The organism is Streptomyces sp. NPDC005533 (assembly GCF_042871845.1).
GTDB lineage: Bacteria > Actinomycetota > Actinomycetes > Streptomycetales > Streptomycetaceae > Streptomyces.
Map to the genome: position 1 here is coordinate 169,730 of NZ_JBIAJH010000010.1, position 50,979 is coordinate 220,708.

A 50,979-nucleotide genomic window follows, 5' to 3' on the forward strand; every position below is an offset into this window, starting at 1 on the left:
GGACGCGCCCGTCGGCCAGGGCCCGCGCGGTCAGCGCCACTTGCAGCAGGGCGCCGGCGCCCGCGCAGTCCCCGAGGGCCCCGAAGGGGCTGTAGACGGCGGCCCTGGAGCCGACGGCCCCGTGCACGGCGAAGGCCTCCGCGCGGTCGGTGTGCCGGCCCCCGGCGGCGGAGGAGCAGACGACGGACAGCTCCCCGGCCCGCACGCCGGCGTCGGCCAGCGCCGCCGCGACCGCGGGAGCGGCGGCGCTCCCGCCGTCCGCCCCGCCCCGCAGGACGCTCAGGCCCGCGATCTCCGCGTGCACCCGGCCACCCCGGGCCCGGGCCCGCGCGGTGTCCTCGACGACGAGCACCACGGCCGCCTCACCGGGCGGGGCGCCCGCGCGGTCCGCGGCGAACGGCCGGGGGGCCCGCCCCGGCCCGCCGGCGAGCCGCAGCGGATCCAGGACGTCCACGGCCGCCACGAGCACGACCTGCGCCTGCCCCGTACGGATGTGGTCGGCGGCGACGGCCAGGGCGTGGGCCCCCGAGCAGCGCCCGGCGGTGACCGTGAGGATGCTGCCCTGCGCACCGGAGGCCATGGACAGGTCCGAGGCCGCGGCGTTCAGACTGCCCTGCGGGCCGGCGTACGGGCTGACCAGCTCGGGGCCGAGGGTCAGGCCGTCGCGCAGCACCGTCAGGTACCCCGACAGGCCGCCGCCGGCGGTACCCAGCACGACGGCGGTCTCTTCCGGGTCGGGCGTCGCGGCCGGCTCGAACCCGGCGTCCCGCCAGGCGAGCGTGCCGACCCGGGAGACCAGCAGCGACTCCCGGCTCAGCGCCCGCAGCCGCTTGCGGCCGAAGGCCGGTACGTCGGGCAGGTCGTCGGCGAGCGCACCGGACAGGGCCCGCACCGGACCCGGGTACAGGCCGTCGGTGGCGGCCGTCTCCGTGAAACCGGTCCGGCCGGCCAGCAGCGCCTCCCAGGTCGCGTCGAGGCTGCCGCCGAGCGCACTGGCCAGGGCCATGCCGGTGACGGCGGCCGTGGCCACGTGCGGGCTCATCGCGCGCTCCCCGCGGTGCTCGTGGCCGTGCGCCCGGCGCCGCCCACGCGGGTGAAGACGGTGCACGCCGTGTTGCCCCCGAAGCCGAAGGCGTTGTTGACGGCCACGCGCACCGGGGTCTCGCGCGCCGACCCGCGCACGACGTCCACGTCGCACTCCGGGTCGAGGTCGACCAGGTTGGCCGTCGGCGGGATCACGCCGTCGCGCAGCGCCAGGACACACGCCACCGCCTCGATGGCGCTCGCCGCGCCCTGGGTGTGGCCGAGCGCCCCCTTCAGCGAGGTGACGGCGGGCGTCCGCGGGCCGAAGACCGCCCGCAGGGCCTGCGCCTCGATCCGGTCGTTGGAGGGGGTGCCGGTGCCGTGCGCGCTGACGTGGTCGACGCGGTCGGGGGAGATCCCGGCCCGCTCCAGCGCCCGCAGCATCGAACGGCGGGCGCCGCTGCCCTCGGGGTGCGGGGCCGTCATGTGGTGGGCGTCGGACGCCGAGGCCCAGCCCGCCAGTTCGGCGTGGATGTGCGCGCCGCGGCGGCGGGCGTGCTCGTACGACTCCAGGACCAGGGCGGCGGCCCCCTCGGAGACCACGAGCCCGGCGCGGGCCCTGTCGAAGGGCCGCAGGAAGTCGGGGGCGAGGGACCGCAGGCTGGCGAACATCATCATGATGCCGCTCGACAGTTCGTCGACCCCGCCGGCGATCATCACGTCGGCGCGGCCCGCCCGGATGGTGTCCGCGGCGTGGGCCAGCGCGCTGTTGCCCGAGGCGCAGGCCGTGGCGACGGCGAGGCCCGGTCCGAGGAAGCCGAGGTGGCGGGCGACCGCGGCCACGAGGTCCGGCGCCGGCCGTCCCGCGCCGTCCGGGGTGGCGGCGGGCTCCGTACCGCGGTGGAAGGCGGTGACGGCCGGTTCCAGCCCGGCCCGGCTGCCGAGGAGCGTGCCCAGGCAGACACCGGCCCGGTACGGGTCCCCGGTCCACCGGGGGATCCCGGCGTCGGCCGACGCGGCCGACGCGGCGGCCGTGGCGAGCCGCAGGCTGCGGTCACCGGCGGCGCGCGGCGCGTCGAAGCCGACGACCTCGCCGGCGAGCCCCGCCGGGAAGTCCGCCGCGTCGGCGCGGCGCAGCGGCCCGGTGCCGACCACTCCGCGGACCGCCGCGTCCCAGAACCCCTCCACGGTCGTGCCGATCGGCGTGAGCACGCCGAGCCCGGTCACGACGACCCGTACGGGCCCCGTCCGCGCCGTCGCCGCCGCCGTCGTCGTCGTTGCCATCAACGCGCCCCCTCAGTTGCTGATGCCGCCATCGACCCGGATCACCTGTCCCGTGATGTAGGCGGCGCGCTCGGACGCGAGGAAGGCGACGGTGTCGGCCACCTCCCGCGCGGTGCCGATCCGGCCGAGCGGGATCTTGGCGAGGACGCCCGCGCGGGCCTTCGCCGTCATTCCCGCGGTCATGTCCGTGGCGATCAGGCCGGGCGCCACGACGTTGGCGCGGACGCCGAACCGGGCCACTTCCTTGGACAGCGACTTGGTGAAGCCGATGATCCCGGCCTTGGCCGCCGCGTAGTTGGCCTGCGTGGCGCTGCCGCGCACCCCGGCCACGGACGACAGGGTGACGATGCTGCCCCGGCCCTGCTTCATGAGGGCGAAGACCGCCGCGCGGCACACGTGGTAGGTGCCGGTGAGATTGGTGTCCACGACGCTGTTCCAGGCGTCCGCGTCCATCGTGACCAGCGGGCCGTCGTGGACGATGCCCGCGCTGGTGACGAGCGCGTCGATCTCCCCGAGCCGCTCCTGCGTCCGGTCCAGGAAGGCGCGTACGGCCTCCGCGTCCGTCACGTCCACCGGCGCGTCGAAGACCCGGCCCCCGTGGTCGGCGGCGAGGCGTTCGACGGCGTCGGCGTCCGCGGGCCGGGAGCGGTAGCAGTAGGCGACGTCGTAGCCGTCGGTGAGGAACCGCTCGACGACGGCCCGGCCGATCCCGCGCGATCCGCCGGTGACCACGGCGACCTTGCGGCCGTCCCGCGGCATCACGCGGTCCCGAGCTTCTCGGCCAGCAGCTCGTGCACGACCTTGAGGGAGCGCATCAGCTGGAGGTTCGACTCCTCCATCTTCACGCCGTACGTGCGCTCCAGGGTCACGAGGATCTCCAGCGCGAGCAGGGAGTCGACGTCCAGGTCCTCCCTGAAGTCGGCGGTGTCGGTGACCTCGGAGGCGTCGACGTCCAGGATGTCCGCGATGGTGGAGCGGAGTTCCTCGATGTCCACGGCGGTGCCGGTCTGCTCGGGCATGGTCGTTCTCTCCTGGGGTGGAGTGGGGTGGGATGGGGTGGGGGGTGGGACGTGCGGGTGCGGGACGGCGGTCAGACGAGGCCTTCGCCGCCGTCGACGTCGATGACGTTCCCGGTCATCCACGACGAGTCGGTGGCCGAGAGCATGACGACGGCCTCGGCGACGTCCTCGGGGACGGTGAGCCGGCCGTGCGGGTTGGACTCCGTGGCGTACCGGGCCAGTCCGTCGCTGCCGGGGATGCGCAGCAGCGCCGGGGTGAGGGTCAGGCCGGCGCGCAGGGCGTTCACCGACACGCCGGAGGGGGCCAGTTCGACGGCCAGCTGGCGCACGTGCGCGGCCAGGGCGGACTTGGCGGCCGACACCGCACCGTAGTTGGGCATCACCCGGCCGTCGCCGCGGCTGGTGAGCGCGAACACCTTGGCGCCGCGCGGCAGCAGCCCGGCCACGTACAGGTCGCGCACCCAGTAGACGAGGCTGTGGCCCATGACGTCGACGGTCATGTCCATCTGCCGGGGGGTGATGACCTCCTCCTGCCCCTCCTGGGGGAGGAAGGGCAGCAGGCTGCCGAAGGCGAGGGAGTGCAGCAGCACCCGTACGCCCGCCGGCCCGGCCAGCTCGGCGAGCAGCGGCACCAGCTCGGCGCGGGTCTGCTTGCTCGCGGCGTTGCGGTTGTGGAAGGACACCTGCACGCCCGTGGCGCGCAGCTCCTCCACCAGCTCGTCGACCTCCTCCTGCTGGGCCGCCGTGCCGAAGTGGACGCCGAAGACGTTCGCGCCCTCCTTGGCCAGGGCCCGCGCGGTGGCCCGGCCCATGCCGCTGGAGGCGCCCAGGACGAGGCACCAGGAGCCCTTGAGGGAAGTCAGCATGTGTACCTCTCAGTTGGTGGGTTCGGGGGTGTGGGCCGCGGCGAGCGCCACGTTGCCCGCGCGGGAGGCGACGACGACCAGCCGGCTGCCGCCGCCCGCCGGGAGGGGGCGCTCGGCCAGCCGGACCACGGGGGCGAGCGACCCGGCCCGCGCCCCGGACCGTCGGACGGACACCGGTGCGCGCCCCGCGCACCAGGCGCGCAGCACGCGGGCGACCGTGTCCCCGACGGGCGAGGGATCGGCCAGCAGCTCGACCTCGTGCGGGGCCGGGCCGCTCGCGCAGAGGGCGTCCAGTGCCTGCCGTACGGAGTCCTCCGCCCGCCCGCGGCCGTCGGCCCCGGACAGCGCCGGCGGCGGGAGGAAGCGCAGTACGGTCCGCAGCACCGCGCCGCCGGCCGGTACGGGTCCGCCCGCCGGACGCAGCACGAGCAGCGCGGCGCCGGCCTCGGGCTCGGCGTCGCCGGGGCGGGGATCGGGCGCCTCGGCCGCTCCGGCCAGCACCACGGCGCCGCGGCCCGCGGCCAGTTCGAGGGCGGCCAGGTGCAGGGCCTCGACCCCGGCCACCCGCGGTGAGGTCACCGTCAGGTTGAAGCCCTTGAGCACGTGCTCGGTCGACAGGCGGGCGGCGACGAGGTTGACGGAGAAGTACGGCACGCTCATCGGGCTCAGGGCTCCGGCCCCCTCGCGGCGGACCGTCTCCTCGATGCCGGCGTGCAGGGCCGCCACGGCGCTGTTGGTGCCGACGACGGCGCCGCGCAGCTCCGGGGCGTGCCGGCCGGCCTCGTGACCGGAGGTCTCCAGGGCCGTCCGGGCGGCCGCGAGCAGGTACTGGCAGGCGGGCGGCAGGTACTTGTGGCCCCGGCCCAGCCGGGCGCGGTGGTCGAACCACGCGGCGTCCGGGGGCGTGCCGTCCGGCGGTACGACCAGCGCCGCGCCGTGGACCACGGACTCGGCCACCACGGCGCGCGGCGCCGCCGTCCCGGCTTGCGTCCCCGTCATCGTGCCCCGCCCCCGAAGACCATGGAGAAGTTGCTGCCGCCGAAGGCGTACGCGTTGACCAGGAGGTTCGGGTGCTCCAGCGGGGTCGGCCCGTCCTGCGGCAGCCGGACCGGGCACGCGGGGTCCGGGCTGGCCAGCGGGACGTTGGCGGGGATCTCGCCGTGCCGGGCGATCAGCGCGGCGGTGACGGCGGCGAAGGCCGCCGCGGCGCCGGCGGTGTGCCCGATGAAGGCCTTCAGGCTGAACAGCGGTGTGGCCGGGGCGCGGTCGCCGAGCACCTCGCGCAGGACCCGGTACTCGATCACGTCGTTCTGCACGGTGCCGGTGCCGTGCGGGATGACGCACCCGATGTCGCCGGGGGTCCGCCCCGCTCCGTCGAGGGCCGCGCGGGCCACCCGGACCGGCTGTTCGCCGCCCGGGTCCGGGGCGGTGGGGTGGTGGGCGTCGCAGCTCCACGCGGTCCCCAGCACCCTGCCGTACGCGGGGCGGCCGGCCGCGGCCCGCGGCGACTGGAGGACGAGCACGGCGGCCCCCTCGCCGAAGACGGTGCCCCGGCGTTCGGCGTCGAAGGGACGGCAGGCCTCGGGGTCGGCCGCGCCGAGCCGGCTGAAGCTCGCCGGCGGCACCCAGGCGATGCCTTCCGCGCCTCCCAGCAGCACGGTGTCCGCCTCGCCGCGGCGGATCAGGTCCACGGCGACGGACAGCGCGTACCCGCTCGCGGCGCAGGCGTTGCTGACGCTGATGTTCGGGCCGAAGGTGCCGAGTTCCGCGCCCACCGTGGCGGCGACGGAGAACACCGGCTCCCAGGTCCCGGCGGGCGCGCCGCCGCGGACGCCGTCGCCGTCGCCGTCGCCGTCGCCCGGGCCCTCGGCCGTGCTCTGCGCCGTGCCGCTGTGGTCGCCCTCGCGTCCGCCGCCCTCGCCGCCGGCCGTGCCGATGACCACGGCCGCCCCGGCGATCTCGCGCGGCTCCAGGCCCGCGTCCGCGACCGCCTCGCGGGCGGCGCTCAGGGCGAACCGCGTGGCACGGCCCGGCGCCGCGTGCGCCGCCCGCGCGGCGTCCGTCGCGGGGACGCCGTCGGGCACCTGGTAGGCGAGGACGTCCGGTACGCGCTCGGTCAGGCCGGGTACGGCGGTGGGCCGCCCGGCGGCGGCCTTCAGGCCCGCCCAGAACTCGTCCGCGGTGCCGCCGAGGCAGCTGACCGCGCCGATGCCGGTGACGAGGACATCGGGGGTGGCAGAGGCGTCCAAGGGGTCAACCCGCCTTCGTGGGAGCCGCGGACGGCGCGGCGAGGTGGTCGGCGAGCAGCCGGTGGACCGCGTCGGCGAACGGCCCGGGCCGCTCGGTCATCGGGAAGTGGCCGCAGTCCCGCAGCAGTTCCAGTCGCCCCTGCGGCAGGGCGTCCGCCAGCAGGACGGCGTCCGCCGGTGCGGCGAAGCGGTCGTGCTCCCCGGCCACGACGAGCACGGGCAGGTCCAGGCCCCGCACGTCGACGAAGGGGCTGCGCAGGTAGCTCTCCCAGAAGCGCAGCCAGCCGTACGGACCCACGCGGTCGCGCACGAGGACGGCCATGTCCCGCACCGTCCCGGGGGCCCGTCGGCGGTCGGAGGAGACCCGCAGCGCCTCCTCGAGCACCTCCTGGAAGGTGCCGAGGTAGTGGCCGGCGGTGTCCCAGTGGAAGTCGGCCGGGTCCCTGCGGTGGAAGGGCGATACGAGGACCAGGGCGCGGGGCCGCTCGGCCCGCGGGGCCCCGGCGAGGTACTCCAGGGCGAGGACGGCCGCGAAGGAGTGCGCGACCACGACGTCGGCCCCGCCCGGCACCCGGCCGAGCGCGGCGCCGATCCACTCGGCGGGATCCCCCCGGTGACTCCACTCGGACCCGCCGGCCGTTCCCCAGGGCAGTTCCGCGTTCCACAGCTCGACGCCGGGCCGGGCGAGTTCGCGGAAGGACCGCCAGGTGGTGCCGCTCGCCGCCAGGCCGTGCAGGGTGAGCACGCGCACCGGGCCGGCGCCGCGGGCGGGCCGCTCCAGCCGGACCGCAAGACGACTCCCGCTCATCCGCCCCCCCGTTCCCGGACCGCCTCGGCCGCTTCTTTCGAAAGAATGGCGCCGACCCGGCAATGGTGAATTCCGATCGACGCGGCCGGTTTTCCCTTCCACGCGAAGTGCGGAATTGTCCCGAGCCGACGGCGAGCGTACCCGGGCATGACTAAAACGAGACTAAACAGTTCTGCCCGCACGGCAGTTGGTCGAGGCCGCGAAGGAAATTAAGGCAGGCTTTAGGGGGCTTTTTGGGGAGCGTGTCTACGCTATTGCGGAAGCCGAATCAAGGAGAGAGCGATGCTCGACAAGGTCATGGACCGGCTGCATGATCCGGCGGTCTACGCCCTGCCCGCCATGGCGCTGCTGATCGTGATCGAGATGCTGGCGATCAGGTTCGGCGACGACCACGACGAGCGCCCCGGCTACGACCTGCGGGACCACCGGGCGAGCATCCTCACGGGATTCGGCGCGCTGTTCTCGTCCACCCTGCTGCGGACCGTGGCCCTCGCGCTCTACCTGCTGGTCTACGAGTACATAGCGCCCTGGCACCTGTCGTCCACGTCGTGGACCACGTGGGTGTTCCTCTTCTTCGGCGTGGAGTTCCTCCTCTACTGGTACCACCGCGCCGCGCACGGCATCCGGCTCATCTGGGCCGGCCACCAGGTCCACCACTCCAGCCAGTACTTCAACCTCTCGACCGCCCTGCGCCGCAAGTGGGCCCAGTGGTTCGAGAAGATGATCTGGCTTCCGCTGCCGCTGCTCGGCGTACACCCCGCGCTGGTCTTCACCATGCACTCGGTGCACCTGGTCTACGGGCTGTTCGCGCACACCGAGAAGATCGGCAAACTGCCGCGCCTCATCGAGTACGTCTTCGTGACGCCCTCGCACCACCGCGTCCACCACGGCACCGACCCGGAGTACCTGGACAAGAACTTCGGCAGCATCCTGATCTTCTGGGACCGCATGTTCGGCACGTTCCAGCCCGAGGTGCAGCGCCCCACGTACGGCCTCACCAAGCAGATCGAGACCTTCTCCATCTGGCGGATCCAGGTGCACGAGTTCGCCACCATGTTCCGTGACGTGCGCGGGGCGAGCACGCTGCGCCACAAGCTCGGCTACGTCTTCGGCCCGCCCGGCTGGAAGCCCGCCGAGGACGGCGCCGGCCGGCCCGACGCGGGGACCCGCGACGGCGCCCGCGAGACGTCCGGCCGGGCGGCCGCGGGACAGCCGGGTGAACTCCTCACATGAGCGGGGCGAGCGGACACACCGCGACGGCCGAGGGAAAGGACCCGGCGTCGCCGCCGCGCCGCGGGGTGCGGGGCCACCCCTGGCTGACGCTGCTGACCCTCTCCGTGGGGGCCATGATGGTCTCGCTCGACGGAACGATCGTCACCGTCGCCCAGCCCGCCATGCAGGACGCCCTCGGAGCGAGCCTGACCGGCATCCAGTGGGTGACGAACGGCTACCTCCTCGCGGTCGCCGCCCTGCTGATCGTCGCGGGCCGGCTCGGGGACCGCTACGGCCACCGCACCGTCTTCCTCGTGGGAGCCGCGGGCTTCACGGCCACCTCCGTCGCCATCGGCGCCTCCGGCAGCCTGGGCTGGGTCATCGGCCTGCGCGTCCTGCAAGGGGTGTTCGGCGCGCTGATGCAGCCGGCCACCCTCGGCCTGCTGCGCACCGCCTTCCCGGCCGAACGCCTCAACATGCCGATCGCCGTGCGCAGCTCGGTGATCGCCGCGTCCACCGCGGCCGGGCCCGTCGTGGGCGGCCTGCTGGTCGAACACGCCTCGTGGGGCTGGGTGTTCTTCCTCAACGTCCCGCTGGGCGCGGTGGCCCTGGCCCTGGGCGTCCTCGTCCTGCGCGACACGCGCGGCGCGGCCGCGCCCGGCCGGCCGGACCTGCTGGGCACGGCCGTACTGGGCGGTGCGCTGTGCCTGCTGGTCGGTGGCCTGGCCCTGGTCGCCGACCAGGGCCGGCCCGATGCCCGGTCCCTGGCCCTGCCGGCCGCGGCGCTGCTGCTCGGCGGCTTCTTCGCCTGGTGGGAGCGGCGCGCCGACGATCCCCTGGTGCCGCCGCGCCTCTTCCGGTCGCGGCGCTTCACGGTCGGCGTGCTGACGCTGCTCTCCATGGCCTTCGTCATGGTCGGCGCCCCGTTCGTCCTGATCTTCTACTTGCAGAACGTGCTCGGGCTGTCCCCGGCCGACTCGGGCATCCGGGTGCTGGGCCTGACCCTGCTGATGATCGTGGGCGCACCGCCTGCGGCCGTGTGGATCAGCCGGTCCGGGCCCCGGACCCCGGTGGTCCTCGGACTGTCCGTCACGGCCGTGGCCATGTGCGCCCTGTCCCGGCTCGACGCGCAGTCGGGGACCCTGCAGATGACGCTGTGCTTCTTCCTGCTCGGGCTGGGTTTCAGCCCGGTGATGGTCGGCGCCACCAAGCTCGTCGTCAGCAGCGCGCCGGTGGAGCTGTCCGGTGTGGCCGGTGGCATCCAGCAGACGTCCATGCAGGTGGGCGGCAGCCTGGGCATCGCCGTCGTGGGCGCCCTCGTCGCGGCGCACAGCGCCTCGGCCCTGCCCGGCCGGCTGGCCGCGCAGTCCGTGGCGGTCGCGCCCGGAACCATGGACGAGGCGGTCCGCAGGGCGGCCGTCGGCCTGGCACCGGAGCCCGGGTCGGTGGACGCGGCTCAGGCCGTCCTGACCGGGATCGCCCAGTCGGTGTTCCTGGAGGGCATGCAGCAGGCCCTGCTGGCCACCGCGGCGGTGGCCGCGCTGGGCGCCGTCGCCGGTCTCTTCGCGGGGCGCGGGCGCGCGGGCGGAGGGCACGGCGCGTGATCGAGCGGATCCTGCCCGCCGGGGTGGCCAGTTCGGCCCAGTACGCCGACGTCACTGCCGACTCGCTCTACCCGGAGGAGCTGGCCGCGGTGGCCGGGGCCTCCGAGGGACGCCGGCGGGCCTTCGCCACCGGACGGCACTGCGCGCACCGCGCGCTGGACCGCCTCGGCGTACCCGCCGGGCCGCTGCCCGTCGGCGGTTCGGGCGAACCGCTGTGGCCCGCGGGGGTGGCCGGGGCCATCACCCACTGCGAGGGCTACCGCGCGGCGGCCGCCGCCCGCTCCACGGAGCTGGCGGGGCTCGGCATCGACGCCGAACCACACGTCCCGCTGCCCCGGGGGGTCCTGGAGGCGGTGGCGCTCCCGCACGAGCGCGGCCGGCTGCGGGCCCTGTCGCGGTACCGGCCGGGGCTGCACTGGGACAAGGTCCTCTTCAGCGCCAAGGAATCCGTCTACAAGGCGTGGTTCCCGCTCACCGGGCGCTGGCTCGACTTCACCCAGGCCGAACTCCGCTTGCGCCCCGCACCGGGCCCGGCCGCCACCGGCGGCGAGTTCCACGCCCGCCTGCTCGTCGAGGGCCCGGTCGTGGCCGGCCGCACCGTACGGCACTTCACCGGGCGCTGGCTGGTGGCCGACGGGCTGGTGATCACGGCCGCCACCGTCTGACCGCCCCCCACCCGCACGAACGCGGACTACAGGAGAACGCATGACCACCGGTACGACAGAGGCACGCGGGGAGCACAGGACCTCCGGAGCCCGGCAGCTCCGGGAACTGTTCGCCCGCCCCGGCACCGTACGCATCATCGGCGCGCACAACCCGCTCGGTGCGCGCCTCGCCGAGCGGGCCGGCTTCGACGGGGTCTGGTCCAGCGGCCTGGAGGTCTCGGCCTCCCAGGGCGTGCCCGACACCGACATCCTGACCATGAGCGAACTCCTCGCCACGGCCGCCTCGCTGGCGGCGGCGGTCGAGGTGCCCGTCGTGGCCGACTGCGACGCCGGCTACGGCAACGCCCACAACGTCATGAACATGATCCGCCGGTACGAGGCGGCCGGCATCGCCGGCGTCTCCATCGAGGACAAGCGCTTCCCGAAGGTCAACAGCTTCATCCCGGGGCGTCAGGAACTGGCCCCCATCGCCGAGTTCTGCGGGAAGCTGCGCGCCGCCAAAGCCGCCCAGAGCACCCCCGACCTCATGGTCATCGCCCGGATCGAGGCCCTCATCGCGGGCTGGGGCATGGACGAGGCCCTGCGCCGCGGCGAGGCGTACGCCGCGGCCGGCGCCGACGCGGTGCTGATCCACGCCAAGGGCAGCTCCCCGGAGCCGGTGCTGCGCTTCCTGGAGCGCTGGGCCCTGCCGACCCCCGTCGTCGTGGTCCCCACCACCTACCACACCATCACGGCCACCGAACTGGCCGAGGCGGGCGCCAAGATGGTGATCTACGCCAACCACGGCCTGCGCGCGGGCATCGCCGCCGTCACCGAGACCTTCGCCTCGATCCTGCGCGACGACCGCACGACCGGCATCGAGGACCGGATCGCCCCGCTGGCCACCGTGTTCGACCTCCAGGGCATGCCGCTCCAGAAGCAGCACGAGGCCGCGTACGTCACCCCGTACGCGAGCCGGGCGCGCGCCGTCATCGTCCCCGGCCCGCCCACCGCACCCGGCGCCGGCCTGCTGGCCGAGCAGAGCACCGCGCTGCGCCGGGCCGACATCGCCTCGGTGTCGGCCACGGCGGGCGCCCACGGCCACGCGCACGAGGCCCCGCAGGACGTCACGCTCCTGCCCGCGCAGGCGGACGCCGCAGGCGCCGTACTGGCCCTGGACGACGCCTACCTCGCGGGCACCGTGCTGGTCTCCGACGACGTGTTCGTGGAGGGCGAGCCGCTGCGCCGGCTCGTCGCCGCCGGCGGCGACCTCGCCGTCCTCGTCGACGTGTCCGCCGGGCCCGGCGCCACGCGCCGCACCGACGCCCTGCCGCTGGCCCTCGACTCCGAGGCCCGCGACGGCCGCCGCATCGGCGGCGCCGCGGGCAGCGCGGTCCTCGCCGCCACCGGCCCCCTCGCGGACGGCGAGTTCGCCGGCGCCGCGGCCTTCTCCGCCGCCGGCTTCACCGCGCTGCGCCAAGTCGCCGAGAAACGCCGCGCCGACGGCTCTGAGGCCACCCTGGCCGACCTGCTCGGCGACCTGCTCGCCGCCGGGCACCGCGTCCGGGCCGTGGAGATCGGCTCCGGCTGGCTGGAACTGCGCACCCCGCAGGACGTCCGCCGCGCCACCGAGCTGTTCGCCGCCCGGGAGAGCGGCCGGTGACCGCGCGGACCACACGGAGCACGCGGACCGGAGGGACCGCACGGCCCCCGGCGGCGACCCGGGGCGTCCTGGAACCGCGCGCCCTGGTCGACCTGCTCCGGCGGCACGGGTACGGACCCTTCACCGGCGTGCCCTGCTCCTTCCTCGGCCCCGTCATCTCCTGCCTGGAGGCCGAACACCCGAAGGAGTACGTCATCGCGGCCAACGAGGGCGAAGCCGTCGCCCTGGCCGCGGGCGCCGTGCTCGCCGGGCGCCGGCCGGTGGTCATCCTCCAGAACTCCGGGCTGGGCAACACCGTCAACCCGCTGACCTCCCTGTGCCACACCCTGCGCCTGCCGGTCCTGCTCCTCGTCACCTGGCGGGGCCGCCCCGGCCACCCCGACGAGCCGCAGCACGAGCTGATGGGCCGCATCACCCCCGACCTGCTGACGTCCATGGGCGTGCGCAACGAACTGCTCCCGGACGACCCCGCGCTCCTCGCGCCGAGGCTGGAGGCGGCCACCGCGCACATGGCCGCCACCGGACTGCCGTTCGCCTTCATCGTGCCCAAGGGCGCCCTCGCCCCGTACGAGGCCCCCGGCCGGTCCGCGGCCGCGACCGAAGCCCCGGCCGGCCCGCGGCTGATGAAGCGGGCCGAGGCGATCGGCCACATCGTCTGCGCCATGGACCCGCGCACCCTGCTCGTCGCCACCACCGGCAAGACGGCGCGGGAACTGGAACGGGACCGCGACCGCCCCGAGAACCTGTACGTCGTCGGCTCCATGGGCTGCGCCTCCAGCGTGGCCCTCGGCGTGGCGATGCACGCCCCGGACCGCCGCGTCGCCGTCCTCGACGGCGACGGCGCCGCACTCATGCGGCTGGAGGCGATGGCGACCATCGGCCGGCAGACGGACACGGACCTGTGCCACCTCCTGCTCGACAACGAGTCCTACGAGTCCACCGGCGGCCAGCCCACCGCCTCCGCCGGCGTCGACTTCGCGGCGATCGCCACGGCCTGCGGCTACCGGGCCGCCCACGACGTCGCCGACGCGGACTCCCTGCGCGCCGCGGTGGTGCGCGCGCAGCGGGACGGGGGAGCCCAGCTGATCCGCGTCCGCATCGCCCCCGGCTCGGATCCGAACCTCGGCCGCCCGGCCCTCGCCCCGCCCGCCTCGGCAGCCCGATTCAAGGAAGCGATCGCCCGATGAACGACAGCACGCCGGCCCGCCCGGAGCGGCTCGTCCTCATGAACCCCGGTCCCGTCAACACGGATGACCGGGTGCGCGCGGCGCTCGCCGGACCCGACATGTGCCACCGCGAGCCGGAGTTCTCCGACCTGCTCACCCGCGTACGGCACAAGACCACCCTGGCGGCCGGCGGGGACGAGCGGCACACCTCCGTCGTCCTCACCGGCTCGGGCACCGCCGCCGTCGAGGCCGCCGTCAGCTCCGCCGTGCCCCGGGACGGCGCCCTCCTCGTCATCGACAACGGGCACTACGGCGAGCGGTTCCGGCACATCGCCGACGCGCACGGCATCCGCAGCCACCGGCTCCGACTGGGCTGGGCCACACCCGTGGACCTCACGGCCGTGGACCGGGCCCTGGCCGCGGACCCCGGCCTGACCCACGTCGGCGTGGTCCACCACGAGACCAGCAGCGGCATGCTCAACGACGTGGCCGGGGTGACCCGGATCGCGCACGCGCACGGCCGCGAGGTCGTCGTCGACGCCGTCAGCAGCATCGGCGCCGAACGCCTCTCGCTGGCCGCCGACGGCGTCGACTGGCTGGCGGGCTCCGCCAACAAGTGCCTGGAGGGCGCCCCGGGCCTCGGCTTCGTCAGCGCGGCCAGGACCGCCTTCGAAGCGCTGGCCGACGCCCCGCGCCGCAGCTACTACCTCGACCTGCACCGGCACCACACCGCCCAGGAGAAGGCCGAGGCCCCGGCGTTCACCCCCGGCATCCCCGCCTTCTACGCCTTCGACACCGCCCTCGACCTGGCCCTCGCCGAGGGCTGGGAGGCCCGCCACGCGCGCTACTCGGCCCTCGCCGGGCGGCTGCGCGACGGCCTGGAGGCACTCGGCCTGGAGCTCCTGCTCCCGCCGGAACAGCGGGCCGCCTCCCTCACGGCCGTCCGCATCCCGGCCGGCACCGGCTACGCCGCCCTGCACCGGGGCCTGCGCGCCGAGGGGTTCGTGATCTACAGCGCCCAGGAACAGCTGGCGGCGGACTTCTTCCGGCTCTCCACCATGGGCCGGATGACCGGGCAGGACATCGACCGCTTCCTCGGGGCGCTCGCCCGCACCCTCCCGGACCGTCACTGACCCGCCACCCTCCCGGACCGGGACCGACCCGCACCCCGGCCGATCCGTTTCGACCACCGAATGAGGCGCCCGTGACCACCCCCCGAGCTGACGCGTCCGGCAGCCCCGCGGCGACGGCGGAGCCCTACCGGCTCGCCGTGGTCGGGGGCGGCCCCCGGGCCACGTACGCGCTGGAGAGGCTCTCGGCGACGATCGACCGGCTCGGGCCCGGGCGCCGCCTGGAGGTCCACCTCTACGAACGCACCGGCGCGTTCGGCGCCGGCCAGGCCCACAGCCCCGACCAGGCACGCACCAGCTACCTCAACCGGATCGGCGCCCAGGTGGGCTTCGCCGCCGACGAGACGGTGAACGGCGCCGGCCCGCTGCGCCCCGCCGCCCGGCGGCCCACCCTGCACGAGTGGTGCCGGCGCCGCTTCGAGGAGACCGGCGACCCGGACCTCGACCTCGGCCCGGAGGACTGGCCCAAGCGCTACGTGCACGGGCTCGCCCTGAGCGACATGTTCCGGGCCTTCGCCGCGGACCTGCGCCGCCACCCGGGCGCCGAACTGCGGCTGCACCATGCGGAGGTCGTGGACCTCGCCCCCCTCGCCGACCACCGGCTGGAGGTCGTCACCGCCGACGGCGCACGCCGCCCCGCGGACGAGGTGCTGCTGCTGACGGGCCACTCGTACCACGATCCGCGGCGCTCGGCCGGCCCCGCCGTCGGCGGCGGGACCCGCCACGTGCCGCACCCGTACCCGTTGGAGGACCGGCTCGACGCCGACACCTGCGGACCCGGCACGGTCGTCGGCTGCGCCGGCATGGGCCTCACCGCGATCGACACGATCCTGCACCTGACCGAGGGCCGCGGCGGCACCTTCCACGAGGACGCCTCCGGCCTGGTCTACCGCCCGAGCGGCCGGGAGCCGGCCGCCGTCGTGGCCTTCAGCGGCTCCGGACTCTTCACCTTCGCCCGGCCCGACAACCACAAGCCCAGCGACGGCTCCGGGGACCACCCCGGCACCTTCCTGACGCGCGAGGCGGTCGACCAGCTGCGCGCCCACGCCGGCCGGCCCCCGGCCGACGGCGGACCCGGACGCGCGCAACTGGACTTCGAGCGGGACCTGCTGCCCCTGGTCGTCCTGGAGATGGCCCACCTGCACTACGTCACCCTCTTCGGCCCCGCCGCTGCCCTCCTGCTGACCCAGCGCGCCCTGCCGGGCTACCTGGCCTTCGTGACGGGCACGCCCGCCGACGGCCCCGGCCACCTCCTCGCCCCGCTGGAGCGGGCCGTGGACGCCGTAGCCGACGTCCTGGAGTCCGTCCTGCGCGGCAAGTCCACGCTGTCCGCCGCCCAGGGCACGGTCTCCTGGCAGGTACGGGACGTCCTGCTGCACTGGACCCGGACCGTCTACGGCACCGCGGCCGAGGCCGAGGTGCGCAGCCACCTCGACCGCTCCCTGCCGCCCGGCCCGGTGACCGACGCCCTCTCCTCCGCCTGGGGACTGGAGACCTACCTGCACGGCAACCGCTTCGACTGGCACCGCGCCGTCTCCCCGGTGCCGCCCGCCGGCTCCCCCGGGGAGTTCCGCACGTCGGTCCGCGCGTTCATGGCGCGCGACCAGCTGTGGGCCCGGCAGGGCAACGTGCACAACCCCCACAAGGCGGCCGCCGACGGCGTCTGGCGCGACCTGCGCCAGGTCCTCTCGTACGCGGTGGACCACGGGGGCCTGACCGCGGCCTCCCAGCGGCACTTCCTCCAGCGGTACGTGCGCCACCACAACCGGCTGGCGAACGGCGCGGCCGCCGAGATCATGGCCAGGATGGCCGCCCTCATCGACTGCGGGCTGCTGGACGTGGGCGCCGGACCGGACGCCCGGGTCCGCCTCGACGAGAGCACCGGCAAGGCCGTGGTGGAGGGCCCGCACACGGGTCTGTCCCGCCCCGTCGACGTCCTGGTCGAGGCCCGCATGCACGGCTTCGACCCGCGGCTCGACGTGCTGCCGCTCTACCGGAACCTGCTGGACCGGGGCCTGGTGCGGCTGTGGCGCAACGAGTCCGCGGACGGCGAGGTCTTCCAGCCGGGCGGGCTCGACCTGACCCCGGAGTTCCACCCCGTCACCTGCGACGGCACGCCGGACCCGCGGATCACCGTCCTGGGCGTGCCCGCCGAGGGCGCCCGGTCCTTCCTGCTGTCGGCGCTGCGCCCGAACGCCGACCACTACGTCATGCGGGACACCCTGGTGTGGCTGGACCGCTTCTGGCCGAGGGCCACGGCCCGCTGACCCCGCGGGCCGCCGACCCTCCCCGGCGGGCCGCGGAACCACCGAGGGGCCCCCGCGCGGTGCGGGGGCCCCTCGGCATGCCGGTGCCGCGGGTCTAGAACATGTCCTTGACGACGCCGACGGCGACCAGGCCCGCCACCACCAGCACACCGATGGCGACGAGCCCGGCGCGGCGCCAGGCCGGCACCGCGCACACGGCGACGAGCGCCGGTCCCAGCGCCAAGCCGACCAGGTTCGGCGCGTCGGTGGCGGGGGCGTCGTGCGGTGCGAGGGGGCCGATGATCGCGAGCGCGTAGGTCTGCAGCGCGAGGGAAGCCGCCGCTGCCGCCTTGCGCGGCCGTACCCCGACCAGGGGCAGGGCGACGGCGAAGACGACCGCGGCGAGGACCGCCCACATCAGGAAGCCCGTGACCGGGTAGTGCGGGAAGCAGATCTGGTTGCCGCCCGCGCAGCTGCGGATCGATTCGGCGCTGGCCCACTGCCACAGGGCGAGCGCCAACCACCCGGTGAGCGCGCCGGTCGACGCGGAACCGAGGACGCCGTAAGCCTTCTTCATGGGCCGAGCCTTTCAGAGGAACAGGCGGGGGCCCTGAGTACGGATACTCAGGGCCCCGTCAGCCGGAGGCTGTCACTTCATCGGACTGTTGAGCGTCTTCTGCAGGGAGTCCGCGTAGTGCCGGGCGCCCGCGATCTTCGGGTGGAAGGACTGGGCGGACGGCTTCTGGATGTCCTCCTCGTCACTGGGGGTCTTGTCCGCGACGATGCCGTGGATCGTCTCGGGACTGCCGCAGATCCCCTGGCCCGCGAACTCCTTCGCAGGGTCGGAGAACCAGGCCTTGACACCGGCCGCCCTGGCGTCGGCGGCGGCCCCGTTCATTTCCCCGGCCAGGAGGGTGCCGATCCCGTTGATCCACGGGGTCTCGGCGGTACCGATGCCCGGGACGCAGCCCCCGGAGCCTTCGAGCAGGGGCGGGTAGCCCATCAGCACGATCTTGGCGTTGGGTGCCCGCTCGGCGATCTCCTTGAGCGTGGTGACGATCGAGGGCCGCACCTTCTCCTTGATCAGTCGCGGCTCGGTGACCTTGAGCGTTTCCGACTGGCCGCTGAGCTTCGCGTCCTGGCAGGGGATGAGCCCCGCCATGAAGATGCATTCCGTGATGACGTCGGTGAACTGGGCGTCGTTGCCACCGATCGACATCGTCACCAGGCTGGTGTTCTGGTCGAGATAGCCCTTGTCGAGCTGCGGGAGTTCACCGAAGGAGGCCTGGCCGGCCTGGCCTTCGGCGTTCTTGGCGTTCTTGGCGCCCTTGTCGTCATGGGCGGAGAGGATGTTCTCCGTCTGCGCACCCGAGCAGGCGATCAGGTGGTAGTCCATGTTGCCGTCGCGGTCGTCGGACATGGCGCCGATCGACTTGGAGTAGCCCGGCAGGGTGGCCTGGCGCGACCACGCGTACTTGGACCGGTGGCAGCCGTTGCGGAGCTTCTCGTCCTTGCCGAAGAGGTCGGTCTCCTTGTAGTAGTCACCACCGCCGGAGACGGAGGCACCCTCACCCGAGGAGTACGAGTCACCCATGGCGACCACGAAGTTCGCCGGCTTGGCACCGAGCGGCTGGAAGCCGACGGCGTCCCAGGCGATGTCCTCGGAGCCGTCACCGTCGATGCTGTGGCTCGTCAGGGTCACCTGCGGGCTGCCGGTCGTGAAGTTGAAGACGCCGAGGTCCGCCCACTTGTTCTCCAGCACCCGCTGCGGCTGCACGCGCACGGGGCTGCTGGAGTCGGTGCCCTTGATCTCGTAGGCGGCCTGCCGGGTGTGCGCCCCGTGGTCCGGGATGTGGACCCACACGCGCATCCAGCCGCGGTCGGGCTTGTTCAGCGTCCAGGTCCCGGAGGTGTAGAGGCGCGCGCCGTCGGGCGTGCCCTTGCTGCGGGTGTGCGTGAACCAGAAGTGGTTGCGGAAGCCCGCGCCGACCTGGTGCATGTCCATCTTGCTGGGGTAACCGCCGCCCGCACCGCTGAAGGTGAACTGGAACGTTCCGGCGGACACGTTGTTGGCACAGTTGCGTGATCCACCCGCCGGGTAGTACCCGTTGGGCAGGTCGTCGACGATGTGCGTGCCCTCGGGCAGGCCGATGGTGCAGCGCGGCGGGTACGAGGCCTCGTCCGGCTGCTCCGGATAGGTCTCGTTGAACCGGTGGACGGGATTGCCGCACCGGGCGTCCTTGCAGTTCTTCCAGGTGGCCGGCTTGTTGTACCAGCACTTCAGGTACAACGGGTCCGTGGTGTTCGGGTCGCCGGGGAGCAGGCAGGCGCCCTGGCCGGTCTTGTTCGAGTCGTTGTCGCCGATCTTGGACTTGTCGCAGTCGTTCGACGCGTCGCAGAACAGCCCGATGGGCGGCATCGCCTTGGTGCGCTCGGCCGGGTTGAGCCACCAGGCCTCGCGGAAGCCGGCGGTGAAGTGGCCGGGCTTGTCCATGGCCTCGATCGGGCGGGCCGCCCAGCCGATGACCTTCTCCTGGTACGGCCAGTGCTGCGGGCTGGCGGCGTGGTAGTACGCGTTGTTGCCCAGCGCGTCCTCCAGGAACGGGGTGCGGTTGGCCTTCCACAGCGGGTTCGCCGGGTTGTTGGTCCAGCCCACGCCCCACTTGCCGCTGTTCGCACCCGCGGTCGACTTCGCGTGGTAGCCCGCGTTGTACGCCCACAGGGCGTACGTCCAGTTCTCGATCCACTTCGGGTGACCGTCGTTGATGACCAGGCCGTCCCGGCGAGTGGAGTTCCACTTCTCGATCAGGATGTTCACGCCGGCCGCGATGTTGGCCGCGTAGTCGAGGGCGACGGCCTCCTGCTGGACGACGGTCTTCGGGGTCTCCTTGTCCTTCTCGTGGCCGTGCACGCGCATGCCGTCGGTCACCTGGGTGATGCCGTAACCGCAGTCGGCCTCGTCCCACTTGATGGACCAGGGATCCACCTGCGAACCGTTGGAGGCGTACTTGACCCCGTAGAAGTTGCCGATCAGGGAGTTGGCGGTGACACCGGGCACGGCGTAGCGCGTGGCCTGCCACATGTTCGACTCCTGCGCGGTGATGCCGAGCAGCACCTGCGACGGCACGTGCCACTCGTCGCCGCGGTCCGGAGTGCCGTTGGGGTCGCCGTCCAGCGGGGTGAGCGGGAAGAGGGACTGCGGCGCGTAGGCCGCCATGCCCGTGTTCTTCCAGTTCGCCGGGCGCGTGGCCCACTTGTCGAGCCCGCCGATGACGGTCTGGTTCACCGCCCACTCGACCTGCCGCGGCGTGGGCTGGAAGGCCTGCTTGCGGGGGTCGTTGCGGGGGACCGAGCAGAACCGGTCGGCATCGACGGTGTCGTTGGCCGGAGCCGCCGCCGCTGCCGAGGAGACGCCGGAGGGCGCGTTCTTGGCAGCGGACTTCGGGTCGGACGGGGCGGCCGGCTTGCCGCCGCCGGCGTTCTCCAGGGCGGGGGAGGTGCTCTGGCCGTCCTGGAGGGACTTCCCGCCACCGATCGGGTCGGAGGTCGGGAGGGCGTCTAGCTCGACCGTCCTGCCCGTGTCCATGGCCTTGATCGTGGTGCGCGCGGCGCGGGCGCTCAGCGCGTCCTCGGGGCGCAGCCGGGAGTCCTTGCCGTCGGCCCAGCGGGTCATGACCGCGGCCTGGCCCTCGCTGGAGACCGTGGCCTCCTTGGCGATACCGCCCGGGTTCTTGACCGTACCGGGCAGCTTGCCGGTGTCCGTGGCCGTACCGGTGACGAACACGGTGCCGGACGGGGTGCGGGCCAGGTCGAAGGCCTCCAGCCTGCCGGTGGCCACCTGGATGCCCGCGGCCTTGCCGTCGGCCTTCTTGACGTCGGCGGCGGTGACCCGGTCGACCTCACCCGTCGGCTCGGGCGCGGTGGGACCGCCCTTGGCCGAGGGGGCGAGCACGCCGCCGGGCTTCCCGGCGGGCCTGGCGCCGGGCTGGACGCGGTCGATGAAGGTGACGCCGCCCTCGGCGTCGGCCATCAGCTGGAACGGGATCGCCGAAGTCCGCTTGATCGGCAGGACCTTGGCGTCCTTGCCGTCCTTGCCGTCCTTGGCCACCTTGACCAGGGTGGGGCCCTGGGCGGCGACGATCTCGCCGCCCACCGGGATCGCCGAGGTCACCTGGCCGGGCACCGTCAGGACGTCGGCCTGGGCCGTGGACGCGTCGACGCTGACGAGCCGCGTCTCGTTCTTCGGGGCCGTCTCGTCGGCGAACTGCGAGAAGACGGCCGTGTCGCCCGTGCCGCAGCCGGGGGAGAAGTAGCCGAGGCTGGCCTGCACGGGCAGCTTGGTGATCCGGCCGGACCGCAGGTCGACGAGGGCGGTGAACGCGCCGCGCGCCATCAGCTCCGGCTTGTTGGTGAACGTACGCGGCGCGTACGCGACGGCGGCGTGCGTACCCGACTGGGTCAGGCAGGCGTTGCCGATCCAGGTGTCGGTGTCGAAGCCGGGCTCGGACAGCGTGGCGGCGGTGCGCCACTTGTAGCCGTCCTTCTCGTCGGCGAGCAGGACGTGGAAGCCCGTGCCGTCGCCGGAGGTGGTCCACGCGCGGTCCTTCGACCCGCGGTAGTCCTTGCCGAGGGCCGCGGAGCGGTCCTGCTCGGGGACGGCATCGGGCTTGGGGGCGTCACCGCCGGGGGCCCTGGCGCCCTGGTCGGCCGTCGCGTTCGGGGGCGGGGTCGGCGCCGGGGCGGCGAGCGCCTGCGACGTGGCGATGCCCGCGGCCATGGACAGGGTGAGGGCGGCGGTCACGGGTATCCGTGCCCGCCTCAGTCTGTTGCGGTTCACTCTTCGCTTTCCAAGTTTGTAATGCACATGTCACGACCGCGCGCGTCGGGGGCCCCGGCCCTCCGGGTCGGCGTGTTGCCGGACCGGAGGGGGCTGCCGGACGGTGGGTCGGTGAGCGGGGCGACTAGTTGCAGGCGCCGACGCCGCGCAGGTGGTCGACGACGACCTGGCCGCCCTTCTTCATGTACGAGTAGACGGTGCCGCACCAGCCCTTGTTCTGGTACACGGGACCGGCGTAGGTGGTGAAGGTGCCGAAGTCCTCGGTGTCCGGGGTGCTGGTGTAGTTGTCCTTCAGCCGGACGCCCATGTACTGGGCCGAGCCGGTCTCGTTGTGCAGGACGGCGCAGACCGGCCGGTCGTTGAGCCGCGGGCCGGTCTCCTGGCCGTTGGTGTAGACGTAGATCGTCGCGTAGCGGCGGGCGTCGGGCAGTCGCTCGGCGAGGACGATCTGGTCGTACCCGGCGCCGCACACGGTCGAGGACGCGGCGGCGGCCTGCTTGTTCGCCTGCACGAGGGCCTTGGTGGACGCGGAGGCGTCGGCGGCGATGGTGAAGTGCTGCCCGGGGGTGTCGGCGATGGCCGCCTGGGGGGCGACGAGGCCGAGCGCGGCGAACGTGGTCGCGGTGGCGAGCGTGATCCGCAGCGAGGTCTTCATGGACATGGGGTGGTCACTCCTCTGAATTGCCATGATGTGGCGCGAACGAGGAGGAGCGGTCCGCCGTTTGCTCAGTGTCGGCCCCCCCGACGATCGCTTGGGGAAGCTACCAAGGGCGAATTCGGGAGGAACGACGCATGAAGCCGATACCGCCGGGCATCGGAAGAAATTTAACCGCGGTGCACGAACCGGCTTTAGCCAGAGGATAGGTGCGCCGACCTGCACACCAGCCGGCCCCGGGCGCGGGAAGGCCGGAGCCGCGGTCGCGCGCGACTCCGGCACGGGGCCCCGTGGTGGACCCGAGGCCTACGGCCGGGTGATGCGGACCTGGTAACTGCCGTCGCGCAGCTGCCCCACCACCGAGACGCTGACGCCCGCCTTCTCGTCGGTGAAGGTCTCGCCCGGCCGGAAGGGGGCGTCCGACAGCTCCGCGTGCACGTTGGGCCGCCGCGTGCAGCCGCCGCTCGCGTTCGCGCTGTCCGACACCGTGATCGGGCCGTGCCCGGTGTCCACGTCGGAGTCCACCTTGTAGACGAGGACCCCGGGCTTGCAGACGGCCTCGTCGTTCCCGGCCCGGGTCCGCACCTCCACCGCGTACCCGGCGCTCTCCGAGAGCGGGACGAAGGCCAGTTTCGTACCGCCCCGCACACCCAGCGGGGACAGGGTGTGGTCACTGGTGCCCGGCTTGGACGCGCAGCTGATCTGCGTGCTGTCCAGCCAGCCCAGCTTCCACTTGTGCCAGCCCATCAGGTCGTTGTTGGCGCCCCAGTCCTCGCTCATGATGTCCCAGTGCCCGACCGTGCTCCCGCCGTCGGAGGTGTAGAGGTCGGGCAGCCCGAAGACGTGCCCGTTCTCGTGCGGGAGCACCCGGTAGCCGGTCTCCCGGTAGGTCCCGGAGCCGTCGTCCTGCCGGCTGTAGACGAAGGACGTGTTGGCCAGCGGCACCCCGTCGGCGACGGGGGCCTCGCCGTTGCCCGAGAAGGTCACCGACAGGACGGTGTCCAGGGCGGACGGCCCGGCGTTCGGCGTGAGCAGGATGTTGATCAGGTCGTACCGGCTGAAGTCCACCTCGGGGTCGGCGGCCTTCGCGATGTGCTCGACGAGCTGCCGGTAGCCCGGCTCGTACGGGGACCCGCGCTCGATCCCGTACGCCGCGAAGGGCATCGGCATCCGCAGCCAGGTGCTTATCGGGGCCTCGGGCCGGTAGGTGAGCCGGCCGTACGAGCTGGTGCGGAACCAGTCGGCGGTCTGGGGGAAGAACTCCGCCAGCCGGTCCGCGGCCGTGCCCTCGCCCTTGGCGTCGGGGAAGTCGACCATCAGGTTCAGGGCGCGGACCTCACCGGTGGAGCGCGAGTACCCGGGCGGGGTCGGCAGGCCCTCGGACATCTGCACGCCCATGGTGCCGGCGATCCGGCAGGGCGCGAGGGCCGATTCGACGGTGGTGGCCGCAGGGCCGGCCGCCGAGTGCCCGCGACCGGATATCCCGGTGCTGGCGGTCGCGGAGACGCCGAGGGCCAGCGCGGTCAGACCGATGAACGCGCTGGCGCGGCGGGGCTTGCGTATCCGGTGGCGGGTCTGCGGCATGGAGATCGCCTTCGGGTCCGCGGCAGTCGGCCCTGTCCCCGACTGCGCTCTGTGCGATCACCCTCCGACGGGCGCGGCGCGCCCGCGCGCCGGGAGAGGCCGAACGTGCACGGTGATGTGACTCGGGTCACACGAGCGAGTGAAATAACCGGGGACGCGTTCCCCGTTTGTACGTGAGTCCCGCAAAGCGGGGACCGGCTCCCCGTTTGGGAGGGCCGGACGAGCTGTCCGTACGGCGACCCGTCCGTACCGCGTGTGATCCTGCCAGGGAGGCCCCGGAATGAAGAGCCCCACCGCCACCGCTCCGGCGGCCCCGTCCGCCCTCGTGGCGGCCGTGGACCCGGCCGCGGCCGCGAAGCCGGCTCGCGTACGGGAGGGGGGCGGCGCCCGGGGGGCGGGCACGGCCCGCGCGGGCGGCGTCCCGCGCCCGCGCGCCGACGCCGTGCGCAACCGCGAGCGGATCCTGGCGGCGGCCCGCGAGGTCTTCGTCGAGTTCGGCTCCGCGGCCCCCTTCGACGAGGTGGCCCGGCGGGCCGGCATCGGCAACGCCACCCTCTACCGGCACTTCCCCGACCGCCCCACCCTCGTCCGGCAGGTCGTGCTCTTCGTGATGGACCGGGTCACGGCCTCGGCCGAGGCCTCCCTCGCCGAGGAGCCGGACGCCTTCGCCGCGCTGTGCCGCTTCACGCACGCCGCGGCCGACGAGCGGATCGGCGCCCTGTGCCCGATGCTCGCCGAGGACTTCGACCGCGAACACCCCGAACTCCTCGCGGCGCAGACGGCCTTGCAGACGGCCGTCGAGACGCTGCTGGCCACCGGCCAGGACGCCGGAGTGATCCGTACGGACATCGGCGTCGGCGACCTGATGGTCGCCCTGTCCCAGCTCAGCCGCCCGCTGCCCGGCACCGCCTGCCTCGACACCGACCGCTTCGCCCACCGTCACCTCCAGCTCTTCCTCGACGGGCTGAGGGCACCGGCCCGCTCCGAACTGCCCGGTTCGGCGGCCACGTTCGACGACCTCCGGCAAAAAACCATGTGACGCGCACGAACCTCGCCAACTAGCCTTTTTCAGTCATTCCGCACAGTGAAGTGGGTACCTCCATGTCAAAAACAGCCGCGACCGCGCCGCTGGCTGCCGATCCCAGCCGCTGGAAGGCACTCGTCTTCATAGCCCTGGCCCAGCTGATGGTCGTCCTCGACGCGACCATCGTGAACATCGCACTGCCCTCCGCCCAGACCGACCTCGGGATCTCGGACGGCAACCGCCAGTGGGTCATCACCGCGTACGCGCTGGCCTTCGGCGGACTGCTCCTCTTCGGCGGCCGCATCGCCGACAAGTGGGGCCGTAAGAACGCCTTCGTCGTCGGCCTCATCGGCTTCGCCCTGGCCTCCGCGCTCGGCGGCGCCGCGAACGGCGAGGCCATGATGCTCGGCGCCCGCGCCCTCCAGGGTGCCTTCGGCGCGCTGCTCGCACCGGCGGCCCTCTCCCTGCTCGCGGTGATGTTCACCGACGCCAAGGAGCGCGCCAAGGCCTTCGGCATCTACGGCGCGATCGCGGGCGGTGGCGGCGCCGTCGGCCTGATCCTCGGCGGCTTCCTCACCGAGTACCTCAACTGGCGCTGGACCTTCTTCGTCAACATCCCCTTCGCGATCGTCGCGGCCGTGGGTGCCTGGCTGGTCATCCGCGAGCCCGCCGGCGGCCGCAACCGCGCGCCGCTCGACATCCCCGGCGTGATCCTGTCGACCACCGGCCTCGTCGCGCTGGTCTACGGCTTCACCCGCGCCGAGTCCGCCGGCTGGTCGGACGCCCTCACCGTGACGATGTTCGTCGCCTCGGTGGTGCTGCTGGCGGCCTTCGTCCTCGTCGAGTCCAAGGTGAAGTCCCCGCTGCTGCCGCTGCGCGTCCTGCTGGAGCGCAACCGCGGCGGTGTCTACCTCTCGCTCGGCCTGGCCGTGATCGCCATGTTCGGCCTGTTCCTCTTCCTGACCTACTACCTCCAGGTCGTGAAGGGCTTCTCGCCCGTCAAGACCGGCTTCGCCTTCCTGCCGATGATCGCGGGCATGATCACGGGCTCCACCCAGATCGGTGCCCGTCTGATGACCCGGGTCGCGCCGCGCCTGCTCATGGGTCCGGGCTTCCTGCTCGCCGCCGTCGGCATGCTGCTGCTGACCCAGCTCGAGGTCGGGTCCTCGTACCCGGCGCTGATCCTGCCGGCGCAGCTGCTGCTCGGCCTCGGCATGGGCACGGCGTTCATGCCGGCGATGTCCCTGGCCACGCACGGGGTGAACCCGGCCGACGCCGGAGTCGCCTCCGCCATGGTCAACACCTCGCAGCAGGTGGGCGGCGCCATCGGCACCGCGCTGCTGAACACGATCGCCGCCTCGGCGACGACCGCGTACCTGACCGACCACGCGGCCGAGGCCGCGGCGGGCGGCCCGGCCGGACAGCTGATCCAGGCGCAGGCCATGGTCGAGGGCTACGCCTCCGCCATCTGGTGGGCCGTCGGCATCCTGGTCGCCAGCTCGACCATCGCCCTGACCCTGATCAACACCGGCCGTCCGAACGTCGGCGGTCCGGTGGCCTCCGGCGCCGGCGAGGGCGCGGACGCCGAGCTCAAGGTTCCGGTGATCGCCCACTGACGGCGGCGCCCGCACGGGAATGACTGACCACCCCGCTTGGTTCAAATTTGAACCAAGCGGGGTTAGTCTTTTCGGGCAGCCCTGCACCGACGACGGAGGAGCGCCCCATGACCCCGGCCCCCGCACACCGGAACCCCGCGGCGCGGGGGACCCGCATGCCGGCCCTGTACCTCAGCCACGGGGCGCCACCCCTCGCCGACGACCCGGTCTGGCCGGGCGAGCTGGCCGCCTGGTCCGCGGACCTGCCCCGCCCCACGGCGATCCTGATGGTCTCCGCCCACTGGGAGGAGGCCCCGCTCGCCCTCGGCGCCACCGAGCGGATGCCGCTCGTGTACGACTTCTGGGGCTTCCCCGAGCACTACTACCAGGTGCGCTACGAGGCCCTGGGCGCCCCGCGGCTCGCCGCCTCGGTCCGGGCCCTCCTCAAGGCCCCCGGCACCCCGGTCCAGGACGTACCGGACCGCGGCCTCGACCACGGCGCGTACGTCCCGCTGGTGGAGATGTTCCCGGACGCCGACATACCGGTGCTCCAGATCTCCCTGCCCACCCTGGACCCGCGCCGCCTGATGGACATCGGCCGCAAGCTGGCGCCCCTGCGCGACGAGGGCGTCCTCATCGTCGGCAGCGGCTTCTTCACCCACAACCTGGCCGCCCTGCGGCACGCCGGCGTCCCCGGCTGGTCCGCGGAGTTCGACGCGTGGGGCCACGAGGCGCTGGCCTCCGGCGACATCGACTCCCTGCTCGACTTCGAGAACAAGTCCCCTTCGGGCCGCCTCGCCCACCCCCGCACGGAACACTTCGCCCCGCTCTTCGTCACCCTCGGCGCGGCCGACGCCACCGGCGACCTCGCCGCCCGCCGCGACACGGTGGACGGCTTCTGGATGGGCCTCTCGAAGCGCTCCCTCCAGTTCGGCTAGCCCCGCCGACGGCACCTCCCTCCGAGCCGGTTTCGGGCGGAACGGGCCACTTGTGGCAGATTCGGCCATTCCCTCGGCCGTGCAGGCAACCAGAAGCCGGTGCGGGCCGTCTTCAGGGTGGGAGTGCAGCCAGGGGCGGCGCTGTTCCGGAGTGACGGCCGTCTCACCGACGGAGAGGTCGTGGAGGTCCGTGGGCACCGCCGGATCGGCCTCGATTCCGGCCCTGACCTGCGCCTCTTCGGGTTCCCGCAGTCTTCGGCTCGTCTCGTGGCGGGGCAGGATACTGCAAGATCTCGGAAAAGAGGGAGCGGCGTGGGAATTCTGTCCCGATTCCAGTCGTTGTTTCCTTCGGAAGCGGGCACTCGGGAGAGTGTCCGAGGACGCACCACCCCGTCACGGTGGCCGTCCGGCAGCCGCACCGCGACCGAACTTCATCGCAAGGGAGCACGCATGGCAACCCGCGCCGTCGCCCGTCGTCAGTCCACGAGCAGCGCCCGCGCTGTGGGCGGGGAGATCGCAGACCGCGACCTGGTCGGCATGTACCTGGACGAGATCGCGCGCACCCCGCTGCTCGACGCCGCCAAGGAAGTGGAACTCTCGCAGATCATCGAGGCGGGCGTCTACGCCCGGCAGATCCTCGACGGCGAGACGGACCGCGCGGGCGAGTCCCCGGCCCGCGAGGAGCTGGAGGCGCTCGCCGCCGAAGGCGAGCGGGCCAAGGAAGTCTTCATCCGCTCCAACCTCCGCCTCGTCGTGGCCGTCGCCCGGCGCTACCCGCGCAGCGGCCTGCCCCTCCTCGACCTGATCCAGGAGGGCAACGCCGGCCTGGTCCGCGCGGTCGAGAAGTTCGACTACGCCAAGGGCTTCAAGTTCTCCACGTACGCCACGTGGTGGATCCGCCAGGCCATCACCCGCTCCATCGCCGACCAGTCCCGCACCATCCGCCTCCCCGTCCACCTGGTCGAGGAGCTGGGCCGGATCCGCCGGGTCCAGCGCGAGTTCAACCGCGAGAACGGCCGCGACCCGGAGCACGCCGAGATCGCCGCAGAGCTCGACACGACGGAGAAGCGCGTCGGTGACGTACTGGACTGGGCGCGCGACCCGGTCAGCCTCAACATGTCGGTCGACGACGACGGCGACACGCAGTTCGGCGACCTCCTGGAGGACACGTCCGCGATCTCGCCCGAGCAGTCCGTGCTCTCGCTGCTGCGCAGCGAGGAGCTGGAAGACCTGCTCGGCAAGCTCGACCAGCGCACCGCGTCGATCATCAAGATGCGGTACGGCATCGAGGACGGCCGCGAGCGGACCCTGACGGAGGTCGGCAAGCAGCACGGCCTGACCCGCGAGCGGATCCGCCAGATCGAGAAGCACGCCCTGCTGGAACTGAAGCGGATGGCGCGCGACACCGGCTTCGACGCGGTGGCCTAGCGGCCCGCGGCCAAGCCCCCCCATACGAGCCCCGGTGCCTATCCCCCCCCAGGCGCCGGGGCTCCCCCTTGCCGCTCGCCCCCTCAGGCGTGCGAGGAGCGGAGCTCCGGGGGCGGACCGCCGGTCAGGGGGCCGCGGCCGCCGTCAGCCGGGCGGCCAGTGCCGCGGCTGCGCTCGCCAGGGACGCGGGCTCCCGCACGGTGAACGGCACCCCCGTCAGCGCCAGCCGCGCCGCCACCCACTCCGGAGCGTCCGCGCTCTCGAAGCGCACCACGGTCTGCCCGCCACCCCCCGGCAGGGCCCCGCTCCGCAGCCACTCCGGCAGCTCCGCCGCCCCCGCGGCGAAGCCGACCTCCACCACGTACCGCTCCGTGCCCCGCGCGCCGAGCCCCCGCCGCACGAACTCCTCCGCGTCCACCGGCAGGGCCCGCGCCGCGAACCGCGCCCCCGTCGCCAAGGCCTCGGACACCCGGTCCACCCGGAAGGTCCGCCAGTCCTCCCGGTCCAGGTCGTAGGCGACCAGGTACCACCGGCTCCCCGTGCTCACCAGCCGGTACGGCTCCACGAGGCGCCGCGACTCGGCCCCGTCCCCCGCCCGGTAGGCGAACCGCAGCCGCTCCCTGCCCGCCACCGCCGACGCCATCACCGTCAGCGTCCGCGGGTCCACGCTCGCCCCGTCCCCCCGGGTCAGCGCGATGGTGGCCGACTGCAGCGCGCTCACCCGGCGCCGCAGCCGCGACGGCAGGACCTGCTCCAGCTTGGCCAGGGCCCGTACGGAGGCCTCCTCGACCCCCTCGATCGCGTGACCGGCCCCCGCCCGCAGCCCCACCGCGATCGCCACGGCCTCCTCGTCGTCGAGCAGCAGCGGCGGCATCGCCGCCCCCGCCACCAGCCGGTAGCCGCCCTCCGAACCCAGCGTGGCCTCCACCGGGTAGCCGAGGTCACGCAGCCGCTCGATGTCGCGCCGGATGGTCCGCGCGCTGACCCGCAGCCGCTGCGCCAGCTCGCTCCCGGGCCATTCGCGCGGGGTCTGCAGGAGGGACAGCAGGGACAGCAGCCGCGCCGGGGTGTCGGTCATGCGATCCAGGTTGCCAGCGAAATAGGACACGGACTGACCTACATGGGGTCTAGGTTTCTCTCCATGACCACCGAGACGTCCAAGACATCGCCCGAAAGAGAGAACGGGCCCGTACGAGAAGAGCGGAACGACGTAGCCCACGACGCACCCAGCTCACCCGCCGACCGCCGCCGCTGGCTGGCGCTCGCCATCGTGATGACCGCGGCCTTCATGGACCTGGTCGACGTCACGATCGTCAACATAGCGATACCCAGCATGCGCGCGAACTTCGGCGCGTCCCCCAGCGCGATCCAGTGGATCACCGCCGGCTACGCCCTCGCCTTCGCCGCCGGCCTGATCACCGGCGGCCGTCTCGGTGACATCTACGGCCGCAAGCGCCTCTTCCTCCTCGGCATCGCCGGCTTCACCGCCGCCTCGCTGCTCTGCGGCATCGCCGCGAACCCGGGGATGCTCGTCGCCTCGCGCATCCTCCAGGGCGGCATGGCCGCGCTGATGGTCCCGCAGGTCCTGGCGATCATCCACGTCACCTTCCCGCCCCAGGAGCGCGGCAAGGTGTTCGGCATGTTCGGCGCGATCGTCGGCCTCGGCGCCGTCTCGGGCCCCATGCTCGGCGCGCTGCTCACCGAGTGGAACCTCTTCGGCCTCGAATGGCGCCCGATCTTCCTGATCAACCTGCCCGTCGGCATCGCGGGCGTGATCCTGGGCCGCAGGTTCATCAGCGAGTCCAAGGCCCCCAAGGCCCTGCGCCTGGACCTCGTGGGCGTCGTCCTGGCCACCCTCGCCATGGTCATGTTGATCTTCCCGCTGACGGAGGGCCGCGAGAACGGCTGGCCGCTGTGGGGCTTCGTCTGCATGGGTGCGGCGCCGTTCGTCTTCGCGGGCTTCATCGCCTACGAGAAGTACAAGATCAAGAAGGACGGCTCCCCGCTCGTCGAGCTCTCCCTCTTCAAGGTCAAGAGCTTCGCCGGCGGCATCGCCGTCCAGCTCACCTTCGGCATCGCGACCGGCATCTTCTTCCTGGTCTGGACGATGTACATGCAGATGGGTCTCGGCTGGAGCGCCCTGCGCGCCGGCACCACCGGCATCCCGTTCTCGATCGCGGTCTCGGCCGCCGCGGGCATCTCCGTCGGCAAGCTCGTGCCGCGGTTCGGCCGCAAGGTGCTCCAGGCGGGCGCGCTGACCATGGCCGCCGGTCTGCTCCTCTACATCTGGGAGTCGGAGCGCTACGGCATGGCGATCGCCTCCTGGCAGATGGCCGCCCCCCTGGTCCTCATGGGCATCGGCATGGGCCTGATCGTGGCCCCGCTCAACGACACCACGCTGTCGGAGGTGCCGCGCCAGGACGCCGGCTCGGCCTCCGGGCTGATCAACACCACCGGCCAGATGGGCAACGCGCTGGGCCTCGCCCTGACCTCCGTCGTCTTCTTCGGGCTGATGGACGACGACAAGGTCTACGGCCCGCCGTACGTCGAGGCCTTCCGCGGCGCGCTGTGGTGGGTCGCGGCCGTGCTGCTCGTGATCTTCGCGGTGATGTTCCTGCTGCCGCGCAAGCCGATCCCTATCGACCAGCGCGAGGGCGCCGCCGAGCACGCCGCCGGGCACGGCGGCCCGGCCGCCGAGAAGGTCCCGGTCGGCTAGAGCGCGCAGGTCCCATAGTGATGCCCGCCCTCCTGGGCGGGCATCACCGTTTCCCCTGCGTCCGGCAGCCCGCCGCGGCGCGGGCCGTACCGGGTGGGCGGGACCCGACGGTCAGCCCCGCCACCCCGGCGGGGCGTCACCGTACGCGGGCGCGGTGCTCCATCGCTCCGCGCGCGGCCGCCTCGCTCTCGTACACCTCGCACATGTGCCGTCCGTCGGGCGTCGCCGTGTGCTCGACCTCCCAGAGGCTGAGCTCGGTCCCGTCCAGCAGCACGAAGGCGTGCTCGTACAGGCTGAAGCCGGCGTCCCGCCCGTCCGACAGGCACTGCCGGCCGCCGAACGCCTGCGTGATCTGGTGCGCGTACGCCGTCCTCAGTAACGCCGCCACCGGTTCACCGGGCCGGTCGCCGTTCTCCGCGCGGCGCAGCACCCGGCGGGCGTGGTCGGCGGACTGCTCCACCGCGTACTCCCGGTGCCGCCGGGCCGGCGGCACCGGGACCGCGAACAGCGCGCTCAGCGCCGCGACGTCGTTCTCCGGCTCCTCGCCGCCCGGCAGCAGCACCGGATCCGGGGCGGCGCCGGCGGCGGCCTCTCCGAACAGCCGGGACACCGCCAGGCAGGTCTCCGCCTTGCTCGCGAAGACCTCGTGGCGGACCCTGCGGTCGCCCTCCGGCAGGTACGTCAGCTCCCACAGGGAGACCGAACCGCCGTCGGTCAGCAGATAGGTGTGCCGGTGGGTCTCCCGCCAGACCCCCGTCGCCGGGCTGTGGTGGGTGGTGTACAGCGAAGAGCTGTGGGCGAGCGCCGTGCCGAGGCGCTCGACCAACCTGTCGGGCAGGTCGAAGGAGTTGAGGGCGCGGCCGAGGAGTCGGTCGAGGTGCGCCTCGGTTGTCTCGTACGGATCGCTCAAGGTGGGTCTCCAGGCCGTCGCAGCTTGTCACTTCGCGGAAGCTCAACGTAACCCCTGGCTCTGACATCACGTCCGGGGTTCGGTAAAACGTCCGGGAAGCATCGGCGGTTCCCGCCACCCCTTCAGGTCAACTTGCCTACGGATGGGCACGGTTGGGCACGCTCTGGGTGGGAGCGCGGGAGTATGGCCCCCATGGCAACGAATACAGTGGGCGTCCCGCGCCAGCAGGGACGGCCCCGCAGTGGACACGAGGGCGAACGGGACACCCCGTCCAAGGGGTTGGCCTGGCTGCTGGCCCTCACCGGGGCGGCCGGACTGCTGGCCTCCTGGGTGATCACCCTCGACAAGTTCCTGCTGCTGGAGGACCCGGACTTCAAACCCGCGTGCAGCCTGAACCCGGTCGTCTCGTGCGGCAGCGTCATGCAGAGCGAGCAGGCGGCCGCCTTCGGCTTCCCCAACCCGATGCTGGGCCTGGCCGCGTACGCCGTCGTGGTCTGCGTCGGCGCGGGCCTGCTGGCCGGCGCCCGCTACCGCGGCTGGTTCTGGCTCGGACTGAACGCCGGCACCCTCTTCGGCGTCGGCTTCTGCACCTGGCTGATGGTCCAGTCGCTCTACGAGATCAACGCGCTGTGCCTGTGGTGCTGCCTGGCCTGGGTGGCGACCCTGCTGATGTTCTGGGCGGTCACCGCGCACACCGTCCGTACGGGCGTCCTGCCCGCCCCCGACCCGCTGCGGGGCTTCTTCACCGAGTTCGGCTGGGCTCCGCCCGCCCTGCACATCGGAGTGATCGGGATGCTGGTCCTCACCCGGTGGTGGGACTTCTGGACCGGCTGACGGCGGCCGGAACGCCGTGCCGCGGTACGGCACGGCACGCACGAGGGCCCCGACGGCTGGACGCCGCCGGGGCCCTCGCCACTTCGGCGAGCGGAGATCAGCTGCCGGCGGAGAGGTTGCCGGAGAGGACCGGGATGTTGTCCAGGATGTGCGAGAGCGGCTCGTCGCCCTTGGCCTGGGTGGAGTTCTCGGTGCACTGCTGGTTCTGCGGGTTGGACAGGATCGGGATGTCCTGGACGCCGACGTTGATCGCGGCGATCAGCGACTGGGCGTTGAGCTTCGCCGGCAGACCGATGCAGGGCTTGTTCAGCGTGCCCTGGACCAGGCCGAGCTGCGGGCTCAGGTCGCCGTGGGTCTTCTGGTTGCCGTAGATCTGCTGGGCACCGTTGCCGTTGACGGTGGTGACGCCACCGTCGTTGCCGATGGCCATGGCCGGAGCCGCAGCGGCAGCGCCCGCGCCGACCGCAACGGCGGAGACCGCGGCGGCGGTCATGAACTTCTTGAACATCTTGATCCTTCTGTCGCACGAGTGCCCGCTGATGGAGCGCCCTGGTCAACTGCCCCACCAGGAGGTTGGTTCCGTTCCTTCACTCAAACGGCCTGCGCGCGTCGAATTTTTCCCCGGCCCGGGTGAGTGGCCTGCGGACGCTTGCGCGAAGCCCGTACGCAGCCCGCATAGGCGAAGGTTCCGGTTGCGCTCCGTAGGAGGTGTTCGCACGGTGGGTGAGGAAGCGGATTATCCGAGTCCGTTTGTGTGCCAACAGCAGAAGGAACGCTCATGCACCGCACGAAGCCGTCCCGCGCCCGCCTCCTCGTCCCGTCGGCCCTCGCCGTCGTCATACTGTCCGGCGCGGCCGCCCCTGCGGGCGCCGCGGACGGTGGCGGCTCCGCGGCACTCGACAGGAAGGTGGCTTCCGTCCGACAGCAGGTCGACAAGATCGAGAGCCGCGCCGCGGCCGCCGGTCCGATCGACGACCTGCTCGCCGGTCTCAACAAGACCCTCCAGGACCTCCTCAAATCCGTGGGGAGCCTGCTGCCGGCGGGGGTGACCCTGCCGCCGATCGAGCTGCCGAAGCTCCCGGCACTTCCGGACCTGGAGCTTCCCGACCTGTCCGGTCTCATCCCGGCGCTGCCCGCACTGCCCGCGGTGCCCGCGACCCCGGCGGTCCCGGAAGTCCCGGCGACCCCGCAGCTTCCCGTCATCCCCGAGATCCCCGAGATCCCCGAGATCCCGGACCTTCCCGCCGTGCCCTAGGGGGCGGAACGACCGGGAACCTGCCGCACGGTTACGACAATTGAGCCGAACAGGTCTGATCGTGCGCAAGGCCGTGTCGTCGTGGCAGGGTGGACCGTTTCGCTCGATGTGAGCCCCGGATCGGGGCAGAACATCGAACAGAAGGTGCACTTCCCATGAACTCTGCCAAGAAGGCCGCCCTGGTCCTGGCCACCGCTGGTCTCGCTGCGGCCGGTGCCGCCGGCTCCGCCGCCGCCGACTCGCAGGCCGAGGGCGCGGCCGTGGGCTCCCCCGGCGTCCTGTCCGGCAACCTGCTGCAGGTGCCGGTGCACATCCCGGTCAACGTCTGCGGCAACACCGTGAACATCATCGGTGCCCTGAACCCCGCGTTCGGCAACACCTGCTTCAACGACTGACGTTCACCGCACGACCGACTGTGGGCGCCCCGGCCTCGCCGGTGGCGCCCACAGTCGTGTCGGCACGCGTTTCAGCCGGGGCGGTTCAGCCCTGGCCGCCGTTGAGCTTCACCCCGCCGAGCAGCGGGGACGCCTGGGTGGCGCCGTTCGCGAGGCCGAGCACGGTGGCGGGCACCTCGTTGCGGACCTGGTTGACCCGCTGGACCGTGTCCACGACCTTGTTCACGCCCTCACCCTGCTCGGCCAGCGCGTTGCCCACCGTCTGCGGAGCCGACTCGGTGAACGGCCCGACGGAGTTCAGCGCCTCCGTCGCCCCGCTGGTCAGGCTCATGGGAGGCATCGCGGCCGGAGGCTCGGCGGCGAAGGCGGTGGCGGAGGCGCCGAGGGCGGCGACCGAGCCGGCGACGACAGCGGCGACCTTCGTGAGCTTCATTATCGAAATCCTCTTCTTTTTCGTGGGCAGAGGCGTCAGCGGCGACCGTCGCACCGCTTTCGCCCTGGGTAACGATTCCCCGCCGCTGCGGAAACGCCGACGCGTGCGCGGTGCGGAACGGGTTCATGACAGCGGCCGGAGAATCCGACGAGGGATTCTCCGGCCGATATTTCTTCTGATTACCGGTATTGCCCGTCAGGCGATACGGGACCGCCGGTACAGAATGGCGCCGCCCAGAACGAGGGCGGCGGCGAGGGCCGCCGCGGCCGCGGGCTGACCCGCGCCGGTCTCGGCCAGCACGGGCGCGCTCACGTGTGCCGGAGCGGGAACGGGAGCGGGAACCGGAGCCTGCGCGGGGACCGGCGCGGGGGCCGGAGCGGGAGCAGGGGCCGGTGCCGGTGCCGGCGGCAGGTCGACGGGGGTGTCACCGCCCGGGGCGGCCGGCGGCTGGTCCGCGGGAGGGACGACCTCGGGCGCCGGAGCCGGGTGCTCCACGGGCTGGCTCCCGTGCGGCGGCCGGGGCTCGGGAGCCTCGTCCACGACGGGTGCCGGGCCCGGTGCCGGGGCCGGCGCCGGGAGCGTGTGCGGGGCCTCCTCGACGGGCGGTGCGGGCGGCGTCTCCCGGACCGGCTCCGGGGCGGGCAGCGGGGCGGGCTGCTCCTCCACGGGCTCCGGCATCGGGTGCGGCGCGTCGGGCTCGGGCGCGTGGTGCGCGGGCGGTGGCGGCGCGGACTCGCCGTGGTCGTCGCACTCCTCCTCGCCCCCCTCCTTGCCGGGGCTGTCGTAGCCGCCCTCGTGACGGGGCTCCTCGTGGCGGGGCTCCTCGTGGCGGGGCTCCTCCTGGCGCGGCTTCGCGTGCCGGGGGCCCGCGGGGCGCGGCTCGTCGGGCCGGGACGCCTCGGGCCGGGCTTCCTCGGGCCGGGCTTCCTCGTACCGGGCTTCCTCGTGGCGCCCCGACTCCTGGCGCTGCTCCGGCACCGTGTGCCGGCCCCCGCGCTCGTCGAGGTAGCGCTCGAAGGCCTCGGCGTTCTCGGGGCTGAGGTAGCGCCCGTAGTCGTAGCCGTCGTGGGCGTGCGAGCCGGTCGAGGTGGCGCACGTGTTGCCCATCACAGGGTTGAGCGCCGCACCGCCGTCCACGCTGTTGCCGCACACGTTCGGCGCGAAGGTCACCGGTACCGAGACGCTGTTGCCGGCCAGCACACCCGGCGAATGCGAGACCTCGGCCGTCGCCCCGGGGTGCGCGTACGCCGCGCCGGTCGCGATGGAGAGCAGGCTCGACGCGGCCGCCGCCGTGAGCATCCCCTTGCCCAGTACCTGTCGGCTCAGTACCTGTCGCATGGGTCCTTCCCTGTCTACCGGCACTGCGGCCGGTGCTGAATCGAAGGTGGCCTCGGAGTGCACCGCCGTGCACTCCGAGGCCACCCCGAGGAGGTTTGCCCTTGCGGGCAGGCGCTTCGTCAGGCGTTGACGCAGGTGTTGCCGAACGCGGGGTTCAGCAGCGCGATGATGTTCACGGTGTTGCCGCAGACGTTGACCGGGACGTGCACCGGCACCTGCAGCAGGTTGCCGGACAGCACGCCGGGGGAGCCCACGGCCTGGCCCGTGGCGTCCGCGTCGGCCATGGCGGGGGAGGCTGCACCGACTGCCATCAGGGCGCCGGCGGCCAGCACCACTGCCTTCTTGTACGTCATTTTGATTTCAATCCTTCCCGCAGAGGCGTATCCACTGCAGAATTAACAACGAGCGGCGAGGGAAAAAGAAACCGCCCATTTTCGGCGGGGGTCCGGCAATTCACTCCGATGCTCGCAGTGAATTCGGGGGCCGGCGCTTTTGTATCGCGAATTCCCGGGGGGGAGTGCGAAGTCCGACTTCACATGCGGCGAGGCCGCCGCGACCCGAAGGTGCGACGGCCTCGCGGGCGCGGACCTCGGTCAGCTGCCCTGGGAGACGTTGCCGGAGAGGACCGGGATGTTGTCCAGGATGTGCGAGAGCGGCTCGTCGCCCTTGGCCTGGGTGGAGTTCTCGGTGCACTGCTGGTTCTGCGGGTTGGACAGGACCGGGATGTCCTGGACGCCGACGTTGAGCAGGGCCAGCACGGACTGGACGTTGGCCTTCGCGGGGAGCGCGATGCAGGGCTTGTTGAACGAGCCCTGGATCAGCGCCATCTGCGGGCTCATGTTGCCGTAGGTGGCCTGGTTGCCGTAGATCTGCGCGGCGCCGTTGCCCTGGACGGTGGTGACGCCGTTGTCGTTCCCGATCGCCATCGCCTGCGGAGCCATGGCGGCACCCATGCCCACGACCGAGGCGGCAACCGCGGCCGAGGCCATCATCTTCTTGATCATTGTCGTCCCTTTTTTGCAGGATTGCCCGGTAGTGGAGCACCCGGATCAACGCACCCGGCCCGGCTCGGGTTGCGTGCATTCACCCGGATGCAGCCGTTTCGGGCGGCGCGGTTGACGGTCAGGCGTTCACGCAGGTGTTGCCGAAGGCGGGGTTCAGCAGGGCGATCACGTTCACGGTGAGGCCGCAGGCGTTCACCGGGACGTCGACGGGAACCTGGAGGAGGTTGCCGGACAGGACGCCGGGGGACCCGCCGGTGAAGCCGTCGGCCGTCGCACCGTCCCCGCCGTGTGCGGAGGCGAGGCCCGCGCCGCCGAGGAGTACGGCCGCGCCGGCGACGGCGAGGGTGGTGCCGCGCACCAGCCTCTTCTTCATCTCCGTATTTCCTTTCGGTTCGAACAATGGTGCCCGGATAACGACCCGCCCGTTCCGAGGGTGCGTGTCATCGCCCAAAAGGCCCTACGAGCGAGTCCGGCGTGATTTCCCGCCCGACTTCTGACAAAGTTCACTCCTGTTTTGTCCCCTTGATCGAAAATGGAGACAGGGTCATGGGTTCCTCCCGCAGAATCCTCGGCACGCTCGGTCTGCTGTCCTGCCTCACCCTTTCCGCGACCGCCCCGCTGGCGTGGGCGGCCCCCGGTCCCAAGGAGCTGCCCCGGGTCCCGTTCACCCAGCGTTACCAGGCCGTGCAGCACGGCGGGCTGGTACGGGCCTCCAACTCCGGCATCAGCTGCCGCCGGGAGGAGTCCCCGCAGGCCGAGCCCTGCGCCGACGTGAAGCGTGGGGCGGCCGGCGTCAACAGCGACTTCGAGATGTTCTACAGCGAGGTCGACAAGGACCCGGACACCTACAACTCCACCCGCGCCGAGCTCAAGGTCCCGCAGGGCGCGAAGGTCTCGTACGCCCGCCTCTACTGGGGCGGGAACCTGCGGGTGGGCGAGCAGAAGCCGCCGGAGGACAACGGCCGGGTGCTGGTCGCCGAGCCCGGCGGCGCGTACAAGGAGGTCCTGGCCGACACGGTGATGGGCCACCGCTCGGACGCGGGCAGCGACGCCTACCAGGCCTCCGCCGACGTGACCCCGCTGGTCCGCAAGGGCGGCGCGGGCATGTGGACGGTGGCCCAGCTCAACATCGCCATGGGCCACTCCGAGGTGGGGGCCTGGGGCGGCTGGACGCTGGTCGTCGCCTACGAGCACCCGCAGGAGCCGCTGCGCCGGATCTCGCTGTGGGACGGCTTCGAGGGGATCGCCGCCCGCGCCGGGGACGGGACGGTCGAGATCGAGGGCCTGAACGCGCCGCCCGGGTCCGCGGGCCGGGTCGGGGTGGTCGCGTACGACGGGGACCGGGGCACCCTCGGGGACTCACTCACCGTGACGGCCGACAGCGGGCGCCGGGTGAGCCTCAGTGACGGAGAAAATCCTTTTAATGATGTTATGAATTCCACGATCACGGAATTCGGTGGCCAATCGTTCGTGCGACAGCCCGAACACATGAACAATCTCGGATATGACGCGGACGTGTTCGACCTGAGTCCCGCCCTGTCCGGTGGCGCCCGCAGCCTGAACTTCAGGTTCACGGGTGAAAGTCAGGGTCATTTCCTCGGTGTGCTCTTCGTTCAGACAGACGCGCGCCGCTGAACGTAGGAGACCACTCCACGTGCCCACACAACCTCGGGCGGCACAGCCCACGACCGTCCTCCATCTCGTACAGCCCGTCGACGGCGGGGTGGCCAGGGTCGTCACCGACCTCGTCCGCGCCCAGACCGCCGACGGCCTCCGCGCCGTCGTCGGCTGCCCGCCCGGCGGCACCCTCGGCGACGCCGCCCGTTCCGCGGGCGCCGAGGTGCTCACCTGGCGGGCCGGGCGGTCCCCCGGGCCCGGGCTGCCCGCCGAGGTGCTCGGCGCCCGAAAGCTGCTCCGCCGGGTGCGGCCCGACCTGCTGCACGCCCACAGCGCCAAGGCCGGACTCGCGGGGCGGCTCGCCGCGCGCGGCTGCGTCCCCACCGTCTTCCAGCCGCACGCCTGGTCCTTCGACGCGGTCGGCGGGGCCACCGGCGCGCTCGCCCTGCGCTGGGAGCGGTACGGGGCCCGCTGGGCCGACCGGGTGCTCTGCGTCAGCGAGGCCGAACGCCGCGCGGGCGAGGCCGAGGGCGTCACCGCCCGCTGGTCGGTGATCCGCAACGGCGTGGACCTGGACCACTTCCGCCCCGGCGGACCGGACCCCGGACAGGACCGGGCCCGGGCCCGCGCCGAACTGCCGCTGCCCGCCGCCTTCCGGGACAGCCTGGCGGACGGGGGTCCGCTCGCCGTCTGCGTGGGCCGGATCTGCCTCCAGAAGGGGCAGGACATCCTGCTGCGGGCCTGGCCGGAGGTGCTGGGCACGGTCCCCGGAGCCCGCCTCGCCCTCGTCGGAGACGGCCCCGACACCGAACGGCTGCGCCGCACGGCCCCACCCGGCGTGCTTTTCGCCGGCGCCGCCGCCGACATCCGACCGTGGCTTCGGGCCGCCGATCTCGTTGTACTGCCGTCGCGGTGGGAAGGCATGGCGCTCGCCCCGCTCGAAGCCATGGCCTGCGGTCGGCCGGTCCTGGTCTCCGACGTCAGCGGCGCCCGGGAGAGCCTGCCGCCCGGCCAGGGACGCCCGTGCCTGGTGCCGCCGGAGGACCCGACGGCGCTGGCCAAGGCCCTGGGACGGCTGCTCGCCGAGCCGCGGCTCCTCGCCGAACTGGGGGAGCAGGCCCGGCAGCACGCCCGGACCGACTTCGACGTGCGGCGGACCACGGAAGCGGTCACCGGCCTGTACCACGAACTGCTGGGCAGGCCCCGGCCCTTGAACCAGGAGCGCATCAGCCGATGACGATGGACAGCGCACCCGCCCGGCACACCGGGCAGGGCGGCACGGGGCCCGCCGGCGGCAGCGCCTTCGCGCCCGCGCCACACGTGGCGGCCCGCCGCTCCGCGACCGCCATCCACCCCCCGCGCGGGCCCAGGACGGACCAGGCCAGGTCCGCCGTGCGCCCGCAGCGGGTCCGTCGCCGCGGCCGGGTGCTGCCGCTGCTCACCGCCGACGCGCTGGCCGCCGCACTCACGGCGACGACCCTGCCCGGACCGGCGCTGCCGGCCCCGGTGGCGGTGCCGGCCGTCGCCGCCCTCCCCTTGCTGCTCGCCGCGCTGCACGCGCAGGCCGGGCTGTACCGGCCGCGTCTCGCGCCCTCCGCGCTCCTCGAACTGCCCGTGCTGGCCGGCCGGTCCGCCGTCCTGTGGTGCGGGGCGGCCGCCGTACTGGCCGCCGTCGACCCGGCCCGGGCCCTGGGCTGGAACGCCCTCTTCACCGCCGTCTGCCTCCAGGTCGTCCTGGCCTGCGCGGGACGCGGCCTCGTCAACCAGCTCCGGCGCCGCGCCGCCGTCCGCCGGCCCGCCTCCGCCCTCGTCGTCGGACCCGGCGCCGGGGCGGGCGCGGTGGCCGCCGCCCTCCACAGCCGCCCCGAGTTCGGGCTGCGCCCGGTCGGCCTCGCCGACACCTCGGCCGGCGCCGAGGCCGACAGCGGCGCCCTGCCCTACCTCGCCACCCACGAGGACATCCGGCGCGCGGTCATCCAGAACTCCGTCCGGCACGCGGTGTTCACCCGTCCGCCGGAGGCCGACGAACGCACCGCCTCCCTCGTCCGGCTCTTCCACGACCACGGCTGCCGGCTGTGGCTCGCCGACCCGGCCGGCACCGCCAAGGTCACCGGGATGCGCCTCGCGCACCCCGCCGACCAGCTGTGGGGGTACGCCGTGCAGCCGCTGCTGCCGCGCCCGGCGCGGCCGTTGGAGCGCTGGGCCAAGCGGGGCATCGACTCGGTGCTCGCGCTTCTCGCGCTGGTCGCCGCCGCACCCGTGATGGGTCTGTGCGCGCTGGCCGTTCGGCTCTGGGACGGGCCGGGGGTGATCTTCCGGCAGGAGCGGGTCGGCCTGTACGGGCGCCCCTTCACCCTGCTGAAGTTCCGTACCCTGCGCGCCGACGAGCACGAGGCCGCCACCCGCTGGACCGTCGCGGGCGACCGCGGGATGAGCCCGGTGGGCTCCTTCCTGCGCAAGTCCTCGCTGGACGAGCTGCCGCAGCTGTGGAACGTCGTGCGGGGCGACATGAGCCTGGTCGGCCCGCGGCCCGAACGGCCCTTCTTCGTCGCCAAGTTCTCCACCGTCCACCCCGGCTACGAGGCCCGCCACCGGATGCCCGTCGGCATCACCGGCCTCGCCCAGATCAACGGCCTGCGCGGGGACACCTCCATCGAGGACCGGGCCCGCTTCGACAACCACTACATCGACACCTGGTCGCTGTGGCAGGACCTGTGGATCCTCGCCCGCACCGCGGCCTCCTTCTTCCGCTTCCGGCTGGGGGGCAGCTGATGAGCCTCGTCGTCTCCGGTCACCGGGCCCCGCCCGGCCTGCCGGTCCTGCTGCGCCGGCACTGGCCGCTGCTGCCGCTCGCCGCGACCGTGCTGTTCCTGCTCGCCCCGCTCCCGGCGGGGGACGCGACCGCCTCCGGGAAGGTCGGCCCGGCCGACGCCGCCTCGCTGCTGCTGGCGTTCGTCTGCGCGGTGCAGGCCCTGCGCGGCCGGGTGCGGGCGCTGACCCCGCTCGGCGTGCTCGTGCTCGGCACCCCGGCCGTGGGCCTCGCCGTCGCCACGATGACCGCGGGTGATCCGTACGCCGCCCTGCCGGGCTTCGTCCGCTACCTCCAGGTCTTCGTGCTCGTCCCGGCGGCCGTGGTGCTCCTGGTGCGCGACGCCGCGGAGTTCCGGCTGGCCGCCGGGTGCTTCGTGGTCCTGGCGCTGGTGCAGGGCGCGGTGGGGGTCGTGCAGTACGCCACCCACACCGGGGCCTCCTACCAGGGCCAGGACGTCCGTGCCGTGGGCACCTTCGGCCCCGGTGACGTCATGGGCATGGCCACCGTGGTGGCGTACGGGCTGATCGTGGCCACCGCGGTCGGGCTGGCGCCCGGGCTGCCGCGGCGGGTCCGGCGGATCGGCGGGGGCGTGGCACTGGTGCTGGTGCTGCCGCTGGTGCTGTCGTTCAGCCGGGGCGTGTGGATCGCCACCGCCGGCGCGGCGGTGCTCGTCATGGTGCTGGCCGGGATCCGGCGGGCGCTGAAGGTGCTCCTCGCGCTCGCCGCGGCGGGCGTGGTCCTGGTGGGCGGGTTCGGGGTCGGCTCCGACATGGTCGCCGAGCGGCTGACCTCCATCACCCAGGTCTCCAGCGCCCCCGACCAGTCGGTGACCGACCGCTACACGATGTGGGCCGCGGCCGAGTCCATGTGGCGCGAGCGGCCCGCGGTGGGGGTGGGGCTCAAGGGCTTCCCGGCCAACCGCGACGGGCACTCCTCGCTGGGGCTCTCCTCCGGCAGTGACACCGCGGGCGCGGGACAGGCGTACCTGCGCCAGCCGCTGCTCTCCCCGCACAACATGTACCTGCTGGTCCTGAGCGAGCAGGGACTGATCGGGCTGGTCGCGCTGGCGGGCGGCTGGGCCGCGCTGCTCGTGGCAGGGCTCCGGCGGCTCGCCGCCGGCGAGGGCATGCGGGACTGCGGGCTGATCGCGACCGGGCTGTTCGTGTGGCAGCTGACCGACTTCCTGTACGCGGACATCGGGGGGCCGTCCACCGTCCTCACCGGGGTGATCATCGGCCTGGCGGCCTGGTGGGCGCTGCCCTCCCCGCAGGACGCGGATCCACCGCGCGGGGCGGCCGCGCCGTCCGGCGCGGTCGCCGGTGCGGGTGCACGGGGTAGGGCCCCCGGGGTTGCGGCCCGCCCGTGACGGACACCACGCCTTGGCGGCCCGCCGCCGGCCCCCCGGCCGGGGCGGGCCACGCCCGTGTCCCGGGCGCCCCCACCGGCACGCCCCGCCCGGGCACGGCCCCCGCGGCCCAGGGCGGCACCGGTGCGCCCGGCCCGGTCCGGGGCCCGGTCCTGCCCGGCACGGCTCCCGGCCAGGAGCCGCCCGCGCCCGGCTCGACGGACCCCGGTTTCGTCGCCGGCGCCCTGCCGGCGCGGGGCTCCGCGGCGGCGGCCCGTGCGACGGGAGCCCCCGCGCCGTCGGATCCGGGCTTCGCCGCCCGCGCGGTGCCCGGGCGCGGCATCGTCGCGGGGGCGTCCCGTGCGGCCGCAGCCCCCGCGGCGCCGGGTGCGCGAACCCGGGGTCCGGCGGACCCCGGGTTCGTCGCCGGCGCCGTGCCCGGCGCCGAGCCGGCCGTACGGCAGCCCGTGTTCGGCTCCGCCGGTTATCCCGGCGGCGCCTCGGGACGGCGCAGCGTACGGGTGCCGGCGCGCGCCACGATCGCGCCGGCCGGCGCGCCCGGGGCCCAGGCGCCGGCGGCCGGCCGGCCCGGAAACGTCCGTCGCACGGGCGAGCCCTCCGGACCCGCCGCCCCCGACGGGTCCCCGGCGGCGCCCACCGGCGGCCGGTTCGGCAGGGCCCGCCGCGCCGGCCCGACTCCCGCCCCCGGCACCCCCGCCCCCGGCACCCCCGGCGGCAGCCGGGCGGCCGGGGCTGCCGAGCTCCCCGATCCCGCCACCCCCGGCGGGAGCCCGCCGCTCGGGCGGTTCCTGGCGAAGGCCGCCGCGGTCACCGCCGGGCTGACCGCCGCCGGCGCGCTGTTCGGGCTCGTGCGCGACCAGACCATCGCGCACCTCTTCGGGGCCGGGCACGACAGCGACGCCTTCCTGATCGCCTGGACCGTGCCCGAGATGGCCTCGACGCTGCTCATCGAGGACGCCATGGCGCTGCTGATGGTGCCCGCCTTCAGCTACGCCCTGGCCCGCCGGGCCGCCGGCCGGGCCGGCCTCACCCGCAAGGAGGCCCGCGCCCAGGACCCCGTACGGCTGCTCGTGGGGGCCACCCTGCCCCGGCTCGCCGTGTTCGTGGCCGCCGTCGCCTCCCTGCTCATCGTGGCCGCGCCGGCGGTCGTCGCCGTGCTCGCGCCCGGCCTGCCCGACCCCGAACTGGCCGTCCAGTGCACCCGGATGACGGCCCTGACCGTCATCTCCTTCGGCATCGCCGGATACTTCAGCGCAGCCCTGCGGGCCCACCGCTCCTTCGTGCCACCCGCCGCGATCTACGTCTCGTACAACGTCGGGATCATCGGCACCATGGTCGCCCTGCACGCCCTGTGGGGCGTGCGGGCGGCCGCCGCGGGCGTCGCCGTCGGCGGCCTGCTGATGGTCCTCGTCCAACTGCCCGCCTTCATCCGCAACGTCGGCTTCGGCCCGCCCCGCGCCAAGAGGGCCCCCCGCAGCCAGCGCGACCGCGACCGCCCCACCCTCATCGCCTTCGGGGTCATCGCCCCGGTGATCTTCTTCGCCGTCTTCCGGCAGTCGCAGGTGCTCGTCGAGCGGTTCCTGGCCGCCTCGCTCCCGCCCGGGGCGATCTCGCACCTCAACTACGCGCAGAAGGTCGCGCAGATGCCGATGGTGCTCTCCCTGATGATCTGCACCGTCACCTTCCCCGTCGTCGCCCAGGCCATGGCCGGCGGGGAGCTGGAGAAGGCCCGGCGCCGCGTCGAACAGGACCTCGCGCTGGCCTCGCTCGCCGTCCTCGTGGGCAGCGCCCTCGTCATCGGCTACGCGCCCCAGATCATCCAGGTCCTCTTCGAACGCGGCGCCTTCACCCACCAGGACACCCTCGCCACCGCCTCCGTCATGCGGGTCTACGGACTCGGACTCCTCGGCCACTGCCTCGTCGGGGCACTTTCCCGGCCCTTCTTCTCGACCGCCCGGCCCACCTGGTTCCCGGCGTTCGCGATGGGCGCCGGACTGCTCGTCAACATCGTGGCCGGAGCCTTCGCCGTCGGCTGGTGGGGCACCTACGGGATCGCCGCCGCCAACGCCGCCGGCATCTCCACCACCGCCGCCCTGCTGCTCACCGGCCTCGGCTCGCGGATCATCGCCATCCAGGTCCGCCGGGTCGCCGTCAGCATCGGACGGCTCGCCGTCGCCGCCGTCGCCGCCTGCGCCACCGGCTGGATCGCCGGGCCGATGATCCCCGACCCGATGCTCAGCGCCGCCCTCGGCTGCCTGCTGGTCCCGGCCATGTTCGGAGCCACCGGCACGGCCATACGCGCCCTCGAAGTCACCGCCCTGCCCGGTCAGATCTCCCAGTTCACGCAGAGGTTCCGCAATGTCCGCTGACACCGACACGGCCCCCGCCGCCGTGCTGGTCCCCGCCCGCCGGACCGCTTCGCCGTGGGTCCTGATGTACCACTCGGTCGCCGAGTTCACCGACCCCGCCGAGGACCCGTACGGGATCACCGTCACCCCGCAGACGCTGGAGGCCCAACTGCGGTGGCTGGAATCCCGCGGCCTGCGCGGGGTCTCGGTCGGCGAAGTCCTCCGCGCCCGCGCGGCCGGCCGCGGCGCCGGACTGGTCGGGCTGACCTTCGACGACGGCTACACCGACTTCCTCACGCACGCGCTGCCGCTGCTGCGCCGCCACGAGTTCACCTCCACCCTCTTCGTGCTGCCCGGGCGGCTCGGCGTGGACAACGTGTGGGACCCGCTGGGCCCGCGCAAGTCCCTGCTCACCGCCGAGGGCATCCGCGAAGTCGCCGACGCCGGACAGGAGATCGGCTCGCACGGGCTGCTCCACCAGGACCTCACCGCGGCCGCCGCCGACGTCCTCCAGCAGGAGCTCCGCGGCAGCCGCGACCTGCTGCGCGAGCTGACCGGAACCCTGCCCGAGGGGTTCTGCTACCCGTACGGACACCTCGACGCCCGGGTCGTCGACGCCACCCGCGCCGCCGGCTACGCGTACGCCTGCGCCATCGACCCCGGCCGGCTCGCCGGCCCGCACGCCCTGCCCCGCACCCACGTCAGCCAGGCCGACGGCGGCGCCCGGCTGCGGATCAAGCAGCTGCGCCACCAGGCCCGGGAGCTGCGTCGCCGGGCGGTGCACCGGTGAAGGCCCTGCACATCATCACCGGCCTCGGGGTCGGCGGCGCCGAGCAGCAGCTGCGACTGCTGCTGCGGCACATGCCCATGCAGTGCGACGTGCTGACGCTGACCAACCCCGGGCCGGTGGCCGAGGGGCTGCGCGCCGACGGGGTCCGGGTCGTGCACCTCGGCATGCGGGGCAACCGGGACCTGGGGGCGCTGCCGCGGCTGGTGCGGTTCATCCGGCGCGGCGAGTACGACCTCGTGCACACCCACCTGTACCGGGCCTGCGTGTACGGGCGCCTCGCGGCCCGGCTCGCGGGCACCCGGGCGACCGTGGCCACCGAACACTCCCTCGGCGAGGGCGAGATCGAGGGCCGGCCGCTGTCCGGCGGGGTACGGGCGCTGTACCTGGCCTCCGAACGCCTCGGCGCCGCCACCGTGGCCGTGTCCGACACCGTCGCCGCCCGGCTGGAGGCGTGGGGGGTGCCGGCCGCGCGCGTGCACGTCGTACCGAACGGGATCGAGGCCGCCCGCTTCCGCTTCGAGGAGGGCGTCCGGCGCTCCACCCGGGCCCGGACCGGCCTGCCCGAACGCACCTTCGTCGTCGGCGGGGTCGGGCGGCTCGTCCCGGGCAAGCGGTTCGACGTCCTGGTGCGGGCCGTGGCCGCGCTGCCCGGGGCGCACCTGCTGCTGGCCGGGGACGGGCCGGAGCGGGCGGGGCTGCGCCGGCTGGCCGCCGAGCTCGGCGCGCAGAGCCGGATCCACCTGCTGGGGGAGCGGGACCCGCTGGGCGACAGCGCGGACGGCCGCACCCCGGGCATCCCGGCGCTGCTGGCCGCCATGGACGTCTTCGTCTCCCCGTCGCGGGAGGAGGCCTTCGGGCTCGCGGTCGTGGAGGCGCTGGCCGCCGGACTCCCCGTGCTGCACGTGACCTGCCCGGCCATCGACGACCTGCCCGCGGCCCAGGCCCCCGGGGCCCGCCGCATCGGCACCGGCACGGAGGAACTGGTCGCGGCGCTGCGCGGGCACATGGAGGCGGGAGCGCGCCGGCTGCCCCCGCCGCCGGTGGTCCGCCGCTACGACATCGCCCGCAGCGCGCGGCAGCTGCTGGACGTGTACGACCTCGCCCTTGCGGCCGCGCCGGGCACCGCCGGGGCCGCCCGCAGCCCGGGCGCCCAGAGCACGCGGACCGTTCCGGGTGCTCCGGGCACTCCGGGTGCTCCGGGTGCCCTTGGCCCGTCGGGTCCGCCGGGCCCGGCCGGCCCGGACCCGACGCTGCCCGAACCGTCGTCGCCGGAGCCGTCGGTCCCGGGCGCGGCCGTGCCCGGGCGGGTGCCCGGCGCCGGGGCCGCCACCGGAACCGTCGTCGGTGCCCGGCGCAAGCCGGCGGCCCCCGGACCGGCGGAGCCGACCGGAACCGGCTGAACCGCCCCCTCCCCGAACCACCCCCACCCAGGAAGCGAGCACGCTCATGGCCGATACGACCGATCAGAAGAAGTCCGACAAGAAGCCCGAGCAGAAGCCGGAGCAGAAGGCCGAGCGGAAGAACGCCGAGCGGAAGCCGGACCACCGCTCCGAGCGCAGGGCGCGGCGGCGGCTGCCGAAGCCGCCCGCCTGGTGGCCGCTGCCCGTGTGCGCCGCGCTGGGGCTGGCGGCGGGCGGAACGTACGGGGTGCTCAAGACCCCCGAGTACGCCGCCACCAGCTACGTCGTCGCCGTGCCCGACGAGACCACCGAGCCGGCCACCGCCCTCGGCTTCGCGCAGGCGTACGCCCGGATCGCCACCAGCAGTTCCACCCTCGGCTACGCCCAGCCCCGCGCCGGCATCACCGCCCGTCAGCTGCGGACCCAGGTGCGGGCGGAGACCTCGCCCGAGTCCCCGATGATCGCCATCACGGGCACCTCGAAGAGCCCGTCCGAGGCCGCCGACATCGCGAACGCCGTGGCCGACGCCCTGTCGCTGAGCAGCAACCAGGCCGCCAAGAACACCGGGGTCCAGCTGCTCCTCTTCAACCAGGCCGTGGCACCGACCGAGCCCGCCTCCCCGTCCGCCGCCATCAGCGGCGCCGTCGGGATGTGCGCCGGCGGCCTGCTCGGCGGCCTGTGGCTGCTCGCCCGGCCGGGACGGGCGCGGCGCTCCGAGGAGCCCGGGGACGGACCCGTCGTCCAGGCCCCGGCCCGGGCCGGGGCCGCGGCGCCGGCCGAGCCCGCGGTGGCCTCCCCGGTCGAGGAGTACGCCTCGCTTCCCGCCCAGGGTGAGCCCACCTCGGCCAAGGAGAAGGAGTCCGTGCGATGAGTTCGGGCTCCGCCGGGGCCCTGTCGGTGACGCTGTGCCGCGACCCCCGGCAGTTCGCCGCGCTGGAAGAGTCGTGGAACCGGCTCTTCCGCGGCTGTCCCACCGCCACCCCCTTCCAGAGCCACGCCTGGCTGCACTCCTGGTGGCTGTCGTACGGGAAGGACGGCCGGCTCCGGATCGTCCTCGTCCGGCGCGGCGAGGAGCTGGTCGGCGCGGCCGCGCTGATGCTCGTCCACCGGCCGATGCCGCTGCTGGTGCCGCTCGGCGGCCCCATCACCGACTACTTCGACGTGCTCGTGGCCGCGGAGCACGCCGAGGAGGTCGTGCCGGCGCTGGCCCACGGGCTGCACCGGGCCGCCCGCCGGGCCGTCGTCGACCTGCGGGAGGTGCGTCCCGGGGCGGCCGCGGAGGAGCTGTACCGGCAGTGGCCCGGCGCCCGCGCCAGGCTCGCCGACTCCACGTGCATGGAGCTGCCCACGCTGCCCTTCGACGAGCTGGTCAAACGGATGCCGGCCTCCGGCGCCCAGCGGGTGCGGGCCAAGCTGCGCAAGACCGACGCGGCCGGGATCGAGGAGCACGAGGTCACCGAGCAGGAAGTACCGCGTGCCGTACGGACCCTGCTGCGGCTGCACGAGAAGCAGTGGCGCGGCCGCGGGGTGACCCCCGAACACCTGAGGCCCCGCTTCGCCGAGCACCTGACCCGGGCCACCCGGCGGATGGTCCGGGCGGGGGAGGGCCGGCTGACGGAGTTCCGGCTGGAGGGGAAGGTGGTGGCGGCCAACGTCACGCTGCTGTCGGCCGGACTCAGCGGCGGCTACCTCTACGGGGCCGACCCGGACCTGCGGACCCGGAAGGTGGACGTGGCGACGCTGCTGCTGCGCTACGAGGCCGGGCGGGCCCTCGCCGAGGGCAGGCCGGTGGTGAGCTTCCTGCGCGGCAACGAGCCGTACAAGAACCACTGGCGGCCCGAGACGGTCGTGAACCAGCGGTTCCTGCTGGCCACCAGCGCGCTCGCGCCCCTGCTGCGGCTGCACGAGTCGCAGCTGACGGGGCGCGAGCGGGCGGTGGACGCGCTGCGGGAGGCGTTGCCGGCCGCCAGGGACTGGCGGGCGCGGCTCAACGAACTGCGGGTGCGATGACCGCTCTAGAAGGGCCAGAAGCCGTAGCCCTTGCCCCAGTCGAGCGTGATGCAGACCGACTGCCTGCCGACCAGCTTGGAGAGCCACTCGCCGAAGTTGAGCGGCAGGCACCACTGCGAGCTGTTGACCGGCGGTTGCGGTTGCGGCAGGGGCTTCGGCGGCGTGGGCTCGGGCTTCGGCACGGCGGGCGTGGGCACGACGGGCGCAGTGGTGGGCGAGGGCGACTGGGCCGGGACCTCGGGGCTCGGGGCCACGGGCGTGGGCTCGGGGACCTCGGGCGACGGCGTGGGCACCGCGGGTGTCGGGACGAGCGGGCTGGGCGTGACCGGCAGCGGCACCTCGGGCTTCGGGGTGACGGGGCTCGGGGCGACCGGCGCGGGCACCTCGGGCTTCGGGGTGACGGGTGCCGGGACCTCGGGGCTCGGGCTGACGGGCGCCGGGACCTCGGGCTTCGGCGTCACCGGGCTCGGCGTCACGGGGAGGGGGGCCACGGGCGAGGGCTCGGGGACCTCGGGCGTCGGGACCTGCGGCGTCGGGATGCCGGGAGTGGGGACCGAGGGCGTGGGGATCTGCGGGGTCGGGATCCCGGGCGTCGGGAGGGACGGCGTGGGCACGACCGGCGTGGGCACCACGGGCGTCGGGACCACCGGGGTCGGGACCACGGGCGTGGGCACCACCGGCGTCGGGATCACCGGTCCGGGCCGCTCGGGCGTCAGCGCGTCGCGGAAGACCTTCGCGGACTCCGGGTTCTGCTTGCACTGCCACACGCCGTGCGG

The 50,979-nt window shown here is 73.8% G+C and carries 44 protein-coding genes and 1 pseudogene (1 of these 45 running past the window's edge); 24 read left to right on the forward strand and 21 right to left on the reverse strand.

Annotated elements, in window-relative coordinates; all coding sequences use genetic code 11:
• From ACFYP3_RS13080 to ACFYP3_RS13115, 8 genes are all read right to left on the reverse strand, one after another.
• A protein-coding gene (locus ACFYP3_RS13080) for a beta-ketoacyl synthase N-terminal-like domain-containing protein (RefSeq protein ID WP_388831044.1) crosses the window boundary here: on the reverse strand, positions 1-1,042 show its 5' portion. The gene continues 143 nt to the left of window position 1, outside the view; the window shows 1,042 of its 1,185 coding nt (coding positions 1-1,042); it begins with the start codon at positions 1,040-1,042; its stop codon lies beyond the left edge, outside the window.
• A complete protein-coding gene (locus ACFYP3_RS13085) occupies positions 1,039-2,307 on the reverse strand; it encodes a beta-ketoacyl-[acyl-carrier-protein] synthase family protein (protein ID WP_388831046.1) in 1,269 nt (422 codons plus the stop codon). The genes ACFYP3_RS13080 and ACFYP3_RS13085 overlap by 4 nt, the downstream gene beginning before the upstream one ends.
• A gap of 12 nt (positions 2,308-2,319) precedes the next feature.
• Positions 2,320-3,066 (reverse strand): 3-oxoacyl-ACP reductase FabG, encoded by a 747-nt coding sequence (gene fabG / locus ACFYP3_RS13090; RefSeq protein ID WP_388831145.1) that lies wholly within the window; start codon positions 3,064-3,066, stop codon positions 2,320-2,322.
• Complete coding sequence (locus tag ACFYP3_RS13095) at positions 3,066-3,326, reverse strand: acyl carrier protein (RefSeq protein ID WP_388831048.1); 261 nt, start codon at positions 3,324-3,326, stop codon at positions 3,066-3,068. Before ACFYP3_RS13095 ends, fabG begins: the two co-directional genes overlap by 1 nt.
• Positions 3,327-3,397: 71 nt before the next feature.
• The gene (locus ACFYP3_RS13100) at positions 3,398-4,192 is read right to left on the reverse strand and encodes an SDR family oxidoreductase (RefSeq protein ID WP_388831050.1); all 795 of its coding nucleotides are present in this window, start codon (positions 4,190-4,192) and stop codon (positions 3,398-3,400) included.
• Between the two features lie 9 nt (positions 4,193-4,201).
• Positions 4,202-5,191, reverse strand: coding sequence for a beta-ketoacyl synthase N-terminal-like domain-containing protein (locus ACFYP3_RS13105; RefSeq protein ID WP_388831052.1), 990 nt, complete (start codon positions 5,189-5,191; stop codon positions 4,202-4,204).
• Positions 5,188-6,441 carry a beta-ketoacyl-[acyl-carrier-protein] synthase family protein gene (locus ACFYP3_RS13110; RefSeq protein WP_388831054.1) on the reverse strand — a complete coding sequence of 418 codons (1,254 nt, stop codon included), beginning with the start codon at positions 6,439-6,441 and terminating at the stop codon, positions 5,188-5,190. Before ACFYP3_RS13110 ends, ACFYP3_RS13105 begins: the two co-directional genes overlap by 4 nt.
• A 4-nt stretch (positions 6,442-6,445) precedes the next feature.
• Positions 6,446-7,249, reverse strand: a complete 804-nt coding sequence (locus ACFYP3_RS13115) for an alpha/beta fold hydrolase (RefSeq protein ID WP_388831056.1) — start codon at positions 7,247-7,249, stop codon at positions 6,446-6,448.
• A gap of 282 nt (positions 7,250-7,531) precedes the next feature.
• Here ACFYP3_RS13115 and ACFYP3_RS13120 point away from each other — a divergent pair, with 282 nt between their 5' ends.
• From ACFYP3_RS13120 to ACFYP3_RS13150, 7 genes are all read left to right on the forward strand, one after another.
• A complete protein-coding gene (locus ACFYP3_RS13120) occupies positions 7,532-8,482 on the forward strand; it encodes a sterol desaturase family protein (RefSeq protein ID WP_388831058.1) in 951 nt (316 codons plus the stop codon).
• Complete coding sequence (locus tag ACFYP3_RS13125; RefSeq protein WP_388831060.1) at positions 8,479-10,065, forward strand: MFS transporter; 1,587 nt, start codon at positions 8,479-8,481, stop codon at positions 10,063-10,065. Before ACFYP3_RS13120 ends, ACFYP3_RS13125 begins: the two co-directional genes overlap by 4 nt.
• Complete coding sequence (locus tag ACFYP3_RS13130) at positions 10,062-10,730, forward strand: 4'-phosphopantetheinyl transferase (protein ID WP_388831062.1); 669 nt, start codon at positions 10,062-10,064, stop codon at positions 10,728-10,730. The genes ACFYP3_RS13125 and ACFYP3_RS13130 overlap by 4 nt, the downstream gene beginning before the upstream one ends.
• A 40-nt stretch (positions 10,731-10,770) precedes the next feature.
• Positions 10,771-12,372: an isocitrate lyase/phosphoenolpyruvate mutase family protein gene (locus ACFYP3_RS13135; RefSeq protein ID WP_388831064.1), complete on the forward strand. Its 1,602-nt coding sequence runs from the start codon at positions 10,771-10,773 to the stop codon at positions 12,370-12,372.
• Positions 12,369-13,559 carry a phosphonopyruvate decarboxylase gene (aepY, locus tag ACFYP3_RS13140; RefSeq protein WP_388831066.1) on the forward strand — a complete coding sequence of 397 codons (1,191 nt, stop codon included), beginning with the start codon at positions 12,369-12,371 and terminating at the stop codon, positions 13,557-13,559. The genes ACFYP3_RS13135 and aepY overlap by 4 nt, the downstream gene beginning before the upstream one ends.
• Entirely contained in the window at positions 13,556-14,671 is a 1,116-nt protein-coding gene (locus ACFYP3_RS13145) for a 2-aminoethylphosphonate aminotransferase (RefSeq protein WP_388831068.1), read from the forward strand. Before aepY ends, ACFYP3_RS13145 begins: the two co-directional genes overlap by 4 nt.
• A gap of 71 nt (positions 14,672-14,742) precedes the next feature.
• On the forward strand, positions 14,743-16,935 hold the full coding sequence (locus tag ACFYP3_RS13150; RefSeq protein WP_388831070.1) for an FAD/NAD(P)-binding protein: 2,193 nt from the start codon (positions 14,743-14,745) through the stop codon (positions 16,933-16,935).
• A gap of 94 nt (positions 16,936-17,029) precedes the next feature.
• Here the strand turns inward: ACFYP3_RS13150 and ACFYP3_RS13155 are convergent, their stop codons facing one another.
• From ACFYP3_RS13155 to ACFYP3_RS13170, 4 genes are all read right to left on the reverse strand, one after another.
• Positions 17,030-17,491, reverse strand: coding sequence for a hypothetical protein (locus ACFYP3_RS13155; RefSeq protein WP_388831072.1), 462 nt, complete (start codon positions 17,489-17,491; stop codon positions 17,030-17,032).
• A gap of 72 nt (positions 17,492-17,563) precedes the next feature.
• Positions 17,564-21,715 carry an SGNH/GDSL hydrolase family protein gene (locus ACFYP3_RS13160; RefSeq protein WP_388831074.1) on the reverse strand — a complete coding sequence of 1,384 codons (4,152 nt, stop codon included), beginning with the start codon at positions 21,713-21,715 and terminating at the stop codon, positions 17,564-17,566.
• 160 nt (positions 21,716-21,875) lie between these two features.
• The gene (locus ACFYP3_RS13165; RefSeq protein WP_388831076.1) at positions 21,876-22,412 is read right to left on the reverse strand and encodes a hypothetical protein; all 537 of its coding nucleotides are present in this window, start codon (positions 22,410-22,412) and stop codon (positions 21,876-21,878) included.
• 300 nt (positions 22,413-22,712) lie between these two features.
• Positions 22,713-23,990: a M6 family metalloprotease domain-containing protein gene (locus ACFYP3_RS13170; RefSeq protein WP_388831078.1), complete on the reverse strand. Its 1,278-nt coding sequence runs from the start codon at positions 23,988-23,990 to the stop codon at positions 22,713-22,715.
• Between the two features lie 280 nt (positions 23,991-24,270).
• On the opposite strand from ACFYP3_RS13170, the gene ACFYP3_RS13175 reads away from it, so the two are divergent.
• From ACFYP3_RS13175 to ACFYP3_RS13190, 4 genes are all read left to right on the forward strand, one after another.
• Entirely contained in the window at positions 24,271-25,029 is a 759-nt protein-coding gene (locus tag ACFYP3_RS13175; RefSeq protein ID WP_388831080.1) for a TetR/AcrR family transcriptional regulator, read from the forward strand.
• Between the two features lie 62 nt (positions 25,030-25,091).
• Positions 25,092-26,630 carry an MFS transporter gene (locus tag ACFYP3_RS13180; RefSeq protein ID WP_388831082.1) on the forward strand — a complete coding sequence of 513 codons (1,539 nt, stop codon included), beginning with the start codon at positions 25,092-25,094 and terminating at the stop codon, positions 26,628-26,630.
• Between the two features lie 107 nt (positions 26,631-26,737).
• Positions 26,738-27,547 (forward strand): dioxygenase, encoded by an 810-nt coding sequence (locus tag ACFYP3_RS13185; protein ID WP_388831084.1) that lies wholly within the window; start codon positions 26,738-26,740, stop codon positions 27,545-27,547.
• Between the two features lie 450 nt (positions 27,548-27,997).
• The gene (locus tag ACFYP3_RS13190; protein WP_388831086.1) at positions 27,998-28,975 is read left to right on the forward strand and encodes an RNA polymerase sigma factor RpoD/SigA; all 978 of its coding nucleotides are present in this window, start codon (positions 27,998-28,000) and stop codon (positions 28,973-28,975) included.
• Positions 28,976-29,099: 124 nt separating this feature from the next.
• On the opposite strand, the gene ACFYP3_RS13195 is transcribed toward ACFYP3_RS13190, so the two are convergent.
• On the reverse strand, positions 29,100-30,053 hold the full coding sequence (locus ACFYP3_RS13195) for a helix-turn-helix transcriptional regulator (RefSeq protein WP_388831088.1): 954 nt from the start codon (positions 30,051-30,053) through the stop codon (positions 29,100-29,102).
• A 63-nt stretch (positions 30,054-30,116) separates the two neighbouring features.
• On the opposite strand from ACFYP3_RS13195, the gene ACFYP3_RS13200 reads away from it, so the two are divergent.
• Positions 30,117-31,691 (forward strand): MFS transporter, encoded by a 1,575-nt coding sequence (locus ACFYP3_RS13200; protein WP_388831090.1) that lies wholly within the window; start codon positions 30,117-30,119, stop codon positions 31,689-31,691.
• A 136-nt stretch (positions 31,692-31,827) separates the two neighbouring features.
• On the opposite strand, the gene ACFYP3_RS13205 is transcribed toward ACFYP3_RS13200, so the two are convergent.
• On the reverse strand, positions 31,828-32,601 hold the full coding sequence (locus ACFYP3_RS13205; protein WP_388831092.1) for a DUF6227 family protein: 774 nt from the start codon (positions 32,599-32,601) through the stop codon (positions 31,828-31,830).
• 192 nt (positions 32,602-32,793) lie between these two features.
• Here ACFYP3_RS13205 and ACFYP3_RS13210 point away from each other — a divergent pair, with 192 nt between their 5' ends.
• Complete coding sequence (locus tag ACFYP3_RS13210) at positions 32,794-33,435, forward strand: vitamin K epoxide reductase family protein (RefSeq protein WP_388831094.1); 642 nt, start codon at positions 32,794-32,796, stop codon at positions 33,433-33,435.
• Between the two features lie 97 nt (positions 33,436-33,532).
• Here ACFYP3_RS13210 and ACFYP3_RS13215 read toward each other — a convergent pair whose 3' ends face one another.
• On the reverse strand, positions 33,533-33,943 hold the full coding sequence (locus tag ACFYP3_RS13215; RefSeq protein WP_388831096.1) for a rodlin: 411 nt from the start codon (positions 33,941-33,943) through the stop codon (positions 33,533-33,535).
• A gap of 270 nt (positions 33,944-34,213) precedes the next feature.
• Between ACFYP3_RS13215 and ACFYP3_RS13220 the strand changes: the two genes are divergently transcribed.
• Positions 34,214-34,690, forward strand: a complete 477-nt coding sequence (locus ACFYP3_RS13220) for a hypothetical protein (protein ID WP_388831098.1) — start codon at positions 34,214-34,216, stop codon at positions 34,688-34,690.
• 155 nt (positions 34,691-34,845) lie between these two features.
• Entirely contained in the window at positions 34,846-35,085 is a 240-nt protein-coding gene (locus tag ACFYP3_RS13225; protein ID WP_388831100.1) for a chaplin, read from the forward strand.
• Between the two features lie 85 nt (positions 35,086-35,170).
• On the opposite strand, the gene ACFYP3_RS13230 is transcribed toward ACFYP3_RS13225, so the two are convergent.
• From ACFYP3_RS13230 to ACFYP3_RS13250, 5 genes are all read right to left on the reverse strand, one after another.
• Complete coding sequence (locus ACFYP3_RS13230) at positions 35,171-35,518, reverse strand: hypothetical protein (protein WP_388831102.1); 348 nt, start codon at positions 35,516-35,518, stop codon at positions 35,171-35,173.
• 195 nt (positions 35,519-35,713) lie between these two features.
• Entirely contained in the window at positions 35,714-36,856 is a 1,143-nt protein-coding gene (locus ACFYP3_RS13235) for a chaplin (RefSeq protein ID WP_388831104.1), read from the reverse strand.
• A 119-nt stretch (positions 36,857-36,975) separates the two neighbouring features.
• On the reverse strand, positions 36,976-37,209 hold the full coding sequence (locus ACFYP3_RS13240; protein ID WP_388831106.1) for a chaplin: 234 nt from the start codon (positions 37,207-37,209) through the stop codon (positions 36,976-36,978).
• Between the two features lie 240 nt (positions 37,210-37,449).
• Positions 37,450-37,860, reverse strand: coding sequence for a rodlin (locus ACFYP3_RS13245; protein ID WP_388831107.1), 411 nt, complete (start codon positions 37,858-37,860; stop codon positions 37,450-37,452).
• 118 nt (positions 37,861-37,978) lie between these two features.
• Entirely contained in the window at positions 37,979-38,233 is a 255-nt protein-coding gene (locus tag ACFYP3_RS13250) for a chaplin (protein ID WP_388831108.1), read from the reverse strand.
• A 173-nt stretch (positions 38,234-38,406) separates the two neighbouring features.
• On the opposite strand from ACFYP3_RS13250, the gene ACFYP3_RS13255 reads away from it, so the two are divergent.
• The 9 genes from ACFYP3_RS13255 to ACFYP3_RS13295 are packed head-to-tail and all read left to right on the forward strand — an operon-like array spanning position 38,407 to position 50,203.
• Positions 38,407-39,495, forward strand: a complete 1,089-nt coding sequence (locus ACFYP3_RS13255) for a DUF3344 domain-containing protein (protein ID WP_388831109.1) — start codon at positions 38,407-38,409, stop codon at positions 39,493-39,495.
• Positions 39,496-39,514: 19 nt separating this feature from the next.
• Entirely contained in the window at positions 39,515-40,714 is a 1,200-nt protein-coding gene (locus tag ACFYP3_RS13260) for a glycosyltransferase (protein ID WP_388831111.1), read from the forward strand.
• Entirely contained in the window at positions 40,711-42,249 is a 1,539-nt protein-coding gene (locus ACFYP3_RS13265; RefSeq protein WP_388831113.1) for an exopolysaccharide biosynthesis polyprenyl glycosylphosphotransferase, read from the forward strand. The genes ACFYP3_RS13260 and ACFYP3_RS13265 overlap by 4 nt, the downstream gene beginning before the upstream one ends.
• On the forward strand, positions 42,249-43,655 hold the full coding sequence (locus tag ACFYP3_RS13270; protein WP_388831115.1) for an O-antigen ligase family protein: 1,407 nt from the start codon (positions 42,249-42,251) through the stop codon (positions 43,653-43,655). Before ACFYP3_RS13265 ends, ACFYP3_RS13270 begins: the two co-directional genes overlap by 1 nt.
• Entirely contained in the window at positions 43,652-46,024 is a 2,373-nt protein-coding gene (locus ACFYP3_RS13275) for a lipid II flippase MurJ (protein WP_388831117.1), read from the forward strand. Before ACFYP3_RS13270 ends, ACFYP3_RS13275 begins: the two co-directional genes overlap by 4 nt.
• Entirely contained in the window at positions 46,014-46,793 is a 780-nt protein-coding gene (locus ACFYP3_RS13280; protein ID WP_388831119.1) for a polysaccharide deacetylase family protein, read from the forward strand. Before ACFYP3_RS13275 ends, ACFYP3_RS13280 begins: the two co-directional genes overlap by 11 nt.
• Positions 46,790-48,193: a glycosyltransferase gene (locus ACFYP3_RS13285; RefSeq protein WP_388831121.1), complete on the forward strand. Its 1,404-nt coding sequence runs from the start codon at positions 46,790-46,792 to the stop codon at positions 48,191-48,193. Before ACFYP3_RS13280 ends, ACFYP3_RS13285 begins: the two co-directional genes overlap by 4 nt.
• A 46-nt stretch (positions 48,194-48,239) precedes the next feature.
• Positions 48,240-49,064, forward strand: coding sequence for a YveK family protein (locus ACFYP3_RS13290; protein ID WP_388831123.1), 825 nt, complete (start codon positions 48,240-48,242; stop codon positions 49,062-49,064).
• Positions 49,061-50,203 (forward strand): GNAT family N-acetyltransferase, encoded by a 1,143-nt coding sequence (locus tag ACFYP3_RS13295; RefSeq protein WP_388831125.1) that lies wholly within the window; start codon positions 49,061-49,063, stop codon positions 50,201-50,203. The genes ACFYP3_RS13290 and ACFYP3_RS13295 overlap by 4 nt, the downstream gene beginning before the upstream one ends.
• A gap of 5 nt (positions 50,204-50,208) precedes the next feature.
• On the opposite strand, the pseudogene ACFYP3_RS13300 reads toward ACFYP3_RS13295, so the two are convergent.
• Positions 50,209-50,979 (reverse strand): annotated as a pseudogene (locus ACFYP3_RS13300) (hypothetical protein); the annotation flags it as partial.

Bases quoted from the DNA above. Each gene is read 5' to 3' on its own strand.
- ACFYP3_RS13155 (WP_388831072.1), bottom strand. From the start codon at position 17,491: ATGAAGAAGGCTTACGGCGTCCTCGGTTCCGCGTCGACCGGCGCGCTC.
- ACFYP3_RS13215 (WP_388831096.1), bottom strand. From the start codon at position 33,943: ATGTTCAAGAAGTTCATGACCGCCGCCGCGGTCTCCGCCGTTGCGGTC.
- ACFYP3_RS13125 (WP_388831060.1), top strand. From the start codon at position 8,479: ATGAGCGGGGCGAGCGGACACACCGCGACGGCCGAGGGAAAGGACCCG.
- ACFYP3_RS13245 (WP_388831107.1), bottom strand. From the start codon at position 37,860: ATGATCAAGAAGATGATGGCCTCGGCCGCGGTTGCCGCCTCGGTCGTG.
- ACFYP3_RS13100 (WP_388831050.1), bottom strand. From the start codon at position 4,192: ATGCTGACTTCCCTCAAGGGCTCCTGGTGCCTCGTCCTGGGCGCCTCC.
- ACFYP3_RS13135 (WP_388831064.1), top strand. From the start codon at position 10,771: ATGACCACCGGTACGACAGAGGCACGCGGGGAGCACAGGACCTCCGGA.
- ACFYP3_RS13085 (WP_388831046.1), bottom strand. From the start codon at position 2,307: ATGGCAACGACGACGACGGCGGCGGCGACGGCGCGGACGGGGCCCGTA.
- ACFYP3_RS13230 (WP_388831102.1), bottom strand. From the start codon at position 35,518: ATGAAGCTCACGAAGGTCGCCGCTGTCGTCGCCGGCTCGGTCGCCGCC.
- ACFYP3_RS13265 (WP_388831113.1), top strand. From the start codon at position 40,711: ATGACGATGGACAGCGCACCCGCCCGGCACACCGGGCAGGGCGGCACG.
- ACFYP3_RS13190 (WP_388831086.1), top strand. From the start codon at position 27,998: ATGGCAACCCGCGCCGTCGCCCGTCGTCAGTCCACGAGCAGCGCCCGC.
- ACFYP3_RS13295 (WP_388831125.1), top strand. From the start codon at position 49,061: ATGAGTTCGGGCTCCGCCGGGGCCCTGTCGGTGACGCTGTGCCGCGAC.
- ACFYP3_RS13095 (WP_388831048.1), bottom strand. From the start codon at position 3,326: ATGCCCGAGCAGACCGGCACCGCCGTGGACATCGAGGAACTCCGCTCC.
- ACFYP3_RS13170 (WP_388831078.1), bottom strand. From the start codon at position 23,990: ATGCCGCAGACCCGCCACCGGATACGCAAGCCCCGCCGCGCCAGCGCG.
- ACFYP3_RS13175 (WP_388831080.1), top strand. From the start codon at position 24,271: ATGAAGAGCCCCACCGCCACCGCTCCGGCGGCCCCGTCCGCCCTCGTG.
- ACFYP3_RS13185 (WP_388831084.1), top strand. From the start codon at position 26,738: ATGACCCCGGCCCCCGCACACCGGAACCCCGCGGCGCGGGGGACCCGC.
- ACFYP3_RS13200 (WP_388831090.1), top strand. From the start codon at position 30,117: ATGACCACCGAGACGTCCAAGACATCGCCCGAAAGAGAGAACGGGCCC.
- ACFYP3_RS13250 (WP_388831108.1), bottom strand. From the start codon at position 38,233: ATGAAGAAGAGGCTGGTGCGCGGCACCACCCTCGCCGTCGCCGGCGCG.
- ACFYP3_RS13235 (WP_388831104.1), bottom strand. From the start codon at position 36,856: ATGCGACAGGTACTGAGCCGACAGGTACTGGGCAAGGGGATGCTCACG.
- ACFYP3_RS13290 (WP_388831123.1), top strand. From the start codon at position 48,240: ATGGCCGATACGACCGATCAGAAGAAGTCCGACAAGAAGCCCGAGCAG.
- ACFYP3_RS13280 (WP_388831119.1), top strand. From the start codon at position 46,014: ATGTCCGCTGACACCGACACGGCCCCCGCCGCCGTGCTGGTCCCCGCC.
- ACFYP3_RS13105 (WP_388831052.1), bottom strand. From the start codon at position 5,191: ATGACGGGGACGCAAGCCGGGACGGCGGCGCCGCGCGCCGTGGTGGCC.
- ACFYP3_RS13165 (WP_388831076.1), bottom strand. From the start codon at position 22,412: ATGTCCATGAAGACCTCGCTGCGGATCACGCTCGCCACCGCGACCACG.
- ACFYP3_RS13145 (WP_388831068.1), top strand. From the start codon at position 13,556: ATGAACGACAGCACGCCGGCCCGCCCGGAGCGGCTCGTCCTCATGAAC.
- ACFYP3_RS13225 (WP_388831100.1), top strand. From the start codon at position 34,846: ATGAACTCTGCCAAGAAGGCCGCCCTGGTCCTGGCCACCGCTGGTCTC.
- ACFYP3_RS13115 (WP_388831056.1), bottom strand. From the start codon at position 7,249: ATGAGCGGGAGTCGTCTTGCGGTCCGGCTGGAGCGGCCCGCCCGCGGC.
- ACFYP3_RS13195 (WP_388831088.1), bottom strand. From the start codon at position 30,053: ATGACCGACACCCCGGCGCGGCTGCTGTCCCTGCTGTCCCTCCTGCAG.
- fabG (WP_388831145.1), bottom strand. From the start codon at position 3,066: ATGCCGCGGGACGGCCGCAAGGTCGCCGTGGTCACCGGCGGATCGCGC.
- ACFYP3_RS13210 (WP_388831094.1), top strand. From the start codon at position 32,794: ATGGCAACGAATACAGTGGGCGTCCCGCGCCAGCAGGGACGGCCCCGC.
- ACFYP3_RS13220 (WP_388831098.1), top strand. From the start codon at position 34,214: ATGCACCGCACGAAGCCGTCCCGCGCCCGCCTCCTCGTCCCGTCGGCC.
- ACFYP3_RS13270 (WP_388831115.1), top strand. From the start codon at position 42,249: ATGAGCCTCGTCGTCTCCGGTCACCGGGCCCCGCCCGGCCTGCCGGTC.
- ACFYP3_RS13180 (WP_388831082.1), top strand. From the start codon at position 25,092: ATGTCAAAAACAGCCGCGACCGCGCCGCTGGCTGCCGATCCCAGCCGC.
- ACFYP3_RS13255 (WP_388831109.1), top strand. From the start codon at position 38,407: ATGGGTTCCTCCCGCAGAATCCTCGGCACGCTCGGTCTGCTGTCCTGC.
- ACFYP3_RS13120 (WP_388831058.1), top strand. From the start codon at position 7,532: ATGCTCGACAAGGTCATGGACCGGCTGCATGATCCGGCGGTCTACGCC.
- ACFYP3_RS13240 (WP_388831106.1), bottom strand. From the start codon at position 37,209: ATGACGTACAAGAAGGCAGTGGTGCTGGCCGCCGGCGCCCTGATGGCA.